44 protein-coding genes (2 of these 44 cut by a window edge) are annotated in these 57671 nt (G+C 72.8%); 33 read left to right on the top strand and 11 right to left on the bottom strand.

What is annotated here, in order from left to right; translation table 11 throughout:
* The 5 genes from ACN26Y_RS18785 to ACN26Y_RS18765 form a co-directional block, all read left to right on the top strand.
* A protein-coding gene (locus tag ACN26Y_RS18785) for a glycosyl hydrolase family 18 protein (protein ID WP_422733149.1) crosses the window boundary here: on the top strand, positions 1 to 1840 show its 3' portion. The gene continues 443 nt to the left of window position 1, outside the view; only the last 1840 of its 2283 coding nucleotides appear in the window; its start codon lies off the left edge, out of view; its stop codon occupies positions 1838 to 1840.
* Positions 1841 to 1986: 146 nt separating this feature from the next.
* Positions 1987 to 2139, top strand: coding sequence for a hypothetical protein (locus ACN26Y_RS18780; RefSeq protein ID WP_155331538.1), 153 nt, complete (start codon positions 1987 to 1989; stop codon positions 2137 to 2139).
* Positions 2136 to 3602: an acetyl-CoA carboxylase carboxyltransferase subunit alpha/beta gene (locus tag ACN26Y_RS18775; RefSeq protein WP_230688631.1), complete on the top strand. Its 1467-nt coding sequence runs from the start codon at positions 2136 to 2138 to the stop codon at positions 3600 to 3602. Before ACN26Y_RS18780 ends, ACN26Y_RS18775 begins: the two co-directional genes overlap by 4 nt.
* A gap of 214 nt (positions 3603 to 3816) precedes the next feature.
* Positions 3817 to 4308 (top strand): hypothetical protein, encoded by a 492-nt coding sequence (locus ACN26Y_RS18770; RefSeq protein WP_422733148.1) that lies wholly within the window; start codon positions 3817 to 3819, stop codon positions 4306 to 4308.
* Positions 4305 to 7316 carry a tetratricopeptide repeat protein gene (locus tag ACN26Y_RS18765; RefSeq protein WP_422733147.1) on the top strand — a complete coding sequence of 1004 codons (3012 nt, stop codon included), beginning with the start codon at positions 4305 to 4307 and terminating at the stop codon, positions 7314 to 7316. The genes ACN26Y_RS18770 and ACN26Y_RS18765 overlap by 4 nt, the downstream gene beginning before the upstream one ends.
* Here ACN26Y_RS18765 and ACN26Y_RS18760 read toward each other — a convergent pair.
* On the bottom strand, positions 7277 to 9616 hold the full coding sequence (locus ACN26Y_RS18760; protein WP_155331534.1) for a heavy metal translocating P-type ATPase: 2340 nt from the start codon (positions 9614 to 9616) through the stop codon (positions 7277 to 7279). The genes ACN26Y_RS18765 and ACN26Y_RS18760 overlap by 40 nt on opposite strands.
* 205 nt (positions 9617 to 9821) lie before the next feature.
* On the opposite strand from ACN26Y_RS18760, the gene ACN26Y_RS18755 reads away from it, so the two are divergent.
* The 6 genes from ACN26Y_RS18755 (at position 9822) to ACN26Y_RS18730 (ending at position 19993) form a co-directional block, all read left to right on the top strand.
* Positions 9822 to 11576, top strand: coding sequence for an NAD(P)H-dependent oxidoreductase subunit E (locus ACN26Y_RS18755; RefSeq protein WP_422733146.1), 1755 nt, complete (start codon positions 9822 to 9824; stop codon positions 11574 to 11576).
* Positions 11577 to 14306, top strand: a complete 2730-nt coding sequence (gene fdhF, locus ACN26Y_RS18750; protein WP_422733145.1) for a formate dehydrogenase subunit alpha — start codon at positions 11577 to 11579, stop codon at positions 14304 to 14306.
* Between the two features lie 219 nt (positions 14307 to 14525).
* Positions 14526 to 15032, top strand: a complete 507-nt coding sequence (locus ACN26Y_RS18745) for a hypothetical protein (protein ID WP_155331532.1) — start codon at positions 14526 to 14528, stop codon at positions 15030 to 15032.
* Entirely contained in the window at positions 15029 to 17989 is a 2961-nt protein-coding gene (locus ACN26Y_RS18740; RefSeq protein WP_422733144.1) for a M48 family metalloprotease, read from the top strand. Before ACN26Y_RS18745 ends, ACN26Y_RS18740 begins: the two co-directional genes overlap by 4 nt.
* Before the next feature lie 192 nt (positions 17990 to 18181).
* Positions 18182 to 19105, top strand: coding sequence for a mechanosensitive ion channel family protein (locus ACN26Y_RS18735; RefSeq protein ID WP_155331530.1), 924 nt, complete (start codon positions 18182 to 18184; stop codon positions 19103 to 19105).
* Between the two features lie 108 nt (positions 19106 to 19213).
* Positions 19214 to 19993 carry a formate/nitrite transporter family protein gene (locus ACN26Y_RS18730; RefSeq protein WP_155331529.1) on the top strand — a complete coding sequence of 260 codons (780 nt, stop codon included), beginning with the start codon at positions 19214 to 19216 and terminating at the stop codon, positions 19991 to 19993.
* Positions 19994 to 20131: 138 nt separating this feature from the next.
* On the opposite strand, the gene ACN26Y_RS18725 is transcribed toward ACN26Y_RS18730, so the two are convergent.
* The 10 genes from ACN26Y_RS18725 to ACN26Y_RS18680 all read right to left on the bottom strand — a co-directional run bounded on the left by ACN26Y_RS18725 (position 20132) and on the right by ACN26Y_RS18680 (position 33647).
* Positions 20132 to 21649 (bottom strand): non-reducing end alpha-L-arabinofuranosidase family hydrolase, encoded by a 1518-nt coding sequence (locus ACN26Y_RS18725; protein ID WP_422733143.1) that lies wholly within the window; start codon positions 21647 to 21649, stop codon positions 20132 to 20134.
* Between the two features lie 325 nt (positions 21650 to 21974).
* Complete coding sequence (locus tag ACN26Y_RS18720; protein WP_422733142.1) at positions 21975 to 22964, bottom strand: LacI family DNA-binding transcriptional regulator; 990 nt, start codon at positions 22962 to 22964, stop codon at positions 21975 to 21977.
* Positions 22965 to 23460: 496 nt separating this feature from the next.
* Positions 23461 to 24963 (bottom strand): L-arabinose isomerase, encoded by a 1503-nt coding sequence (gene araA / locus ACN26Y_RS18715; protein ID WP_155331526.1) that lies wholly within the window; start codon positions 24961 to 24963, stop codon positions 23461 to 23463.
* 26 nt (positions 24964 to 24989) lie between these two features.
* Entirely contained in the window at positions 24990 to 25982 is a 993-nt protein-coding gene (gene yjfF, locus ACN26Y_RS18710) for a galactofuranose ABC transporter, permease protein YjfF (protein WP_155331525.1), read from the bottom strand.
* Complete coding sequence (locus ACN26Y_RS18705) at positions 25979 to 27049, bottom strand: ABC transporter permease (protein WP_422733141.1); 1071 nt, start codon at positions 27047 to 27049, stop codon at positions 25979 to 25981. The genes yjfF and ACN26Y_RS18705 overlap by 4 nt, the downstream gene beginning before the upstream one ends.
* A complete protein-coding gene (locus tag ACN26Y_RS18700) occupies positions 27046 to 28587 on the bottom strand; it encodes a sugar ABC transporter ATP-binding protein (protein ID WP_155331523.1) in 1542 nt (513 codons plus the stop codon). The genes ACN26Y_RS18705 and ACN26Y_RS18700 overlap by 4 nt, the downstream gene beginning before the upstream one ends.
* An 88-nt stretch (positions 28588 to 28675) precedes the next feature.
* Complete coding sequence (locus ACN26Y_RS18695) at positions 28676 to 29671, bottom strand: ABC transporter substrate-binding protein (RefSeq protein WP_155331522.1); 996 nt, start codon at positions 29669 to 29671, stop codon at positions 28676 to 28678.
* A gap of 130 nt (positions 29672 to 29801) precedes the next feature.
* Entirely contained in the window at positions 29802 to 30488 is a 687-nt protein-coding gene (locus tag ACN26Y_RS18690) for an L-ribulose-5-phosphate 4-epimerase (RefSeq protein WP_155331521.1), read from the bottom strand.
* Positions 30485 to 32170, bottom strand: coding sequence for a ribulokinase (gene araB / locus ACN26Y_RS18685; protein ID WP_155331520.1), 1686 nt, complete (start codon positions 32168 to 32170; stop codon positions 30485 to 30487). Before araB ends, ACN26Y_RS18690 begins: the two co-directional genes overlap by 4 nt.
* A 265-nt stretch (positions 32171 to 32435) precedes the next feature.
* Positions 32436 to 33647 carry a cation:proton antiporter gene (locus ACN26Y_RS18680; protein WP_155331519.1) on the bottom strand — a complete coding sequence of 404 codons (1212 nt, stop codon included), beginning with the start codon at positions 33645 to 33647 and terminating at the stop codon, positions 32436 to 32438.
* Positions 33648 to 33821: 174 nt separating this feature from the next.
* Between ACN26Y_RS18680 and ACN26Y_RS18675 the strand changes: the two genes are divergently transcribed.
* The 22 genes from ACN26Y_RS18675 to ACN26Y_RS18570 all read left to right on the top strand — a co-directional run.
* On the top strand, positions 33822 to 34073 hold the full coding sequence (locus tag ACN26Y_RS18675; RefSeq protein WP_155331518.1) for a hypothetical protein: 252 nt from the start codon (positions 33822 to 33824) through the stop codon (positions 34071 to 34073).
* A gap of 294 nt (positions 34074 to 34367) precedes the next feature.
* Positions 34368 to 35672 carry a CHAT domain-containing protein gene (locus tag ACN26Y_RS18670; protein WP_422733140.1) on the top strand — a complete coding sequence of 435 codons (1305 nt, stop codon included), beginning with the start codon at positions 34368 to 34370 and terminating at the stop codon, positions 35670 to 35672.
* Between the two features lie 38 nt (positions 35673 to 35710).
* The gene (locus ACN26Y_RS18665) at positions 35711 to 36076 is read left to right on the top strand and encodes a hypothetical protein (RefSeq protein ID WP_422733139.1); all 366 of its coding nucleotides are present in this window, start codon (positions 35711 to 35713) and stop codon (positions 36074 to 36076) included.
* Positions 36073 to 36732: a hypothetical protein gene (locus tag ACN26Y_RS18660; RefSeq protein ID WP_155331515.1), complete on the top strand. Its 660-nt coding sequence runs from the start codon at positions 36073 to 36075 to the stop codon at positions 36730 to 36732. The genes ACN26Y_RS18665 and ACN26Y_RS18660 overlap by 4 nt, the downstream gene beginning before the upstream one ends.
* A 77-nt stretch (positions 36733 to 36809) precedes the next feature.
* Complete coding sequence (locus ACN26Y_RS18655) at positions 36810 to 39137, top strand: tetratricopeptide repeat protein (protein ID WP_422733138.1); 2328 nt, start codon at positions 36810 to 36812, stop codon at positions 39135 to 39137.
* Positions 39138 to 39156: 19 nt separating this feature from the next.
* Positions 39157 to 41706 (top strand): hypothetical protein, encoded by a 2550-nt coding sequence (locus ACN26Y_RS18650; protein WP_422733137.1) that lies wholly within the window; start codon positions 39157 to 39159, stop codon positions 41704 to 41706.
* Between the two features lie 442 nt (positions 41707 to 42148).
* A complete protein-coding gene (locus ACN26Y_RS18645; RefSeq protein WP_196255621.1) occupies positions 42149 to 42832 on the top strand; it encodes an AfsR/SARP family transcriptional regulator in 684 nt (227 codons plus the stop codon).
* Between the two features lie 243 nt (positions 42833 to 43075).
* Complete coding sequence (locus tag ACN26Y_RS18640) at positions 43076 to 44974, top strand: phage tail sheath subtilisin-like domain-containing protein (protein ID WP_155331511.1); 1899 nt, start codon at positions 43076 to 43078, stop codon at positions 44972 to 44974.
* Between the two features lies 1 nt (position 44975).
* Entirely contained in the window at positions 44976 to 45479 is a 504-nt protein-coding gene (locus ACN26Y_RS18635; RefSeq protein WP_111134925.1) for a phage tail protein, read from the top strand.
* Between the two features lie 13 nt (positions 45480 to 45492).
* A complete protein-coding gene (locus ACN26Y_RS18630; protein ID WP_155331510.1) occupies positions 45493 to 46134 on the top strand; it encodes a hypothetical protein in 642 nt (213 codons plus the stop codon).
* Positions 46131 to 46976, top strand: a complete 846-nt coding sequence (locus ACN26Y_RS18625; RefSeq protein ID WP_155331509.1) for a hypothetical protein — start codon at positions 46131 to 46133, stop codon at positions 46974 to 46976. The genes ACN26Y_RS18630 and ACN26Y_RS18625 overlap by 4 nt, the downstream gene beginning before the upstream one ends.
* Positions 46973 to 48172, top strand: coding sequence for a DUF4255 domain-containing protein (locus tag ACN26Y_RS18620; protein WP_422733136.1), 1200 nt, complete (start codon positions 46973 to 46975; stop codon positions 48170 to 48172). Before ACN26Y_RS18625 ends, ACN26Y_RS18620 begins: the two co-directional genes overlap by 4 nt.
* Positions 48169 to 50043 carry an ATP-binding protein gene (locus tag ACN26Y_RS18615; RefSeq protein WP_422733135.1) on the top strand — a complete coding sequence of 625 codons (1875 nt, stop codon included), beginning with the start codon at positions 48169 to 48171 and terminating at the stop codon, positions 50041 to 50043. Before ACN26Y_RS18620 ends, ACN26Y_RS18615 begins: the two co-directional genes overlap by 4 nt.
* Positions 50040 to 50216 carry a hypothetical protein gene (locus ACN26Y_RS18610; RefSeq protein WP_155331506.1) on the top strand — a complete coding sequence of 59 codons (177 nt, stop codon included), beginning with the start codon at positions 50040 to 50042 and terminating at the stop codon, positions 50214 to 50216. The genes ACN26Y_RS18615 and ACN26Y_RS18610 overlap by 4 nt, the downstream gene beginning before the upstream one ends.
* Positions 50210 to 50830, top strand: coding sequence for a hypothetical protein (locus ACN26Y_RS18605; protein ID WP_366599715.1), 621 nt, complete (start codon positions 50210 to 50212; stop codon positions 50828 to 50830). Before ACN26Y_RS18610 ends, ACN26Y_RS18605 begins: the two co-directional genes overlap by 7 nt.
* Positions 50827 to 51090, top strand: a complete 264-nt coding sequence (locus ACN26Y_RS18600) for a hypothetical protein (RefSeq protein WP_155331504.1) — start codon at positions 50827 to 50829, stop codon at positions 51088 to 51090. The genes ACN26Y_RS18605 and ACN26Y_RS18600 overlap by 4 nt, the downstream gene beginning before the upstream one ends.
* Positions 51083 to 52177 (top strand): phage late control D family protein, encoded by a 1095-nt coding sequence (locus ACN26Y_RS18595; protein WP_422733134.1) that lies wholly within the window; start codon positions 51083 to 51085, stop codon positions 52175 to 52177. The genes ACN26Y_RS18600 and ACN26Y_RS18595 overlap by 8 nt, the downstream gene beginning before the upstream one ends.
* Positions 52174 to 52656 carry a phage baseplate assembly protein V gene (locus tag ACN26Y_RS18590; protein WP_155331502.1) on the top strand — a complete coding sequence of 161 codons (483 nt, stop codon included), beginning with the start codon at positions 52174 to 52176 and terminating at the stop codon, positions 52654 to 52656. Before ACN26Y_RS18595 ends, ACN26Y_RS18590 begins: the two co-directional genes overlap by 4 nt.
* Before the next feature lies 1 nt (position 52657).
* A complete protein-coding gene (locus ACN26Y_RS18585) occupies positions 52658 to 52987 on the top strand; it encodes a hypothetical protein (protein WP_230688629.1) in 330 nt (109 codons plus the stop codon).
* Positions 52984 to 53358, top strand: a complete 375-nt coding sequence (locus ACN26Y_RS18580; RefSeq protein ID WP_155331501.1) for a hypothetical protein — start codon at positions 52984 to 52986, stop codon at positions 53356 to 53358. The genes ACN26Y_RS18585 and ACN26Y_RS18580 overlap by 4 nt, the downstream gene beginning before the upstream one ends.
* Positions 53355 to 55856 (top strand): baseplate J/gp47 family protein, encoded by a 2502-nt coding sequence (locus ACN26Y_RS18575; protein WP_422733133.1) that lies wholly within the window; start codon positions 53355 to 53357, stop codon positions 55854 to 55856. The genes ACN26Y_RS18580 and ACN26Y_RS18575 overlap by 4 nt, the downstream gene beginning before the upstream one ends.
* Positions 55853 to 57671, top strand: partial view of a hypothetical protein gene (locus ACN26Y_RS18570; protein ID WP_422733132.1) — the 5' portion only. Its footprint extends 587 nt past the window's final position; 1819 of the gene's 2406 nt are visible here — the first part of the coding sequence; its start codon is at positions 55853 to 55855; its stop codon lies beyond the right edge, outside the window. Before ACN26Y_RS18575 ends, ACN26Y_RS18570 begins: the two co-directional genes overlap by 4 nt.

Here is a 57671-nt window from a genome sequence, read left to right as displayed (position 1 = left end):
GACCGGCCGCACCACCAGGACCGTGTCGCTGGCCTGGGACGCGGCAGCCGGCGGGGACTTCCCGGTGGCCGGCTACGACGTCTACCGCGGCGGCACCCTCGCCACCAGCGTCACCGGCACGTCGGCTGTGGTCACCGGGTTGTCCCCCGACACGGCGTACACGTTCACCGTGACGTCGAAGGACACCCGCGGGAACCGGTCCGCGGCGAGCACACCGGTCACGGTGACCACGCTCAACCCGTCCGACGACAACACGGCGCCAAGTCCACCGGGCAACCTGCGCTCGACGGGCAGGACGTCCAGCAGCGTGTCGTTGGCCTGGAACGCCTCGACCGACGCCAGCGGGATCGCCGGCTACGACGTCTATCGGGGCGGCACCCTGGCCCTGTCCGTCACCGGCACCACCGCGACGGTGACCGGGCTTGCGCCGTCGACGGCGTACACGTTCACGGTGAAGGCCCGCGACCGGTACGACAACGCCTCGGCGGCCAGCAACGCGGTCACCGCGACGACCGATGACGTGGTCGGCGGTGGCGGCCATGCCCGGGTCGGATACTTCGTCCAGTGGGGCATCTACGGCCGGCAGTACTTCGTCAAGAACCTGGACACCACCGGCGCGGCGGCGAAGCTGACCCACGTCAACTACGCCTTCACCAACCTCGACCCGGTGAACCTGACCTGCCTCAACGGCGTCACCAAGGGCACCACCCCCGACCCGCAGGACCCCGACCAGGGCACCGGCGCCGGTGACGCCGACGCCGACTACACCCGACCGATGAGCGCGGCGCAGTCCGTCGACGGGGTCGCCGACACCGGCTGGGAGCCACTGCGGGGAAACTTCAACCAGCTCAAGAAACTCAAGGCCAAGCACCCGCACCTCAAGGTGTTGATCTCGCTCGGCGGCTGGACGTACTCGAAGTTCTTCTCCGACGCGGCGGCCACCGACGCGGCGCGGAAGAAGTTCGTCAAGTCCTGCATCGACATGTACATCAAGGGCGACCTGCCGGCGTACAACGGCGCCGGCGGCGCGGGCGTGGCCGCCGGCATCTTCGACGGCATCGACCTGGACTGGGAATGGCCCGGTGCCGAAGGACACCCGGGCAACCACTGGGGCCCGCAGGACAAGGCGAACAACCTGCTGCTGTTCGCCGAGTTCCGCCGGCAACTCGATGAGCTGGGCGCGACCACCGGCAAGCGGTACCTGTTGACCGCGTTCACGCCGGCCGACCCCGCGAAGATCGCTGCCGGCTGGGACATCAGCACCTCCGACGGCACCCCGAGCGTGTTCGACTACATGGACTTCGCCAACGTGCAGGGATACGACTTCCACGGCGCGGGCAGCGACAACTCATGGGAGCCGAACCGGACGGGCCACGCCTCCAACCTCTACACCGACGCGCAGGACCCGTACACCGTCCACTTCAGCTATGCCGACGCCATCCAGGCCTACCTGGATGCCGGCGTGAACCCGCGCAAGCTCACCATCGGGCTGCCGTTCTACGGCCGCGGCTGGCAGGGCGTGACCGACGGCGGGGTGCACGGCGAGTGGCAGGCCGCCACCGGCGCGGCGCCCGGCCAGTTCGCGGAGGAGGCCGGTACGCGGGGCTACAGCAACCTGATCGCCAGCGTGCCGGGCTGCACCGTCCACCACGACGAGCAGTCGATCTCGACGTACTGCTACACCGGGCCCGGTGGCCAGTGGTGGACGTTCGACGACCCCTGGTCTCTGCAGCGCAAGACCGCTTGGTTGAAGTCCAAGGGTCTGCTCGGCGTGATGATCTGGGAGATGTCCGGCGACACCGGGACACTGATGAACGCCGTCGACGGCGGACTGAACTGAGCACGTTCGCCCGGGTGGCGGAGTTCGGCCGACCCCGCTCCGCCACCCACGTCCGCTGCGGCGATCCGCTCACCGCCCTGGGTGGTCCGGGACGTGGCGTGGGACAAGGTGAGCGTCGCCGGGTCCGCGACGACTACGGTGTCGTCATGGTTGGCGACCAGGTTGACGAGGCGGCGTCCGACGCCCACCGGGCGGCGCCGCGGACCGGCCGCACCGGTGACGACGCCATCTTCGACCGGGGTCCGGGCCGTGCCCGGCCCTCGGGCGGCTGCCCGTACGCGGAGGTCGACCCGGCGTGAGGAGATCGGCACGGGGTCTGATCGATCTGGTCATCGAGCCGGGAACCTGGGAGTCGTGGGACGAACCCGTTGCCGACCCAACCCCGCTCGACGCCGACTACGCGGAGGCGCTGGCGGCCGCGCGCCGGGCCACCGGAGTCGACGAGGCGGTCATCACCGGCGCGGGCCGGCTGGGCGGGCGGCGGGTCGCCGTCATCGCCGGCGAGTTCGCATTTCTCGGCGGCTCGATCGGCGTCGCGGCGGCCGAGCGGCTCACCCGGGCCGTCGAGCGGGCGACCGCCGAGCGGATCCCGTTGCTGGCCGCGCCCGCGAGCGGCGGCACCCGGATGCAGGAAGGCTCGATCGCGTTCGTGCAGATGGTGAAGATCAGCCAGGCGATCACCGCGCACAAGGCCGCGGGGCTGCCATACCTGGTCTACCTGCGGCACCCGACAACCGGCGGCGTGTACGCGTCGTGGGGGTCCCTCGGGCACCTGACAGTCGCCGAGCCGGGCGCGCTGATCGGCTTCCTCGGGCCGAAGGTGCACGAGGCGCTGACCGGCTCGCCGTTCCCGGCCGGCGTGCAGGTCGCCGAGAACCTCCACCGACACGGTCTGATCGACGCGGTCGTCGCGCCGGAGCAGGTGGCGCCGCTGGCCGCGCGAGCGCTGGCCACTCTCAGCGCGCCGCGCCGCCTCCCCCGTCCGCCCGTCCCGGCGGAAGACCCGCCCGACGAACGCACCGCCTGGGACGCCGTCCGACGATCCCGGCGAGCAGACCGTCCCGGCATCCGCCGACTGCTGAGACACGCCGGCCGGGATGTCGTGCCGTTGCACGGTACGCAGAGCGGCGAAACCGGAGCCGGTGTGATCGTGGTGCTGGCCCGCTTCGGGGAGGCCCCCGCCGTGGTTGTCGGACACGACCGGCGCGACAGCCCGCCCGACCCCGCTGGCCTTCGGGCCGTCCGGCGGGGGTTCAAGCTCGCCGCGGAGTTGGGCCTGCCCGTCGTCACCGTTGTCGACACGCCGGGCGCCGCCCTGTCACCACAGGCCGAGGAGGGTGGCCTGGCCGGAGAGATCGCCCACTGCCTTGCCGATCTCGTCACCCTGCCGGTGCCGACCCTGTGCGTGTTGTTGGGTCAGGGCAGCGGCGGCGCCGCCTTGGCCCTCCTGCCGGCCGACCGTGTCATCGCCGCGGCGCACGGCTGGCTCTCGCCGCTGCCGCCGGAGGGCGCGTCGGCGATCCTCCATCGCACCGTCGAACGGGCGCCGGAGATCTCCGCCGCGCAGGGCATCCGTGCGCAGGACCTGCGGGCGAGGGGCATCGTGGACCGGATCGTGGCCGAGCGACCCGACGCCGCCGACGAGCCCGCGGCGTTCCTCGACCGGCTGGGGGCGGTACTGGCGCACGAGCTGGCCACCCTGCTCGACGTCGACCCGGCGGACCGCCTCCAGGCCCGCCGGGCCCGCTACCGTCGACTCTGACCGCGAACTCCCGCCGAATGGTCGCGATCGCCAGGTCGCCTGCCCCCGGCTCGACCTGGTGGGTTGTCGTATAGCGGATTGACCTCGTCACCTGGATCGGTCGAGGCTTGCGGAACAGGACGCCGGTGGCTGTGCCCGCGTCCCGGACCAGGCGCACGGGCCCGGGTGGCTCCTGGCCAGGTGAACACCGACGGAGGTCAGAAGGAGAGTGGCAGTGGAGGAAGCGGCGTGGATCGGGTCGCTGGCGGCGACCGGCGCGGGGGCGCTGGTCGGCGCGGCCGCCAGCGACGCCTGGCAGACAGCCCGCGACGGCGTCGTCGCGCTGTTCCGGCGGAGCGGGCCGCGCCGGGCCGCGCTCGTCGCGGCGCAGCTCGACACCGATGCCGCGATGCTGGAGCAGACCGACCCGGCCGATCGCGACCAACTCCGCCGGCAGCTGCTGCCGGCCTGGCGGACTCGGCTGGCCGATCTGCTCGCCGAGCACGCCGATGAGGTCGGCGCCGACAGCGCCGTGGCCGCCGAGCTACGCACGGTGACCGCCGCCGTCCTGGCCGAGCTGTCCGCACCCCAGCAGACCTGGGTGCAGCGGGTTCACGCGTCCGCGCCCGGCGCGATCGCCCAGGGCGTCCAGGGCGGCGGAAACATCGTCAACCACTACGGCGAGGCGGCGCCGACGCCCGCGAGTACCGACCCGGCGGGCAGGTGAGCAGCACCGTCGGCTCGCGCTACGTCCAGCATGTCACCGCCACCGCCGGGTTCGCCTACGGCGTGATCGGCGCCGACATCCATGTCCTCGGCGACGGCACTCCCCTGTACGTGCTGGAAGACCACCGCTCCGCCCGGCCGCCCGACTCGGTGTGGCTGCTCGACGTGCCCAGCCGCATGCTCGACGCCCGCTACGCCGTCGTCGACTTCACCGGCCGCCGGACCGAACTCGCCCAGCTGCACGCCTGGCGTACCGATGTCGGGCGGCGGCTGGCCGCCCGATGGCTGCACGCCCCGGGTGGGCAGGGCAAGACCCGGCTGGCCGACCAGTTCGCCGCCGAAGCGCGCGCCGCCGGCTGGAAGACCGTCACGGCCACCCACGGCCCGGGCGCTGCCATCCCCCAGCCCGGCAGCCAGGATCTACGCCTGGACGGCTCCGCCGGGCTGCTGCTCGTCGTCGACTACGCCGACCGGTGGCCGCCCAGCCACCTGAACTGGCTGCTCAGCAACGCCCTGCTCGGCCAGCCCGGGATGGCCACCCGCATCCTGCTGCTCGCCCGGATCCCGACCTGCCCACCCGCCCTCGTCAAGACCCTCACCGATCTGCAAGCCGGCGTCTCGCACCAGTGTCTCGGCCCGCTGCTCGCTCCCGCCGGCGACCGGGCCCGCATGTTCACCGCCGCCCGTGACGGGTTCGCCGCCCACTACCCTGCCACCGACACCAGCGGCATCGAACCGCCGGTTCGGCTCGACCATCCGGACCTGGGCCTGACCCTGGCCGTCCACATGGCCGCCCTCGTCGCGGTCGACGCCCACGTCCACGGTCGACGCCCACCCGACGACGCGGCCGGACTGACCTGCTACCTGCTGGAACGCGAACACCAGCACTGGGAACGTCTCTACCAGCACCGCAACCACGACGGCCACCCCACCAACCTGGAGTACGAGAGCCCGCCGGGCGTCATGGCACAGGCGGTGTTCACCGCGGCGCTGACCGGGTCCGTCGACCATCCCACCGGCAAGGCCATTCTCACCGGTCTCGACCTGGAAACCCACCCACAGCGCATCCTCGCCGACCACGGCGACTGCTATCCACCGGCCGACCCGACCCGGGTGCTGGAGCCGCTGTACCCGGACCGGCTCGCCGAGGACTATCTCGCCCTCACCGTCGCCGGCCACTCCGCCCACCACCGCAGCTTCCCCTGGGCGGCCCCCACCGCGATCGCCCTGCTCACCCGCGACGCCGACGGAGCAGCCCCGGCGTGGGCGCCCCGCGCGATCACCTTCCTCGCCTCGGCAACGCAACGCTGGCCCCACCTCGGCACGGCCACCGTCCACCCGCTGCTGCGCACGGACCCGAAACTCGCCATCGACGCCGGCAGCGCCGCCCTGATCGCCCTCAGCGACCTCACCCATCTACCACTCGACACACTCAAGGCCATCGAACGACTTCTACCCCGCGACCGGCAGTTCGACCTCGAGCCGGGTGCCGCGGCGATCACCCGTGCGCTCCTCCGCCGCACCGACACCGCCACCACCGACCTCGCCGACCTCGCCGACCTGCAGGACAGGCTCAGCAGGCGACTCGTCCACGCCGGCCACTACGACGAGGCGCTGGTGCCCGCCCAGGATGCCGCCGAGGCGTACCGGCGGCTCGCCGAGGCCGACCGCGCCCACCTGCCGCAACTCGCGGCAGCGCTGGACAGCCTCTCCCAGCGTCTGGCCGAACGCAGCCGCCATCACGAAGCGCTCGCTCCCGGCCGGGAAGCGGTCGACCTGTTCCGACACCTGGCCGACCTCGAGCCGGCCGTGTTCCGGCCCCTGCTCGCGGCGTGCCTGCACAACCTCAACATGCTCCTCGGCGACCTGGGGCGCCTTGAGGAGGCCCTGACGGCGGCCCAGGAAGCGGTCCACCTGGTGCGGGGTCTGATCGAGAGCGACCCGTCCACCGACCCGAAACTGCTCGCCGGGTCGCTGCACAACCTCGCCGTCCACCTGGCGAAGCTGGGGCGGCGGGAAGAGGCACTGGCCGCCGGGCAGGAAGCCGTCGCCATTCAGCGGCGGCTGGCGCAGGACAGTCCGGCGCGCCTGCCCGGCCTCGCGACGATGCTGAACACCCTCGGTCTGGACCTGAGGAACCTGGGCCGCCACGAGGAGGCGCTGGCCGTTGCCGAAGAAGCCGCCGACAAGTACCGGCGGCTGGTCGACATCAACCCGGCCGTGCACCGGCCCGGACTCGCGATGACGTCGTACAACCTCAGCCTCCACCTGTCGGCGCTGGGCCGCGACGAGGAGGCGCTCGCCGCCGCGGCGGTCGCCGCCGACCTGTACCGGCGGGTCGCCGAGGCCGACACCGCCGTGTACCTGCCCGCGCTCGGAGCGTCGCTCGACCGCCCCGGCCGGCTCCTGTCGAAGCTGGGCCGGCGACAGGAGGCCCTGGCCGCGCACCAGGAGGCCGTCACCATCCACCGACGGCTCGCCGAGGTCAACCCGACCGCCTACCAGCCCGGCCTGGCCATGGCGCTGACCCGCGCCGGCGCCGAACTGGCGGGGGTCAGCCGGCGGCGAGAAGCCCTGGAGAGCAGTCGAGAAGCAGTAGCGCTCTACCGGCGTATCGCCGAACGCCATCCGACCGCCCACCTGCCCGGCCTGCCCTACGCACTGTACGGATTCGCATGGGTACGTGCCCGGGTGGGACGCGAGCTGCGCCAGGCACTCTCGGCGGTCCGCGAGGCCATCGCGCTGTACCGCCCCCTTGCCGAACAGGAGCCGGACACCTTCGGTCCGGAACTGTGGTCGGCACACCGCACCCAGGCCGATGTGCTCGACAAACTCGGTCGTAAGGCGGAAGCGGCGCAACTACGTCACGCGCTCGCCACCGCGGCAGCCACCGTACCCCGCACCAACTCCGGCGGGCGAGCGCGATCCTCGGCAGCCGATGGTCCGCCTGAGCGGAATGGCGACGCCGGTCACCGTGCCGGGCTGTCCGGTGGGTCGAGGGAGAAGTAGTCCTCCTCTTCCTGCGTCAGGTGCAGGCGGAGCACGGCGTCCAGCCCGTACAGGGTGGCCAGCAGGTCGGGCACCGCGTCGCGGCGCAGTCGACCGTCCGGTTGTTGCGCCAGGTGGCCGCCGATCCGGTCCACCAGCCGGCTGATCTCCACATGTGTCCGGCTCATCGTCGAGGTCGCCTCGTCGCTGCCGAGCGGGCCAGCGAGGGCCGGATAGAGCTGCCGCTCCTCGGCCGCCTCGTGTGGCAGGACCTCGTCGACCAGCCGGCGGTGCACCTCGCGCAGCGCCGGCACGCACTCCGGCGCGTCGGGGCGGGTCGCCACCAGGTCGGCGGTGTCGCGCAGCCGGTCCAGCACGCCGCGCACCGCGACGTGCTCGCCGGCGTACCGGTCGAGCAGTTCCCGGGTCCGCGGCGGGACGTCCCGGCGGCGCACGCCGCCGCCGAGGGCGCGCAGCGCGTTGAGGATGACCAGCACGTCGATGCCCTCCTGGAGGAACGCGCCGGCGACCGGAGGCAGCCTGCCAGCGGCGGCGAACGCCATCGCGACGACGGCCAGGCCCATGCCGACGGTGGCGCTCTGCACCGCGATGCGGCGCGCGTACCGGGCGATCTCGACGGCGTCGGCGAGCCGGTCCAGCCGGTCGACGGTGAGCACCGCGTCGGCCACGTCGGCGGAGGCGGTCGCTCCGGTGGCGCCCATCGCCACGCCGACGTGCGCCTCGGCCAGGGCCGGCGCGTCGTTGACGCCGTCGCCGACCATCACGGTGACCGCCTGCCGGGACTCCGCCCGGACCCGGGCCACCTTCTCCTGCGGCGAGCACTGGGCGATCACATCGTCGACGCCGACGGTCTGCGCCACCTGCCGGGCGGTACGCGGCCGGTCACCGGTGACCATGATCAGCCGGCGGAGCCCCGCCTCCCGCAGCCGCCGCACGGTCCGCCGGGCGTCGGGGCGTACCGGGTCCTCCAGCAGGATCGCCCCGAGTGGGGCCCGGTCGTCGCTGACCCAGACGGTGGAGTGGCCGGCCAGTTCGGCGCGCTCGCGTACCTGGTGCGCCCACTCGGGCGGATCGCCGACGAGCTGGCCGACCCGGATCATCCGCCCCTCCACCCGGCCGGTCACCCCGCGCCCCGGTTCCTCGGTGACGTCGGTCGGTTCGGCCAGCGGCAGCCCCCGGTCCCGGGCCTGCCGGACCAGAGCCGCGGCCAGCACGTGCGGGGAGAGCTGCTCGACGGAGGCGGCCAGGCGAAGCAGTTCGTCCCGGTCGCCGCCGGGCGCGACGACCGTCTCGGCGGCCCGGGGGTGGCCGGCGGTGAGCGTGCCGGTCTTGTCCATCAGCAGGGTCCGGGCGCGGCCGAGCAGCTCCAGCGAACCGCCGTCGCGGACCAGCACGCCGCGCCGGGCCGCCCGGGACAGCCCGGAGACGATCGCGATCGGCGTGGCCAGCAGCAGCGGGCAGGGGGTGGCCACCACCAGCACCGCCACCGCCCGGAGGAACTGGCCGGTCAGCAGCCAGGCGGCGCCGGCCAGCAGCAGGGTGAACGGCACGAACGCGGCGGCGTACCGGTCGGCGAGCCGGACCATCGGGGCCTTCCGTGCGGTGGCCTCCTCGGCCAGCCGGACGATCCCGGCGTACGTGCTCTCCGCCGCGTTCTTCGTCGCCCGCAGCCCGAACCCGGCGCCGGCGTTGACCACGCCGCTGGCCACCTGCTCGCCGGTGGTGCGAGTGACCAGCTGCGACTCGCCGGTGACCACCGACTCGTCCAGCGTGGCGGGCTCCTCCACGGTCCCGTCCACCGGTACCGCGTCGCCGGGGCCGACCACCAGCCGGTCCCCCACCGCCACCCGGTCCAGCGGCACCACCTCGATCCCGCCGTCCGGGGTACGCCGCCGGGCCTGCCGCGGCGCGCGTTCCAGCAGCGCCCGCAGGTCGCGGGTGGCCCGGCGCTGGGCGTAGTCCTCCAGCGCCTGCCCGGTCGCGACCATCACCGCGATCACCGCGCCGGCCAGGTACTCGCGGACCAGCAGGGTGCCGACCAGCGCCAGCACGGCGACCACGTCGACTCCGAACTGCCGATGCCAGAGCTGCCGCAGCGTCGACCAGACGGCCGGCAGCAGCGCCACCAGGGTCACCGCCGCCCAGATCAGCTCGGCCGCACCCCGCAGCCCGGCGGACCACAACCCGGCACCGACCAGCACGGCCAGGGTGAGCAGGGTCAGCGGGGCCCACTGGCGCCAATCCACCCGGTGCCGCCGCACCGGCCGCTCCGGCACGCATCCACCCGATTCCGCTCCCACCTGCGGATCGTCTCAACGGCGCGCGTCGCCGGACCGGGCAACCGGGGCAATCCGAACGAGGGCGAAGGGCCCGGGCGCGGGGGCCGGGTCCTGCCCGACGGCCGGTTCGTCATCGCCGCGCCGGCAAACCGCCTGTTCGACCGCGAACCACCCGCGAGCAGACGTACGTTTCTTCTCTGGATCTACGGTGCGCGGGGGTGGTGCGGTGGGCGAGCCACGGGAGGCTTTCGTCGAATTGCAGGACCGGCTGCGCCGGCCGGGTACGGCGATGTTGGATCGGCTTCGGCGCGCCCAGGCCGAGGACGGGCGGGTCGATGCCGAGGATCTGGCGCGGGCGGCAGGCGAGTTCGGCTGGCCGGTGGCGGCCGTGACCGGCTCGGCGACCTACTACGCGGACTTCGCGGAGGGTCGCCGTGGCGGGCGGCACGTGCGAGTGTGCGAGGGCACCTCCTGCTTCGTGAGCGGCCAGGGCGAGCACACCGCTCGGCTGGAGCGGGCGCTGGGCGTGCGGCTGGGCGAGCGTGCCGCGGACGGGTCGGTATCGCTGCAAGGGGTGCGCTGTCTCGGGTACTGCTACGACTCGCCCGCCGCACTCGACGGGGAGCTACCCGCCAGCGGGGAGACTCTGGGTGGGCTGTTCGGTGACCCCTTGGCCGCACAGCGGCGGACGCGGCCCGGTTGGGTCGAGCCGGCGAAGATGCGGGCGGCGGAGATCCCGTACGCGAGCGCGGTCGATCGGCCGGTGGTGCTGGCCGGGTTGCTCGGTGGCGAGCAGCCGTGGACGGTGTGGCCCAGCGTGGTGGCGACCGGATCACCGGAGCGGGTGACCGCCGAGGTCGCCGCCTCGGGCTTGCGTGGGCGGGGCGGGGCCGGTTTCCCGGTGGCGGAGAAGTGGTCGATGGCCGCCGGCGAGCCCGCGCCCCGGTACGTGGTGGGCAACGGCGACGAGGGTGATCCCGGCTCGTACGGGGATCGGCTGCTGATGGAACAGGATCCGCATCGCGTCCTGGAGGGCCTGGCGCTGGCCGGTTTCGCGGTGGGCGCGCGGCACGGGCTGATCCTCGTCCGCTCGGAGTACCCGGTGGCCGCCGATCGGCTGCGTGCCGCGGTGGCGCAGGCGCGAGAGGCCGGCCACCTGGGCGAGCGGGTGCACGGCTCGCCCGTCGACTTCGACGTGGAGATCGTGGTGGGCGCCGGCTCGTACGTGGCCGGGGAGGAGACGGCGCTGCTGCACGCCCTGGCCGGGCTGCGGGCGGCCGTGCGGGCGCGCCCCCCGTACCCGACCAGCCACGGCTTCCTCGGACGGCCGACAGCGGTGAACAACGTGGAGACCCTGGCGGCCGTACCGTGGATCGTCCGGCATGGTGGGGCGGCCTACGCCCGGCTGGGCCACCCGGACGAGCCCGGCACCAAGCTGGTCTGCCTGAGCCAACGGTTCCGCCGGCCGGGCGTGTACGAGGTGGAGTTCGGCGTGCCGCTGCGCCACCTCGTGACCGATCTCGGCGGCGGCCTGCGCGAGCCGTACCAGCTACGCGCGGTGCAGGTCGGCGGCCCGCTCGGCGGCTTCCTCACCCCCGACCAGCTCGACCTGCCGCTGCTGACCGAGCCGCTTGCGACGGCCGGGGCCGCGATGGGCCACGCCAGCCTCGTCGCGGTCGACTCGACCGTACCGGCCGCCGCGATCCTGCGGCACGCGTGGGCGTTCGGGGCGGCGGAGAGCTGCGGCGCCTGCACCCCCTGCCGGGTGGGCACCCGCCGGGGCATGGAACTGGTCGAGCGGCTCGGCGAACCTGAGCAGGCCGGGGCGGTGCTCGCCGACCACGAACCACTGCTCGACGTGCTGACGGCGGCGAGCCTGTGCGCGTTCGGGCGTGGGGTGGCCTGCGCGGTGCGCAGCCTGCTGCGGGTGTACTCCGACGAGCTGCGCCGAGCGGCCCCCACCGGCGGCGGGGGCGGATAGATGCGGTTGTCCGTCGACACCATCGGCGTCGAGGTGGGCGCGGGGGCCACCGTGCTGGACGCCGTGCGGGCGGCCGGGGCCGTGGTGCCGACCCTCTGCTACGACGAGCGGCTCACCCCGCAGGGGTCGTGCCGGGTCTGCCTGGTCGCGGTCCAGGGGCGGGCGGTGCCGGCCTGCACCACCCCCGCCGCCGACGGGATGGAGATACAGACCGGCGGTGAAGTCGCCCGCAGGCCGGCGCGGCTCGCCCTGGAACTCCTCGTCTCCCAGCTGCCCGCGCGGGCGCTGGACATCCCTGCCGAGCGCAGCGAACTGGTGCGCGCCTGCCACCATTTCGGCCTGACCGCAAGCCGCTTCGACGGTGCGACCCGCAACGCGGGCGTCGACCATTCCCACCCGTACGTCAAACTCGACCGGGACCTGTGCATCGCCTGCAACCGGTGCGTACGCATGTGCGCCGAGGTGCAGGGCACGTTCGCGCTCTCCCTGGCCGGTCGTGGGTTCGACACCGTCGTCGTCGCCGGCACCGGCGGGCCGTGGGTCTCGTCCCCCTGCGTGGCCTGCGGTGGCTGCGTCGACACCTGCCCGAGCGGGGCGCTGTCCGAGCCGGGGCTGTCCGACCCGCGTCCGATCAGCCGGACGACCACCACCACCTGCGGGTACTGCGGCGTGGGCTGCACCCTGCGGGTGCACGTACGCGACGATGCCGTCGCGGCGATCACCCCCGTGCACGACGCCCCGGTCAACCGTGGCCACGCCTGCGTCAAGGGCCGCTTCGCCCACGCCTTCATCCGGTCCCGGGAGCGGCTGACCACCCCACTGGTCCGCGACGGCGGTCGTGACTCGCCGTTGCGGCCCGCGTCCTGGCGGGAGGCTCTCACCGTCGCGGCGACCCGGCTGGCCGCCATCCGCGACCGCCACGGGCCCGACGCCATCGGCATGATCTCCTCCGCACGGGCGACCAACGAGGAGAACTACCTCGCCCAGAAGTTCGCCCGCGTCGTGCTCGGCACCAACAACATCGACAACTGCTCCCGGCTGTGCCACGCCCCGTCCGCGGTCGGGCTCACCGCGTCCTTCGGCCACGCCGGGGGCACCAACTCCGTCGACGACCTCGACCACACCGACTGCATCCTGATCGCCGGCGCGAACCCGACCGAGGCCCACCCGGTCATCGGCGCCCGGCTCAAACAGCTGGTGCTGCGCGGTGCCCGGCTCGTCGTCATCGATCCCCGCCGCATCGACCTCGCCGAGATGGCCGACGTGCACGTCCAGGCCGGACCGGGATCCAATGTCGCCGTCTTCAACGGCATCGCCCGAGTGCTGCTCGACGAGGGATACGCCGACCGGGAATTCCTCCGCACCCGGGCCAGCGGGCTCGCCGAACTCACCGCGCTGCTGGCCGACTATCCGCCCGACCACGCGGCACGGCTCGCCGGCGTCGCGCCCGGGACGCTGATCGAGGCGGCCCGCCTCTACGGGGCCGCGCGCCGCCCGGCGATCCTCTACGGCCTCGGCATCACCGAACACGCCCACGGCACCGACGGTGTACGCACCCTGGCGAACCTCGCCATCCTCAAAGGCGCGGTCGGAACCCCCGGCTGCTGCGGCGTGCTGTCCATGCGAGGACAGAACAACGTGCAAGGCGCCTCGGACATGGGTGCCCTGCCGGACATGCTGCCCGGCTACCAACGCCTCACCGACTCCGGCGTCCGCGCCCGGTTCGACCGAGCCTGGCACGCGGAGGTACCCGCACGGCCCGGCCTGCGCATCCTGGACATGTTCGCCTCCGCGATCGCCGGCCACGTGCGCGCGATGTACGTCATCGGCGAGGACATCGCCCAGACCGACCCGGACAGCGGCAACGTGCGCCGGGCACTGGCCGCCTGCGACCTCGTCATCAACCACGACGTGTTCCTGTCCACCACCGCCGAACACGCCGACGTGGTGTTCCCCGCCGTGCCCTTCCTCGAGAAGGACGGCACCTTCGTCAACTTCGACCGCCGCGTCCAGCGGGTCCGCCCGGCGCTGGACCCGCCCGGACAGGCCCGCAGCGACTTCGACATCCTGCACCTGCTCGCCGCCGCCATGGGTGCCGACCTCGGTTGCCCCACTCCCGCCGACGCGATGGCCGAATGCGCCGCACTGACCCCCACCTTCTCCGGCATTTCGCACACCCGGCTCGACCGCGACGGGCCGCTGCACTGGCCCTGCCGCAGCCCGGACGAACCCGGCGAAGGTCGCCTCTACCTCAACTCGTTCGCCACCCCCGACGGCCGGGCCGCACTCGCGGCCCGGCCGCACCTGCCGCCCGGCGAGCAACCCGACGCCACCTTCCCGTACGTTCTGATCACCGGCCGCCGACTGGAGCACTACAACAGCGGATCGATGAGCCGCCGCACCCCCAACCGCCAGCTCCGCCCCCGCGAAGTGCTCGACCTGCACCCGGACGACGCCGCGCGGCTCGACCTGGCCGACGGCGACCTCGTCGACGTGACCAGCCGCCGGGCAACCGTCACCTACCCCGTCCACCTGACCGACACCGTCGCCCCCGGGCAGATGTTCACCACCTTCACCTTCCCCGACATCCGTACCAACGCCCTGACCTCCGACGCCACCGACGCGGAGACCGGCTGCCCCGAGTACAAGGTGACCGCCGTCTCCCTGAGCCCGGTCAGAGCCGGACGCCGAGTCGAGAGCCTCGCGGTCGTGCCCGGCCGCCCCGGCTGATCCCGGACGAGGCCGGCGGCGAACGCTGCTGCCCGGGTCGCCGGATCTCGGCGGGCGCGGCCGGGTGCCCGGTGCCAGTTCATACCCGGCGTACCCGCGCAGGTCCGCGTCCGGCCGGTTACGAACCCCTGTCGGGATGGTGATCGAAGTCGTTGACCGGGGCGTGTTGACTTGGGTGACGTAGTGGCGAGCTGATCGACCTGGCGAAGGGTGGTTCCCGTGACCGACCGTATCGAGCGATCGGATGCCGCGCCGCCGGCCGTCGACGTCGCGGTCGCCGCCGCCCGGGTCGCGGTCGCCCGCCTCGCCCCCGAGGAACTGGCCGTCTTCGACGAGCTCGCCGCTGAATGGCGGAGACGGCCCGAGCGGGTCCGCTGGTCCGCGCCGGGACGGTCGGTCGGCTTCGGCGTCGAGACGGTCCTCGTCACCGAGGTCGCCCTTCAGGCCGCCGGGCAGGCCGTCGCCGAGGTACTCGTCCTCGGCGGGGCCCTGCTGGGCCGACGTTGGTGGCGGCGCCGGCAGAGCGAGCCACCGGTGGTGGTCGGGGTCGTCGAGCCTGGCGAGGGGGGAAAGCCGCCGCGGTTGGCGCTCACCGCTGAGCAGGCCCGCCGGCTGCGGTACGCGTGCCGTCAGCACGCCACCGCGCTGGGCCTCGACGCCGCGCGGGCGCGGGTCCTCGCCGACGCCGTGGTGGGTGCCCTGCATCTCGACTCCGAAGCCACGTGACAGCGCCGTCGACGCAGCGATCCGCGCCGGCGCCGCTCACCTGGCTGTACGTGCTCGTCGCCGCGCTGACCGCCAGCTTCGGTGCGATGGTGGGCGACCTGGTGTTCCACGCCTACCGGCCGCTGGCGGCCGGGTACGCGGTGGCCCTGACCGGGTGCGATCGGGCCTTCCCCGGCTACCCGTTCACCGGGCCGGACCATGACCTCGCGACGGTGAACGCCTTCCTTGGTTGTATGCGCGAACCGACACAGCTGCGCGGCTGGACCATGCTCGCCGGCGCCGCGCTGCTGGTGGCCGGCCTCGCCGTACTCCTGGTGCTGGTGCCGCTGGTCGATGCCACCCGGCTGCGGCGGCACCGGCTCGCGCTGCCGGCCGCGCAGGAGCGTTTCGCCGTGCTCTGCGCCGAGGCCGGGCTGACCGGCCGGCGCGCGCCTCAGCTGATGGTGGCCGGTCCGCCGGTGCGTGAGGCGTTCACCACCGCCCGGCCTGGAGGGCGGCCGTTGGTCGTGCTGCCGGCGGCGGTCGCGGCAGCACACGCCGATCCGGCCCGCTTCGACCCGGTCGTCCGGCACGAGCTGGCACACGTCCGGGCGCGTGACGTGGCCTGGGTGTCGACCATGCGTGGGCTGCCGTGGGTGGTTCTTCCGGCGGTGCTGGCGGTGGCGGCCCTGCGCCCCCGGGACAACTGGCCGGCCGTTACGCCGGCGCTGGTCCGCTCGGCGATCCTGGTCGCGGCGATCGCGCTGCTCGCGGCGGCGCTGCTGCGGCTGCGCGAGCACGCCGCCGACCGGCTCGTCGCCGACGATGGCGGCCCGGACCCGCTCGCCGCCCTGCTGGCCCAGGCACCGGCCGGCACGGGACGGGCCGGGCCGCGTCGTCTGCTGCGCCGCGCCCTGGGCCGCCATCCGGATCCCACGGCGCGGATCGCGGCTCTGTCGGCACCGGCGGCCACCTTCGATGGCGGCTTCACCCACGCCCTCGTCACGGCCGTCGTCACCGTGACCGCGATGGGCGCCGCGAACGGCGTCGCCCACGCCCTGGACGCGACCCGTGACGCATCGGGGCCGCCGGCCGTCGTTGCCGGGCTGCTGTTCGGTCTCGGCCTCACCCCGGCGTTGTTCCGCCGCGCAACCGCCAACCGCGGCGCCGACGGTGCCGGGGTCTGGTGGCGGCCGGTGGCGGGGGCGGCGGCCGGCTTCGTCGCCGGGGCGTTCCTGCTGCCGGTCACCTCGGGGATCGACGCGGTCGCCTTCCCCGGAGGCACCACCGACCCCGGGTCCGCGCTGAGCAACGCCGCCGTGACCGCCGTGGCGGGCACCTCGCTCACCGTGCTCTGTGTCCTCGTCGCGCGGCTGCTCGCCGACGCGGCCCCGTCGCCCGACGTGCGCGACCGCACGTGGCGGGCGGTGAGTTACCTCGCTGTGGGCGCCGTCGTGGCCCCCGCCGTCTGGGCGGTACCGGTCGCCTCGCAGGCCGTCCGTTCCCCGCGCGGCTACGTCCACGACTGGTTCGTCTTCTTCGCGCCGACGGTGTGGTGGTCGCTGTCGGCGCTCGTACCGCTGGCCCTCGCCGTGCTGCTCCGTCGCAGGGCGGGGCGGGGGTGGTGGCTGGTGCCCGCACTGGCCGCCGCCGGTGCCACGCTTGCCGCCGCCGCGGTGGCGGCGGTGCACGCCGCCCGGCATCCGGCTCGCACCGTCGCCGAGTTGATGGCGGTGCTGCAGGACGGGCAGTGGGCGGCGGCACTGGCCGGCTGGGCGGTCCTGGTGGCCCTCGGTGTCCGGCGTCGACGGCACGCCGTTTCGACCGCGATCGTCGCCGCCTGGACGACGACGGCGGCGGTCGGCGTCGCGCTGCACGTCCAGTCGTTGGTCGCCGGCTTGCCGCCGAACCTGTGGCGGTTCCGGATGCACGCCGTCGCCCCGCTGGTGTGGCTGCTGTACCTGACAGTGCTCACCGTCCCGGCACTCGCGGCGGTGGCTGCCGTCCGGAGCCGGAAGCCCCGGACCGCGTCCCGGACGCCACCCCCGCCGCCGCCGGCGGCGGCGCGGTCGGTGCCGGCGGAGGTCTCTGGCGGAGGTACCGATCCGGTGCACGCCGCACGAAGGTGGGCAGCGCCGCTCGGCGCCTCCGGCGTCGCGCTCGCCCTGGCCCTGCTGGCGAGCGGGCCCGCCGCCGCGCTGCTACGCGCTCCCGGCACCGCCAGGTACGCCGCCGCAGCCGCCGTCACCGGATCGCCGTCCCCGACCGCCCGCCCACCCGCACCGCCGCCCCCGCGACCCGGCCACGCCGCCGACCCGGGCCGGTTACTGACGAAGACGGAGGCCGAGACGGCGGCCCGAGCGGTCAAACCGGCCCTGCCGGCTCACTGGCTGTCGAAACCGTGGAGCAAGGCGCCGGAGAACCCCATCACCCCCGACACCTGCCTACCGTTCGTCCGCGACCGGTTCCTGGACCCGCTCACGCCACACGAACGGGTCGACACGACGCTCCGCTACGAGACCCGACCCGGCCCGGTGCCGCTGGCCTCCACCACCCTCGAAGTCGGGGTCACCTCGTACGCCGACCGGGTCCCCGCGACGGTGCTCACACAGGCCGAGGCCGAACGCGCTGCGTGCCGCCGCTTCGTCACCCGCGGAGAACCACCCATCACCGTCGACGTGGTGCCAGGGGCCGCGCCCGGCCTGGGCGAACAGTCCTGGCGGGTCGACCTGCGGATGTCCGCCGCCGGTTCCGGGATGACGCTGACCGGGACCTCCGCCTACATCCTGATCCGCATCGGACACAACCTGGTCAGCGTGCAGATGACCGCCGTCATGGAACCGCTGGACGACAACCTGCTCCGCCAGGCGGTGACCCGCACCGTGGCCGCCCTGTCGGCGCCGCTCACCGCTGCCCCGGCCGCCACGCCGGCCCGACAGCTCCCGGGCCCGTCCGCACCGTCGCGCCTGCCGCGCTGACGCGCATCCCGTTCGCTGGCCGGCACAGCAGCATCGACCTCAGGTCAGCCGGTGCGAACGAGCAACGGGCGCGCTGGCGGGGCCGCCGCCGTTCCCCACCCGAGGGGGAAGCCGACGGAAACGTTGGCGGCATCCCGTGGAAGCTGTCTAGGGTCAGGGCGACAGCGGCACCAGCGGCACGGGACACGACCCATGGATGCGTTCCTCGAGGCGGTGTGGGACACCAGCACCGTGACCGGTCGCCTGGTGACCACCCTGGTGATGATCGTGGCGGCGGCGCTGTTCGCGATCATCGCAGGGCGCCTGTCCACCCGCCGGGTGGACGACACGCACACCCGCTACTACCTCCGCAAGGCGGTGCACTACGTCACCGTCGCGGTGCTGCTGATCGGTCTGGCCATTCTCTGGCGGCCCTTCGCCGGTCGGATCGGCGTCGTCGTCGGGCTGATCGCCGCGGGCCTGGCCCTGGCCATGCAGGAGGTCATCGGTGCCTTCGCCGGCTGGATCAGCATCCTCACCGGTCGTCAGTTCCGGGTCGGCGACCGGATCCAGATGTGCGGCGTCCGCGGCGACGTTCTCGACATCACACCGCTGCGTACCCGGATCCTGGAGAGCGGGTCGTCCACCGACCCGGAGTCGTGGATCCGTGGACGGCAGTACACCGGGCGGGTGGTGTCGCTGTCCAACCGGTTCGTGTTCACCGCACCCGTCTACAACAGCAGCACGGTGCTCGACCATCTCTGGGAGGAACTCACCCTGCCCATCCGGTACGACGCCGACTGGCACCTGGCCGAACGCATCCTATGGGAGGAGGCGGAGTCGATCTCCTCCACGGCGGAGGCTCGGCGCGCGATAGCTCAGATGCGACACCGCTACCCGGTCGCCGAGGCCGAGGTCGATGCCCGGGTCTTCATCCGCGCCACACCGAACTGGGTGGAACTGACCGCCCGCTTCGTGGTGCCGGTACGCGCCGCCCGTCAGGTCAAGGATCAGGTCACCCGCCGCGTCCTGGACCGCCTCGCCGAGCACGGTCTGCGCGTGGCCTCGGTCACCCAGGACATCACCGTCCGCACGCCATCGACGACGGCCGACGCGGCCATGCAGGCTGAGCGATGACCGCCTCGCCCGGTGGAAGTGTCCCCACCCACGTCCGGCCGACCTCCCCCCGCCGACGACTGGTCCGCGGATGCGGTTCCGCCGGACAGAATCGGGTACGCCCGCAGGATGGCAGGAGAACCCAGCCCGGAGCATGTGTACGTCCGGGCCCGGTCGGAGGGCGAGCGCCGGCTGTCGATGAGCGCCCTGGAACAGGCGTCCACGGGGTTCATCGCGGGGGTCACCATCGTGTTCGGGATCGTCGCGCTGGGCGTCGCCCGCGAACTGGCGGCGCCCGATTTCGCCTCCGGGGTGGGGCACCTGGTCGGCGCGCTGGCGTTCGGCATCGGTCTGGTCTTCGTGGTCGTCGGCCGCACCGAACTGTTCACCGAGAACTTCTTCGACCCCGTGGCCGCGGCGGTGGCCCGCCGGCGGATCCCGGCCGTCTGGCAGCTCGCGCGGCTGTGGATCCTGGTGCTCGTCCTCAACTTCGTCGGCGGCGCGGTCATGGCGGCCGTGTTCACCGTCGAGGGAACCCTGCCGTCCCGCGCCCATCACACCCTCGCCCTCGTCGCGGAGGAGATCGCCGCGAAGGGAGGCCTTGGGACCTTCACCCGGGGCATCGCCGCCGGAACCCTGCTGACCCTGCTGTCGTACCTGCTGCACGCCGTCGGCTCCGCCGGTAGCCGCATCGTCCTGGCGTACGTGGTCGGCTTCTTCCTCGCCCTCGGTCCGTTCGACCACGTCGTGGTCTCCGGCCTGCACCTGTTGTTCGGCATCTGGCTCGGCGCCCACGTGTCCTACGCCGACCTGGGGCTCAACGTCGTCCTCTCGGGTGCCGGAAACCTGCTGGGCGGCCTGCTGCTGATGACCCTGACCCACGCTGTGCAGGTCAGGTCCAGCGCCTGAGCCGACCGGCCGGACTGTCCGACCCGGCGACCTCGGCACCTGTGACCCGGGCCGGCTCGGCCTTGCACCGAGCCGGCCCGGGTCAGCCGATCATGGTCGCGGGCTGCGCCGACGCCCGGTCGGCCCTGGGCGCCGTTGCTAGCGTTGCAGCGTCAGCAGACCCGGTCGGTACGGCAGGAGGCCGTAGTCGCCGCCGGAGTTGGGGGAACGGCCCTGGTAGAGCAACTGCAGATTGCAGGGATCGACAGTCATGGTCTGATCGGCGTTGGCCCGGATCAGCTCGCCGTGGCTGATGTCGTTGGTCCAGGTGGCGCCACTGTTGGCTCTGCCGGCGAACGGGTTGCTCTCGGTTGCGGCCTGCGGTGTCCACGAACCGCCCAGGCTGGTGGCGGTGAACGAGCGGAAGTAGCGGCCCTGTGCGCCGATCGCCTCGACGAGCATGAGGTATCGGTTCTGGCCCTGGAGCTTGTAGACCTGAACCGCTTCGAACAGGTTGTTCGTGGAGTCGCTCATGATCACCGTCGAGGTGGAGCCGAAACTGCCCGGGAAGTTGCCGATGGGCATACTGGCCCGGTAGATCCTGCCGTTGTCCCCGGCGAAGAACAGGTACATGTTCGTGTCGTCACCGATGAGTGCCTGGTCGATGGGTCCGGTCGAGGAGTTGGAGATGCTGCCGGAGAAGAGTGTCTGCGGCGCCGACCAGCTGTTCACGTTGGTCGGGTCGGTCGACGTGCGGTAGGAGAACGCCGGGCCACCCCACTGGTAGGCCAGCACCCAGACGTTTCTCGGGGCGAAGTGGAACAGGGTCGGCGCGACAGCCGCGAACGGCATGGGGTTCTGGCTCGCCGAGGCCATGTCCGACCAGTTCGTGAAGAGACCGAAGTTCATCGAGCCCCACGTCGTGCCCGTGTCATGCGTCGTGGCGTAGACGAGATGCCGGCCGTTGTAGGGGGCGTGGGTGAAGTCCTTGAGCGAGACCCACCCCGACCTCGGGTTCGCCAGCACACCTGTCGACGTCCAGCGGTACGTCGACGGAAGCGCGCACGTGCCGGGCGGCGGCGTCGTAGGGGTGCCCCCGCCGTCGACGCGGACGAGTTGCCACTGCTGGTTGGCGCCGTTCCAGTCGTCGTACTGCACGATGTTCCCACCGTCGGCGGTCGAGGCACCCTGCACCTCCACCACCTTGTTGCTGTGCCGGCTGATCAGACGGACATGGCCACCATCGGAGTCGGCCAACCGGAACTGCTGGTTGGTCCCGTTGTGATCGGTCCACTGCACGATGCCGGCGCCGTTGGCGGTCGACCAGTTGTAGACGTCCAGCACCTTGCCGGACAGCCGCGACCTCAGCCGGTAGTAGCCACCGCCCGAGTCCACGAACTGCCACTGCTGCTGGTTGCCGTTGTTCCGCGCCCACTGCACGATCCGAGCACCGTCATTCGTGGCCAGGTTGTACACGTCCAACGCCTTGCCACTGTTGCGGTTGATCAACACGTACCAGGCGGTCGGGTCGACTGTCGCCGCGGCGGCGGGTGTCGACACCACCGCCGCGGCGGTGACACCGACCACGACCGCCGTCACACCGGCGGCTACGACCCGAGGCAGCCAGCCCCGCCGAGACGGCGGCGCAAGTGATGGAGACCTACCAAAGGCAAACATGATCCTCCTCCAGTGCTGAACCCAACGGTTTTCGACGATGGGCGCACCGTGCGGCGCGTGGTGCGCCCGCCTCGAGAAGCGTTAGCGCTAACAATGCGTCCGCACACCCTTGGGGTACGCCTGATCCGAACTCTCCGACGAAAGCGCTGCCCGGTGAGCCGCAGACGTCGTCGCCCTTAACTATCGACTGTGAGCGATAACACGCGGCTAGTCAAGCTGCCGTCTTCTGAGTTTCACCGGGGCGGTGCCGCCTCTACCCCGATCGAGCAGCCCACCGGATTCCAGGATGGGCCGGTGGCCCCCGGAGACGGGCCCGGCGACCGGTTCAGCGGCGCGGTGGGGCGCCGACGCTGCGGCGAGGGATCAGGGTCGGTGCAATGGTGTGCCGCCCGGGGCCGGTGCTGTTCGTCTCGATCTGGGCGAGCAGCAGGTCCAGACTCGCCTGGGCGACCGCGGCGAAGTCGGGTCGCACGGTGGTCAGCGGCGGGATGAAGTACGCCGCCTCCGGCACGTCGTCGAAACCGACCACGCTGATGTCGTCGGGCACCCGCCGACCGTGCTCGTGCAGAGCGCGCAGCACACCGAGCGCCAGGTGGTCGTTGGCCGTGAAGATCGCGGTGACCTCCGGCATCCGGACCAGCATCTGCCCGCACCGGTAGCCGGCCGCCGCGGACCAGTCCGCCGGCACCAGCGGTGGGATCTCGGCACCGGCCGCCTGCAACGCCTCCCGCCATCCCTCGATCCGCCCGGCGCTGTCGAACCAGTCCGGCGGCCCCGACACGTGCCATACCGTGCGGTGCCCGGCGTCGAGTAGGTGCTGGGTGGCCGCGCGGGCGCCGGCCACCTGGTCGACCGTCACCAGCGGCACCGGCCGGCGCGGGTCACCGTCCACCGTGACCAGCGGAACGTCCTTGGGTAGGCGTTCCAGAGCCTCCCCCGCCGACTCGACCGGCGCGATCACCACGATGCCGGCGACCCGGTGAGCCAGGTGCCGCTCCACCGCCGCCGAGATCGACTGATGATCCAGGTCGCGGACGCTGCCGACACTGACGGCGAAGCCGGCCGCCGCGGCCTCCTGCTCAAGGGCGGCCAGCAGGGACGCCGGGCCGTACAGGGTGGTGTTCTGCGCGACCACGCCGATCACCTGCGACCGGCCGGTCACCAGCGCGCGGGCCGCCCGGTTCGGCCGGTAGCCGAGTTCGGCGATCGCCGCCTGGACCCGTAGCCGGGTCTGCTCGCGTACGTTGGGGTGCCCGTTCAGCACCCGAGACACGGTCTGGTGGGAGACGCCGGCGAGGCGAGCCACGTCCGTCATCGCAGGACCGCGCACGGCCACCTCCCTCTCCCGCCTCGCCCTCGACGACCGCGCCGCCCGGTCGGCGGAAGCCCCCTGGAGGGACGAATCGTTCGGGCAGCCGCCACCGCGGTGTTTCCGAGCGGCCGGTGCCGGATCGCCGCCAGTCTACGCCAGTTGTCATGACGCCCACGGCGCGGCAGAGCTCCCGGTCGAGTGTTCCCGCCGGAATGGCGATGAATTGGCGGACACCATTCTTTTCCGCGGGACTGGCGGCACCGCACAAGCGGCCACCACCTCTTTCCGGCCTGCGAGTGAGAGGTCCGTTCCCGCGCCGCGGGCGGGAACGGGAACGGCATTGCCGGCCGGTGCGTTCACCGGGACGAAAGCGCGTCAAATGGTTCTCGCAATCCCGCCTCGGGGAGAATTTCCGGCCGTGACGTCAACCGGTACCAACCACTACGCGAATCCACGAACTGTCACTGCCGCCGGTTCCCGTCGTTACCCGACCACTGGTTCAGAAGCCCCGGGCGAGCCGGTAGTACGCCTGGTTCCACCGCAGTTCGTCGGCGAAGCGGCTCGGGTCGGTGTCGGCGTCGATGACCACCAGCTCGGTACGGGAAATCTCGGCCAGGTCGCGCAGTTCCTCCACACCGACCGCCTGTGAGAGCACCGTGTGGTGGGGAGCGCCGGCGGTGATCCACGCCTCCGCCGAGCCGGGCAGGTGTGGACGGGGCCGCCAGACCGCCCGGGCCACCGGCAGCCGGCGCAGCGGGTGCGGCGGTGGCACGACGTCGACGACGTTGGCCACCAGCCGGAACCGCTCCCCCATGTCCGCCATGCCCAGCACCACGGCCGGACCCGGCGCGGCGTCGAAGACCAGCCGCACCGGGTCTTCCCGGCTTCCGATGCTCAGCGGGTGGATCTCCACGTTCGGCACACCGGCGGCGATGCTCGGGCACACCTCGAGCATGTGCGCGCCGAGGACGAGTTCCTGACCCGGGGTGAGGTCGTAGGTGTAGTCCTCCATGAAGGAGGTGCCACCGTCGACGCCGACCGCCATCGCCTTGAGCATCCGGACCAGGACGGAGGTCTTCCAGTCACCCTCGCCGCCGAAGCCGTATCCGTCGGCCATCAGGCGCTGCACGGCGATCCCCGGAAGCTGCCGCAGGCCACCGAGGTCCTCGAAGTTGGTGGTGAACGCCCGGAAGCCGCCGTCGTCCAGGAACGTGCGCAGGCCGACCTCCAGGCGCGCGGCGTACCGCAGGGAGGCGTGCCGCCGGCCGCCGGGCCGCAGCTGCGGGTCGACCCGGTAGGTGTCGTCGTACTCCTTGACCAGGTCGTCCACCTGCGCCTCGGCGACCTGGTCGACCACGGCGACGAGGTCGTTGACGCCGTAGGTGTTGACCGACACGCCGAAGCGCAGCTCAGCCTCGACCTTGTCGCCGTCGGTCACGGCGACGTCGCGCATGTTGTCGCCGAACCGGGCGAGCCGCAGCGATCGCACGGCCGACCAGCCGATGGCGGCGCGGGCCCAGGCGCCGACGCGTCCGACGACCCGAGGGTCGGTGACGTGGCCGGCGACGGTCTTGCGGGCGACACCGAGCCGGGTCTGGATGTACCCGAACTCGCGGTCGCCGTGGGCGGCCTGGTTCAGGTTCATGAAATCCATGTCGATCTCGTCCCACGGCAGCAGGACGTTGGCCTGGGTGTGGAGGTGCAGCAGTGGTGTCTGCAGCGCGTCCAGCCCCGCGATCCACATCTTCGCCGGGGAGAAGGTGTGCATCCAGGCGATCACCCCGACCGCTCCCCGCGCGGTCGCGTCCCGGCACGCCGTGAGGATGTCGGTGCTGGAGGTCAGGACCGGCTTCCAGACCACTCGGGCGGGGATGTCCGGTGACTCGTCCAGCCGCGCGGCGATCTGCCGGGACTGGTCGGCGACCTGCCGGAGGGTCTCCTCGCCGTACAGGCCCTGGCTGCCGGTGAGGAACCAGACCTCGGGCCGGGGGTGGCTTGCCATGTCGTTGCCTTCCGCGGTAGGGGCGGTCACTTGAAGCGGATGCCGATGAGGCGCTGGAGGAGGATGAAGGCGAAGAGCAGGCCGCCAATCACGATCTTGGTCCACCAGGAGTTGAGGCTGCCGTCGAACGTGATCAGGGTCTGGATGACGCCCAGCACCAGCACGCCGAGGACGGTGCCGAAGACGTAGCCGGATCCGCCGGTGAGGACCGTGCCGCCGATGACGACGGCCGCGATCACGTCGAGTTCCATGCCGATGGCGATCAGCGGCGCACCGGAGAGCGTGTAGAACGACAGCAGGATGCCGCCGATGGCCGAGCAGAGCCCGCTGACCGTGTAGACGGCGATCCGGGTACGGCCGACCGGCAGGCCCATCAGCAGCGCGGAGTGGGAGTTGCCGCCGATGGCGTACACGGTGCGGCCGAAGCGCGTGTACGCCAAGACGTACGCGGCGACGAGCACCACCGCGAACGCGATCAACACGCTGATCGACACGAAGTTCCCGGCGGGATTGCCGATGCGCTCCTGCGACATGGCCGTCCAGAAGCCGTCGGTGATGGGGATGGACGCGTCGCTGATGAACGTGCACATGCCCCGGGCGAAGAACATTCCCGCGAGGGTGACGATGAACGGCTGGATGTCGAAGAAGTGGATCGCACAGCCCATCAGGAGCCCGAGCGCCGGACCGATCAGCAGCGCGATGACGAGCACCAGGGCCGCGGGCAACCCGTCCTGGAGCAGGGCGGCCGACACCATCGCGGTCATGGCGGCCACCGAGCCGACGGACAGGTCGATGCCGCCGGTGAGGATCACGAAGGTCATACCGACCGCGACGACGAGCAGGAACCCGTTGTCGATGAAGACGTTGAAGACGACCTGGATGTTGGAGAAGGCCCGGTACTGGGACACGCCGATGCCGTACATGACCAGCAGCAGGGCGAGGGTGGCCAGGACCGGGACGTGCCGGCGGGGCAGGCTGGGCCGCCCGGTACGGCCGGTGGTCAGCGACGTGCTGCTCATGCCGGCACCTGCTCCTTCTCCCGTTGCGAGGCCGTCGGGCCGGGTACGGCTCCGCCGTGGCGGCGGCGGAACCGGGCGCGGAACCCGGGGGACTGGATGAGGCAGACGGCGATGACGACGACCGCCTTGAACAGCAGGGACGTCTGCGGCGAGATGTCCATGGCGTACACCGTGGTGGTGAGGGTCTGGATGATCAGCGCGCCGAGGACCGTGCCGCTGAGGGAGAACCGCCCGCCGGCGAGGGAGGTGCCGCCGATGACCACCGCGAGGATCGCGTCGAGTTCGATCCAGAGGCCGGCCGCGTTGCCGTCCGCACTGGACACGTTCGCGGTGATCATGAAGCCGGCGAGCGCGGCGCAGGCGGCGCTGACCACGTACACCAGGAAGATGACGCGGCGCGAGCGGATGCCGGCCAGCCTGCTGGCCTCGGCGTTGCCGCCGACGGACTCGACGATCAGGCCGAGGGCGGTGCGGCGGGTGAACGCGGCGACGAGCAGCGCCGCCGCGAGTGCGATGAAGATCGCCAGCGGGAGTGTCAGGAAGTGTCCGAGCCCGATCGCCCGGTACGGACCGGAGTTGATCGTGATGATCTGCCCCTCGGTGGTCAACTGAGCGAGCCCTCGGCCGGCCACCATCAGGATCAGCGTGGCGATGATGGGCTGAATGCCGATGACGGCGACCAGCACCCCGTTCCACATGCCGAGCACGAGCGCGGCCCCGAGGGCCAGGGCGAGCGCGGTGAAGACGGTGGAGAGGCTGTTCTGGTCGGGTGACCGGCTGATGTGCAGACATGCGATGGCGCCGCTGATCGCACAGAGCGAGCCGACGGACAGGTCGATCCCGCCGGTGGCGATGACGAGGGTCATGCCGAGAGCGACGAGGATCAACGGCGCGCTCAGCCGCAGGATGTCGATCGGTGTGCCGTAGAGATGCCCGTCCTTGACCTCGACGGCGAGGAACCCGGGCCGGTAGATCGTGTTGGCGACGATCATGAGGACGAGCACGAGGGCGGGCCAGAACAGCCGGTGGCCGGTGAGCGGGCGTACGCGGTCGGCGAGGAGTTTCACGGGTGCACCTCCGCACGGTGCGACCCGCCGGCGATGGTCTGCATGATCCGGTCGGCGTCGAGGGTCTCGTCGTTGGTGAGTTGGGCGACCATCGTCCGGTCACGCATGACGGCCACCCGGTGGCTCAGGCGCAGCACCTCCTCCAGCTCGGCGGAGATGAACAGCACCGCCATCCCCCCGTCGGAGAGTTCCACCACCAGCTTCTGGATCTCGGCCTTCGCGCCGACGTCGATGCCGCGGGTGGGCTCATCGAGGACGAGCAGGCGCGGTTCGGTGATGAGCCAGCGGGCCAGGAGCACCTTCTGCTGGTTACCGCCGGAGAGGTTGCGCACCGGCAGGTCCGGGTTCGGCGGCCGGATGCTGAGCGCCTCGACGTACCGCTCGACCAGCTCGTCCTGCCGGCGGCGGGGAATGGGCCGCAGCCAACCGCGCGCGGCCTGCATCGCGAGGATCATGTTCTCGCGGACCGACAGCTCGGGGATGATGCCCTCCGCGCGGCGGTTCTCCGAGCAGAAGCCGACCCCGCGGTCGATCGCCGCGCCCGGACTACGCAACGACACCTTGTCGCCGTCCACCGCGACCTGCCCGTGGTCGGCACGGTCGGCGCCGAAGAGCAGCCGCGCCACCTCGGTGCGACCGGACCCGAGCAGGCCGGCCAGGCCGACCACCTCACCGGCCTGGATGCGCAGGCTGAACGGGGCGACCGCGCCCTTGCGGCCCAGCTCCGCGGCGTCGATCAGCGGGCTGTCGTCGGATTGGACGGCCGTGGTACGTCGCTGCTGCTCGTCGAGGCGCTCCAGGACGTCGAGCTCCTTGCCGATCATCTTCTCGACCAGGCTGAACTGCGGCAGCTCCCCGGTCCGGTACTCCCCCACCCGGGCGCCGTTGCGCAGCACGGTGATGCGGTCGGCGATGGCGTACACCTGGTCGAGGAAGTGGGTGACGAACAGGATCGCGATGCCCTCGTCCCGGAGCTGTCGCATGATCCGGAACAGTTGCGCGACTTCGCCGGCGTCCAGGCTGGAGGTCGGCTCATCGAGGATCAGCACCCGGGCCCGCACGTCGATCGCCCGGGCGATGGCCACCATCTGCTGCACGGCCAGCGAGTACGTGCCCAGCTGCGCGGTGACGTCCAGGTCGAGATCGAGCCGGGCCAGGAGTTCCCGCGCCCGCCGGCGCATCTCACCCCACCGGACGGCGCCCAGGCGACGCGGCTCCCGGCCGATGAAGATGTTCTCCGCCACCGACAGGTTGGTGCAGAGATTGACTTCCTGGTAGACGGTGCTGACGCCGGCTGCGGCGGCCTGCATCGGCCCGTTGAAGGCGACCTGTTCACCGGCGAGGGTGATGGTGCCCTCGTCGATGCCGTGGACGCCGGTCAACACTTTGATCAGTGTCGACTTGCCGGCGCCGTTCTCGCCCATCAGGGCGTGGACCTCGCCGGGAAACAGCCGGAAGTCGACGTCGTGGAGTGCGCGGACCCCGGGGAAGATCTTGCTGATCCCGGTCATGGTCAGGACCGGACGGCTACCCGTCATCCCATCGGACCTTCTCTGGACGGTGTCGGTACGGAAGCGAGCGACGGGCCGGGGCCGCCGTCCGGTGCGACGGCGGCCCGGCGTCGGGTCAGTACTTGCGGTTGGGCAGCGCCTCCTTGGCCTGCTCCTGCGTGAAGGTGGTTTCCTCGGTCTCGATCCGCGGCGGCACCTCCTCGCCCGCGTGGACCTTCTTCACCAGGTCCATCAGCTGTGGGCCGAGCAGCGGGCTGCACTCCGCGATGAAGTTGAACCTGCCGTCCGCGAGGGCCTGCATGCCGTCCTTCACCGCGTCGATGGTGATGATGACGATGTCCTTGCCGGGCGTCTTGCCGGCCGCGGTGATCGCCTCGAGCGCCCCCAGGCCCATGTCGTCGTTGTGCGCGAAGAGCACGTCGATGTCCGGGTTGGCCTTGAGGAACTGCTCCATGACCTGCTTGCCGCCGGCGCGGGTGAAGTCACCCGACTGGGAAGCGATGATCTTGAGGTTCGGGTTGGCGGCGATGGCCTCGGCGAAGCCCTTCTTGCGGTCGTTCGCCGGCGCCGATCCGGTGGTGCCCTGCAACTCGACGATGTTCACCGGTCCGGTGGCGTTCTTGGTGTTCTCCACCAGCCACTCCCCGGACAGCCGGCCCTCCTTGATGAAGTCCGAGCCGAGGAAGGTCTTGTAGAGCGTCTTGTCCGCCGAGTCCACGGCCCGGTCGGTGAGGATCACCGGGATACCCGCGTCCTTGGCCTCCTTGAGGACGGTGTCCCACCCGGACTCCACCACCGGCGAGAAGGCGATCACGTCGACCTTCTGCTGGATGAAGTTGCGGATCGCCTTGATCTGGTTCTCCTGCTTCTGCTGGGCGTCGTCGAACTTCAGCTCGATCCCCGCCTCGGTGGCGGCGTCCTTGATCGAGGTGGTGTTCGCCGTCCGCCAGCCGCTCTCCGCGCCGACCTGGGAGAAGCCCAGAACGATCTTCCCGTCGCCGCCGTCTCCGCCGCCGCCGGTGTCGCTGTTTCCGCACGCCGCCACGCTGCCCGCGAGCAGTACGGCGGCGAGTACCGCGATGGTGGTGCGTGCCGTTCTCCTGGTTCTCATCGGTTCTCCTCGGGGTTGGGTAGCCCGGTTCGCGCCGCCTGAGTCCGGCGACTCCGGTGTGGTGGGGGTTGGTGCGAGAAGGGATCGCGCCGGACGAGTGGTGCGGGTCAGGGTGTTCGTGGACGGCCGGTCACCCGGTCGTCGGCTGGCGCTGGCCGTAGACGGTCTGGTACCGGTGGTGAAGCGAGTCGATGTCGGCCTGCGCGATCGGCAACGGCTGCCCGAGCGCGCGGGCCAGGTGTGCGGTGCGGGCGACGTCCTCGCACATCACCGCTGCCTTGACCGCCGCGCGGGCGTCCCTGCCGATCGTGAAGACCCCGTGGTTGCGCATGAGCACCGCGGACGAGCGGTGCCCGGACAGGGTGCTGACGATCCCCTTGCCGATGTCGTCCCCGCCGATCAAGGCGAACGGCCCGACCGGGATCTCCCCGCCGAACTCGTCGGCCTGAGCGGTCAGGAAGCACGGGATCGCCTCGCCCCGGGCCGCCCAGGCGGTGGCGTAACCGCTGTGCGTGTGGACGACGCCGCCGACCTCGGGCATCGCCCGGTAGACGTAGGCGTGGGCGGCGTTGTCGCTGGACGGGGAGCCGGCCCCGTCGACGACGTTTCCGTTGAGGTCGCAGACCACCATGCTGTCCGCCGTGAGATCGTCGTAGTGGACGCCGCTGGGCTTGATGACCATCAGGTTCTGGTCGGGGACCCGGGCCGAGACGTTGCCGGCGGTCCATGCCACCAGGTCGTACCGGGTGAGTTCGCCGTGCAGGCGGGCAACGGTGTCCCGCAGCTCGGCCACCTGTCGAGCCACGTCGCCGTTCATCCGACCACCTCCAGAACCGGGTCGGCCTGCGCCGCGGCCGCGTCGAGGGCCGCGTTCCGGATCGTCCGCAGGCGGAGCATGACGTCGTTGCCGCCACGACCGAAGTGGTCGTGCAGGGCGCGGTACTCGGCGTAGAGGGCGTCGTACGCCCGCACGTTGCCCGGATCCGGTCGGTAGACCGCCTCGTGGACCCGGCCCATCGCCGCCGACGCCTCGTGGATCGACGGGTACGCCCCGGCGGCGACCGCCGCGTGGATCGCCGAACCGAGTGCCGGGCCCTGGGCCGAGCCGATGATGCTCAATGGGCGGTCGGTGACGTCGGCGTAGATCTGCATCAACAGTGAGTTCGAGGTGAGACCGCCGGCCACGACCAGGTCGGTGACCGGCACCCCGGCGTCGACGAACGCCTCGACGATCATCCGGGTGCCGAACGCGGTGGACTCCAACAGTGCCCGGTAGACGTCCTGCGGCCGGGTCGCCAGCGTCATCCCGACGATCAGCCCGCTCAGGTCGTGGTTGACCAGCAGCGAACGGTTGCCGTTCCACCAGTCCAGCGCCACCAGGCCGTGCGCGCCGACCGGTTGGGCGGCGGCCAGCTCGGTCAACCGTTCGTGCGAGTCCGTCCCGGCCGGGGCCGCGTGCGCGACGAACCAGCCGAAGATGTCGCCGACGCCGCTCTGCCCGGCCTCGTAGCCCCAGGCGCCGGGGCTGATGCCGCCGTCGACGACACCGCACATTCCGGGCACCTCGGCGGGATGGGTGCCGTTGAGGACGTGGCAGGTGGAGGTGCCCATGATGGCCACCAGCCGGCCGGGCTCCAGGGCCTGGGCGGAGGCGGCCGTGACGTGCGCGTCGACGTTGCCGACCGCGACCGCGATACCCTCCGGCAGGCCGGTCCAGGCGGCAGCCCGGGCGCTGAGGCCGCCGGCGCGGGCGCCCAGGGGTAGCAGCGGACCGTCCAGCTTGGTCACGAAATCGGCGAAGCCCGGGTTGAGCGCCCTCAGGTAGTCCCCCGACGGGTACCGGCCGTCCTGCCGGATGCCCTTGTAGCCGGCCGTGCAGACGTTCCGGGTTTCGGTGCCGCACAGCTGCCACACGATCCAGTCGGCCGCCTCGATGAAGCGCTCGGCGCGCCGGTAGGTCTCCGGGTCCTCCTCAAGGATCTGCAGGCCCTTGGCGAACTGCCACTCGGCGGAGATCCTGCCGCCGTAGCGGCCGATCCACCCCTCGCGCCGCTCGTGCGCCAGCATGTTGATCCGGTCGGCGTGCGGCTGCGCGGCGTGGTGCTTCCACAGCTTCGCCCAGGCGTGCGGCCGGTGGCGCAGTTCCGGGATCTCGCACAGCGGGGTGCCGTCGGCAAGGGTGGGCAGGACGGTGCAGGCGGTGAAGTCGGTACCGATGCCGATCACCTGAGACGGTGCGACGCCGGCGGCGGCCAGCGCGGCGGGGACGGCGTGGCGCAGCACGGCCCGGTAGTCCTCCGGGTCCTGCAGCGCCCAGTCCGGGGGCAGCGCCGGCCCCTCGTCGGGGAGCGCGGACTCGATCACGCCGTGGCGGTACTCGTGCACCGCGGTTCCGACCTCCGCGCCGTCGCTGACCCGGACCACCAGGGCCCGCCCGGAGAGGGTGCCGTAGTCGACTCCGACCACGTACCGCGCGCCGGCACCGTCCACACTGCTCATGGCCCACCTCCGCACAACGACGGGCTTAGTGTTAACGCTCACATCGACGTCGTCAAGACACCTGCCGGCAACAGCTCCGTAACGGGAGGGAGCAGCCGGGCCCGCCCCGCCCTGGGGATCACGGCGGATCGACATTCTGGGGGCGGTCACCGGGTCGCGACGTCACCCCGGCAGGCGGGTGTGCGGGCAGCCGGCCGACGGGCGCGTGCCGCCGATACGCAGTCGTCGATTGTTATCAAGAACATCGCCGGCTGCGTGGCGACGGTCAGTCCGGGGGCGGCGACGACCGCGCCGCGTACCAGCTGCGGCCCAGCGTGGCCGTCACGCCGTGCGCGACGGTGCTGAACACCACGACGAGGCTGCCAGCGGCCCAGAGCCGCCAGTCCCGGACGCCCTCCTCCCCGCTGTACGTGAGGTAGAACAGCGCTGACACGCCGACCGGCCCGAACCAGCCCAGGAACACCGTGTCCCGCCGCGGCATCTTCAGCGCGGGACGCACCGCCAGCACCAGCGGCAAGCGACGCAACAGCAGCACCGCCACCGCGAACCCGGCCGCCGGCCAGCCCAGGTGATGCCACTCGCGCCACGGCACCTCGACTCCGAGCAGGAAGAACACCGGCAGCACCAGGTACCGGGTCAGCGCGTCGTCCAGTTCCTGCTCCGAGGCCCGCGACTCGTTGCCGATCACCCCGTTGTAGGCCAGCCCGGTGACGAACACCGCGAGGATCCCGTCGGTGTGCAGCAGCCGGGCGACACCCAGGGCCGCCACGCCGAGCACCACCGCGAAGACCAACAGAGAGCCCTCCTCGACCTCCTCCCGGGCTTCGGCCGCGCAGACCGCCCGACCAGCCGCGTAGCCGACGACCAGACCGACCAGCACCGCCCCGAGCACTCCCCACACCGCCTCCCGAACCTGACCGCCCGCCGTGAGGTGTGCCGCGGGGATCAGCGCGAGCACGACGAAGACAAAAGCCAGTCCGTCGTTGGCGCCGGACTCCCCGCTGATCACCTGCCGCAGCCGACCCGGCAGTTGCCGCTCGGCCGGGCCGCCGGAGACGATGCTGGAGGCCAGCACCGGATCGGTCGGGGTCAGGCAGGCTCCGAGCAGCACGGCCAGAACCAGCGGCAGGCCGAGGACCAGCCACGCCAGGGTGGCGGTGACCACCGCCATCCCCGCCATGACCACGGTCAACAGCACACCGACCTGACGAACCACCGACCGGTACTCCGACAGGGGAAACCGCAGCGCCACCGCCATCAGCGAGATGGCCAGCAGGATCCTGCTGGCCTCCAGCATCAGGCCGGATGCCAGCTGATGGGGCAGGTCGATCAGCCCGAGAGCCGGGCCCGCCAGGACGCCCAGGGCGAGAGCGAGCAGCGGCTCGCTGAACGGTGCCCGACGGATGGCGCTGGACAGGAAGGCCAGCAACACCGCCAGCACACCGACCAGGGCATAGCTGAGATGGAGCGACTCCACCCCGCGGCGCTACCCCGATCGCCGTGGCTCCACTCCCCGCTCGCAGGGACATTTCGACACCACGGCCGGGTAGCGTCGCCGACCAGCGGCTATTCGGCCCCGACGTCCGGAAACATCCCCGTCGTCCCGGCCCGAGTTCGACCTCCCACCGCGCGCGCCTGACAGACTCGACTCATGGACCGACCTGTCGTTGCCGAGTTCCACGACGGTCCGCTCGACGGCACCCGCCGTGTGCAGCGTGAACTGTCGCCCGTACATGTGGAAGAGCTTCGCGGTCCGGCCGCGCCTGGCTCGTCGATGACCAAGGCCGAGTCGGCGGGACGCTCGATGGTGTACGTGCTGCGGGTCGACAACACCACCGGGCGGCCGGCCCCGGACGGGGACGGCCGCTACCGGTACGACTTTCACGGCTACCGATCAACGTAGGGGTAGCTCGGGTAGGCGTAGCCGGCTCCCCGTGCGGCCGCGGACGTCCCCGGCGGGGTCGACGAGGATCTGATCGCTGTCGCTGAGTCCGCGAGCGGCCGGCTGCCCCGCGTGCGACGTCACGTCCGGGCCCTGACCAGCGCCACCGTGCTCACCGCCGGCTCACTCGCACCGCTGCCGGGAGCTGTCGGATTTCCAACTCGGACGGCAGCCTCGCCCGGGCGCCCGCAACCATGGGACGGACACGGTGCGTAAGTTGCGGTACGACGAGTATGGAGGTTGGTACTTGCCGTGATGCCCGAGACCGCAGGCGAGGTTTCCCGGACGATCGACCGACGTATGGCACTGGCCCGGGAATGGGATGAGCTTGTCGAGGAGGTCCGCAAGCTCGACGACTTCAAGGATTTCTTGAGGCCGCCCCGGCTGGAGATGCTGTTGCCGGCCGCGGCGGACGGTCCCGTCGTGATCGTCAACGTCAGCCGGTGGCGCTGTGACGCCCTGGTGGTACGAACGAGCGGCGTCGAGGTCGTGAACCTTCCGAGCCTGACACTTCGTGCGGTCGTCGGTCAGACGAACGAGTATCTGCGGGTACTGCAGGAGGTGGATCAGGCTACCTACATCCTCCATCAGGCGCGGCGGCGCTACGACGACGGCGACCGGTCGCTGGACTCCATCCGTCGGTACACCGCCGCCAAGCAGTCGTGGCAGCGCGCCGCCGGCGAGCGTGACAGGACGCTCACCACCACCCTGCGATGGTTGTGGGATCAGATCGCCGAACCGGTGCTGGCGTGCCTGGGTTTCGTGACGACGCCGGCGGACGGGGCGTGGCCGCGAATGTGGTGGTGCCCGACCGGCCCGCTGACCCTGATGCCGCTGCATGCCGCCGGCTACCACGATCCGACGGACACACCGGCGGGCCGTACCGTCCTGGACCGGGTGGTGTCGTCCTACACACCGACCCTGCGGGCATTGCTGGAGGCGCGGCGTCCGCTCGGTTCACCGCCGGCGGAGGCCCGAATGCTCGTGGTCGCGCTCGCCGACACCCCCGACGAGGTGCCGCTGGCGGCGGTGAAGCGCGAACGGGACGTGCTCGTCTCACACTTCTCCCCGCGGACCACGCTGTTGGAAGGTGCGATGGCCACCGCGGCGGTGCGGGACGAGCTCGCCCGGCACCGGTGGGCGCACTTCAGCTGCCACGGAAGCCAGAACATGGCCGACCCGTCCCAAGGCGGCCTGCGGCTGCACGACGGGAGCACGTTGAGCATCGCCGAGATCAGCGCCCGGCAGCACGACGGGGAGTTCGCCTTTCTGTCCGCCTGCATGACCGCGGTGGGCGGGGTGGACCTTCCCGACGAGGTCATCACGCTGACCGCCGCCCTGCACTACACCGGTTACCGCCAGGTCATCGGCACGTTGTGGTCGGTGTACGACGACACCGCCGCCGATGTCGCCGAACTGGTCTACGACGACCTCATGTCGGACGGCACCTTCGCTCCGGCCCGCTCGGCCCACGCCCTGCACGGCGCGCTCCGCCATCTCCGCGACGTCCGAGGGCTGCCCGCCAGCGCGTGGAGTCCGTTCACCCACACCGGGCCCTGATGTGACAGTGCCCGCCGCCTCTTCCCGGAGTGGTCCCGTTGACCGACCATGACGATTCCGCGCCACCGCCGGACGGCGAACCGCTGCCGTACCGTGAGGTGACCGACGAGAAGTACGCCGAGTCAGCCGCCCGCACCTTCACGGTCGACGAACCCGACCCGGGTACGCTCGTCCTCCGCGGCCCGTGCCCGCGCTGCCACGCCCTCATCGATATCGCCGTGGTCGACGGCATCTTCCGGACGTCCCGGCTGCTCGGCGCGGGGCCGTGGCGCCGAGGGCGGAGCACGGCCGACCACGAGGAGCCGATGCTGTGCACCTGCCAGGAATCCCACCCTGGCCGGCCGGATGATGCCGTCGGCTGCGGCGCGTACTGGACGCTGGTGCTGTCAAGGCAGGACGGATGACCCCGACCGCGCCGACCGACTCATCCCAGCCGAGTCCGAGGTACCGGCTCTCCCCCGGTCCTCGCCCGGCCACCATCGTCGAACTGCGGACCGCCCAGGTGCGCGACCGGCTGCTGCGCACCGAACTGGCCCGCGTGCGTACCGCGGCGGCCGCCTGGCGCAACGGCTTGGGGGCGTTGCTCGCCGCGCTCATCGGGTTCAGCCTGATCAAAGGTCGCTCTGATGTCGGCCAGCTCACCACGGCCTGGGCTGCCTGGGTCGGCGTCCTCCTCCTCTTGGCGCTGGTAACGGGCACCGTGGGTGCTCTGCTCTTGATCCGGGCGGCGCACGGCCGCCCGGCGGTCACCGCGACCCGGGCCCTGACCTCGGTCCTGGCAGCCGACCACCTTGACGCGCTCGCCTCCACCGCCGCGCTGCGACGTGGCATCGCTGCCACCCTCGGCTGCACTCTCCTTCTCGTCGCCGCGGTGGGGGCCACCTGGTACGGCCCGGAGCGGGAGAAGCCATCCTTGCAGGTGACCACCTCCGCAGGCGCCGTCTGCGGATCGGTGGTCCGGCTCAACCGTGGCGTTCTCGTGTTGAAGACCACGGCGGGTGAGGTCGCCACCGACCTGACCACGGCTCTGACGATCACCGCGGTGGGCAAGTGCCCGTGACGCCCCGCTAGCTGATCCGCTGCGTGCCCGCTCCCAGCGTCGATCATCCCCGACCGTCGTCAGGAGGTCCGGTGCGAATGTCCGAACCCGAAGCAACCCTCGCCGCGTTGATTCGGCGCATCCACGCTTTCCGGCTGGGTGATCCCGGTCCGGTCCTGGCTACGCAAGCGGTGGCCGAAGCCCGCAGCCTGCTGGATCGCGCCGCAGGCGTGTACGGCAGCCTCCCGATCCACGTAGCAGAGGTGGTGGCCTGGATGCATCTGTGTCGTCACCTGGCCTCGGGCGACGGACGGGGTCAGGAGGACCTGCATACTGCGATCAAGATGTTCGCCGTGGTCGCCGAGGTGAACCCGCAGGCGGTACCGGAACCGGTGCGCCAGTACCTGGCTGACGGCGTCACCGGCATCGATCCGGGTATTCAGGCTCAGGTCGCCACGCTCCTCGAAGAGGCGCAACAGCGCGGCGACCGGGTGGCACTGGAGCGCGCCGTCACGCTCCTGACCACCGCGGTGGCCGCCACGCCGGCCGGCCACCACGACCACGCCAGGTATCTGTCCTGTCTCGGCAGCGCGCTGCATCTACGGTTCCAGCTCGGCGGGGCCGATCCCGACCTCGACGAGGCGATCCGGCTTGGGCGGCAGGCCGTTGCGGCCACCCCCGCCGAACTCGTCGCCCACGCGGCGATGCTGTCCAACCTGGGCAACGCGCTACTGGATCGATTCGGGCGAACCGGTGTTGTGGCGGACCTGGACGAGGCCGTTGACGTTGGCCGCCGAGCCGCGGCCGCCTCCATCGGCGACCAGCACCATGTCGTCTGCCTGTCCAACCTTGGCGGCGCGCTGCTCACCCGGTTCGGTCACACGGGATCGATCGCGGACCTCGACGAGGCGATCGGCATCGCCCGGCAGGCCGTAGCGACCACCCCCACGCACCACCCCGACCACCCCAGGCGGCTGGCCAACCTCGGCAGTGCTCTGCGGACCCGGTCCGAGCGGACCGGGTCCGTCCCGGACCTGGACGAGGCGATCGACGTCGCGCGGCAGGCCGTGGCGACGACTCCGGCGCACCACCCGGACTACGCTGGCCGCCTGGCCAACCTCAGCCGAACGCTGAGAGTCCGATTCGAACGAGATGCCGGGACCGATGCCGACCTCGACGCGGCGATCCGCTTCGCGTGGGAGGCCGTAACAGCCACTCCCGCTGACCACCCGAAGCGCGCCACGCGCCTGTACCACCTGGGCGGAGCCCTGCTCGCCCGGTTCCACCGCACCGGGGCCGCGGCCGACCTGGATGAGGCCATCGGGTTGGGCCGGCAGGCGGTGGCCGCCACCCCGACCGATCACCGCGACCACACCGTCTTCCTGTCCGACCTCGGCAACGCGCTGGCCACTCGGTTCGAGCTCGTCGGCTCGGCTGCGGATCTGGAGGAGGCGATCCGTATCGCACGGCAGACGGTCCGGGCCACGCCCAGCGGCGACCCCGACCAGGCCAAGTACCTGTCGAACCTTGGAACCATGCTGCGCGCACGCTTCGAGCGTGCCGGGAGTGCTGCGGATCTGGACGAGGCGGTGCTCGTCGGCCGCGAGGCCGTGACAGTCTCCCCCGACGATCACCCCGTCCGCGCCACCTACCTGTCCAACCTCAGCGCGACCCTGACCAACCGGTTCGCGTACGCCGGCGCCGCCGATGACCTGAATGAAGCCGTGAGCGTGGGTCGGGAGGCGGTATCGGCCACCCCGACAGGTCACCCTCGCCGGACCGAACGCCTCTCCAACCTCGGTCTCGCGCTGCAGACGAGGTTCGAGCACACACGCTGCCTGTCGGACCTGAACGAGGCGGTGGTCGTAGGTCGGAAAGCGGTGACTGACACCCCCACCGACCACCCCAGCCACGCCCTGTTCCTGTCCAACCTCAGTACTGCGCTCCACCTGAGGTTCCAGCACTCGGGGGCCACGGCAGACGTGGTCGACGCGATGCGCGGGTGGAAGCTGGCAAGCAGGTCGCCGGTCGCGCCGATGCGGGTGCGCCTGAACACCGCGGGCCATCGGGCCCAGCTGCTCGCGGCTCAGCGGAGCCCCGCAGCGGCCGTTGAGGCCTACGCCGCGGCGGTGGAGCTGCTCCCCTTGCTGGCGTGGCGAGGACTCAGCCAGCGCGAGCAGCAGGACCTGCTGCGCCTGAACGCCGGCTCCTTGCCCCGCGACGGCGCCGCCTGCGCAATCGCCGCCCGCCTTCCCGATCGGACCGTCGAGCTGCTCGAGTGCGGCCGCGGCATCTACTGGTCGCAGCTGCTCGACACCCGGACCGATCTGACCTCGCTACGGCAGGTGGCGCCCGATCTGGCCGCACGTCTGCACCGATGCAGCGTCGCACTCGAACAGCACGCCCGGACGGACGTCGTCGGCTGACGATCGATGAGGAGGTGCGATGCCCGATTACTGGGACTTCCGGGTCGCCGAGGCGGTGGCGGTCATGCGACAGGTGCAAGCAGGTGCGGACCCCACGGCGCTGGATCACGCCATCGGCCTGCTGCGGCAGACCGTGGCGGCCACCGCACACGGCCATCCGAATCGCGCCATCCACCTACAGAACCTGAGCAGCGCGCTGATGTTGCGTTTCACGTTCACGGGTCTGCGAGCCGACATCGACGCCGCGGTCGACGCCGGGCTGGCGACCGTGGCTCAGGCCACGCGTGGCGACCCGCGGTTGGCCCAGTACCGGCATCAGCTCAACCGCATTCAACTCGAACGCATCAGACTCTTCGGCCTGCCCGACGACCTGGACGCCGCCATCGCCGTCCTGCGCGAGGTCGGCGACGAACCGGACCTTCAACCAGTGCAGCGCTCCATGCTGGCCGAGAGCCTGGGCGCTGCACTACACCGTCGGTTCCTGCGCGACCACGACCCGGGGGACCTGGACGCCGCCATCGCCGTCGGACGGACCGCCGTGGCGCACGCACCCGATCGACTTCAGGCGTTGTGCGAACTGGGCAACACTCTGTGTACCAGGATCCAGGTCCAGGAGTCGCTCGATGACATCAACGAGGCCACCGACCTGATCCGGCAGGCACTCGCGGCGGTTTCGCCGGACGACGCCGCCCGTGCGGCATTGTGGTTCAACCTGAGCTTCGCGCTGCGGACACGGTACGTGCACACCGACGACGCAGCGGACCTCGCCGCAGCGGTCGACGCGGCTCGCGACGCAGTGGCCGCCATCAACTCCGACCGCGGCGACCGCGGCTCGTACCTGGTCAATCTGGCGGCCCTCCTGCACATGCGGGCAGATCTGTTGGGCGGCGCCACCGACCTCGACGACGCGATCGCCTTGGGGCGGGAGGCGCTGATCGGGGGTGTCGACGGCCAGGAGTCGCAGACTCACCAGTACCATCTCGCCGCCGCTCTGATCACCCGGTTCGCGGCCCTCGGCCGCTTCGCGGACCTCGACGAGGCGTTGAACCTCCTCGACGGCGCGGCGCAGATCATCAGCCCCGACAAACCCGTGGACCGGGCGGCGGCGGTGTCCGCGCTCAGCATCGGGCTGCGTATCCGGTTCGAGTGCGGCGGCACCCTCCAGGATCTGGCTCGCTCGGTCGACCTGGCGCGCGAGGCGGCAGCCTGCCCGCTCCCTCCGGCCCACCGAGGAATGATGCTCGCCAATCTTTGCGCGAACCTGCGGCTCAGCGCGATGCACACCGGCGCACTGACCGAGATCGACGAGGCCGTCACCGCCGGCCGGGAGGCAACGGTGCTCCTGCGGGCACCGTCTTCGAAGGCGGCGAAGGCGATGGCCAACCTCGGCATCGCGCTGCGCACCAGATTCGAGCTGGCCGGGGCGCTGGGCGACCTCGACGACGCACTGGCCAAGCTGCAGGCCGCCCTATCGGCTGTACCCGCAGGCCATCCTGACCGGACCCGGTGGACGTCACATCTGGCCATCACGTACCAGATCCGGCATGCACGGCTCGGTGAGCTTGCCGACCTGAACCGGGCCATCCGCAACGGCGCCGACGCGATCGCCGCCACACCGGTCGGGCACTACGACCGGCCACCCATGCTCGACCAGGCCGCCACCGCCCTGCTGACCAGATTCGATCTCACCGCGGATCCCGCCGACCTGCACCGGGCGCTGGAGTATCTCACCGAGGCAATCACCACCAGCCCACCGAGCCATCCGCAGCGCGCCGGCTATGTCGGCAACCTCTCCATCGCCCGGCGGCTCCAGTTCGAACACCGCGGGCGGACCTCCGACCTGGACGACGCGATCAAGCTCGGCCGCGAGGCGTGTCGTACAGTCGGGCCACAGCACTCCATCCGGCCGGTCACCCTGATCAATCTCTGTGAGGCGCTCCAGCTGCGGTTCGAGCGCACCGGGCAGGCCGCCGACCTGAACGATGCGGTCCGCACCGGAGAGCAGGCCGTGGCTCAAGCGCCCGCGCACCATCCGGAACGCGCGGCTGCCCTGTACAGCCTGGGCCTGGCCCGGCGACTCCGGTTCAGGCACGCCGCGCGCCGACAGGACGCCGATGCCGCCACACAGGCATGGCGCGAGGCAGCAGACACCGTGACGGGCGCCGTGGAGATCCGACTCCTCGCCGCCTACCAGCGGGCGCAGCTCGCAGCTTCGTCCCCACACGAGCCGTGGTCGGCCGTCGCGGACGGGTACGCAACGGCGGTGCGGCTGCTGCCGCTGCTGGCCTGGCACGGCACGGCACGCGTCAGCCAACAGCGGACCCTGGCGAACTGGCCGACGCTCGCCAACGACGCCGCCGCCTGTGTGCTGGCCGCCGCTGACCCGGGATGGGCGCTGGAGCTGCTGGAGCAGGGACGGACCGTGCTGTGGACGCAACTACTCAACGCCCGGGCGGACCGCGCCGCGCTCGGCGTTGCCGCTCCACGGTTGGCGGCCGCGCTCGAACGCATCCGGGACGAGCTCGACCGGACCACCGGCGTGGTGCCGACCCAGGCGAGTGGGTCCTGACTCTCGACCCGCGACGGCCGCGACCGGGCAACTCCACTGCTGACCGCTGGACTGACGGCCGGCCGTCTCGTCGGCGTCGACGACCGCGAAGTAGACCATCCAGTGGTTCGGCAGGCCCGGCGGCCACATGTCGCCGCGACCCAGACCGGCATGCCGGGTGAGCTGGTCGCCATGTCCGTCGATCCTTCCACCCGGGTGTGACGTCGCCCCGATTCCGCCCTCGGCGGCGAGCTTGCATCGGCTTTCTTACACACCCTCGCCTGCCCGCCGTCGAGCCTGCCAAGATGCCCTCAGAAAGATCGTGAAGTGTCTCTCAGCTCCGGTCGTAGCCCGAGCACCCGTGCTGGTCACGCCACGTGGCCGTGTCCCGGGTGCCCGGCGTTTGGCAGCGACACTGGCGGGAGGGCCGGTGGGGGGTACGTCGACAACTCAGGCCCGGCACGTGCGCGTCGAGGTACTGCACCGCTTCCGCGTGCTGGTCGACGGACGGTTCATCGCGCTGTCCGAGGGCAGTCAACGGCTGATCGGCTGCCTGGCCGTCGCCGATCAACCCCGCCCTCGGACCACCCTGGCCGGAACACTGTGGCCGGAACGCAGCGAGCGCGACGCGCACGCGTCGCTGCGGCAGGCGCTGTGGCGGCTCAACCGGCACGTGTCCGGGTTGCTGGAGCAGGAGAACCAGCACATCGGGCTGGCCCGGGGCACCGAGGTCGACCTGCACGAGATCTACCGGCTCTCCGACGCGGTCTCCGAGAGCGAGCCGAGAGTGAACCGGCAGGCGGTACGCCTCCTGGAGGGCGACCTGCTGCCGGAGTGGTCGTACGACTGGTTGGACGGTCACCGCGAGTCGCTGCGCCAGGTGCGCCTGCACACGCTGGAGGCACTCGCGCGCAACGACCTCAACGCGGGCCGTACCGCCACCGCCCTGGTGGCCGCGCTCGCCGCGGTGGGCCTCGACCAGTTGCGGGAGAGCGCCCAACGGATCGTGATCGCCGCACACCTCGCCGAAGGCAACACGGCGGAGGCGGTCCGCCAGTACGTCCGCTTCCGCGACCTGTTGTGGGAAGAGCTGCAGCTGCGGCCCAGCCGGCAGCTCCAGGAGATGCTGCCCGAAGGGGCCAGCTGACCCACCCGCACCCGCCCGGCTGATAGTTCGGTCCACCACGCGGGCGATCCTTCCTGCCCGTTCGGCCGTCGCCGGCTCCGCGTACCGTCCCGAGCCGGGGTGCCGGCTGTCCGTTCGAACCTCGGCGCAGGCGTCAGCGGAGACGCGCCGACAACGCGCGCGCGACGGCTCGACAACGCGGGCGCGACGGCCCGGCCACGATCGGGAGACGGGCCGACGACGATCGACGGCGAGAATCCGCCCATGAGCGTGCAGACGACATACCCCGGCGTGTACGTCCTCGAACGTCCGTCCGGCAGCCACGCGATCACCGGTGTGTCGACGTCGTTGACCGCGTTCGTCGGCGCCGCCCGCAAGGGCCCGGGCGACACCCCCGTGCCGGTGTCCAGCTTCGCCGACTATCTGCGGCGGTTCGGCGACGTGATGGACACCGCGCAGCCGATGGGTCACGCCGTCGGGCAGTTCTTCGTCAACGGCGGCGCCCAGGCCGTCGTGGTCCGGGCGCTCGGGGCGGGCGCGGCCGCGGCGACACTGGCCCTGCCCGCCGTGAACGGGCTGACGGTGACCCTCACGGCCCGCTCGCGCGGGGCGTACGCCAACGGCAGCGGCGCCGGGACGACCGGGCAGACCGGCCTCTTCGCCCAGGTGAAGGCGGCCGACGACTTCCCGTCCGACCGGTTCAACCTGGAGCTCACCGAGTGGACGCCCGGCGTCGGCGGCGGGCCCGCGACGGTGACCGTCAAGGAGGTCTGGCGGGAGCTGTCGATGTCCCCCGCCAGCACCCGTTACCTGGTGTCGGTGCTCAACGCCAGCACCCTGGTCACCGCCCAGGTCACCGGCACGCCGGCGCCCGCGCCCTCGGCCGGGACGTCCACCGGGGCGCTGAGCCCCGCCAACGTCACGGTGACCGGCAAGGCGTTACGACTCTCGGTCGACCAGGGCCCGGCGAACGACTACGTCCTCTTCCCGACCGAGGACCCGCCCGTCTCGCACACCCTCGCGCAGGTCCGTGACCACATCAACGCGCCCGGTTCGATCTGGCCGGTGACCGCCAGCGTGTCCGGCGGCAAGCTCGTGCTGACCAGCAAGACCAGCGACCTGGACAGTGCGGTCGTGGTCGGGCTGAGCGGGCTGAACGACGCGTCGGCCGACCTCGGCCTGGGCGTGGCCCGCGGCGGCGTCGAGGTCAGTGCGAGCGCGCCGTACCGGCCGGCCGCCGCCGCGGCGGCGCCACTGGCCGGCGGCTCCGACGGGGCGACCGTCGGCGCGAACGAGATCGTGTCGGCCACCGCCGGCCAGGGCCTGCTCGCCCTGGACACGTTGGACTTTCCCCGGTTCAACCTGCTCTGCCTGCCGGGCGTGACGACCGCGGACACCGCCTCGATCAACACGGCGCTGGACTACTGCCGCCGGCAGAACGCGTTCCTCGTGATCGACCCGGCGCCGGGGCTGAACCCGGCGCAGCTGAAGACCGCCGCGAACCTGCTGCGGGCGCAGGGCGCCCACGGCGCGGTCTACTGGCCCCGGCTGGTCACCGTCGACGGCGGCGCGGACGGGTGGGGTCCCAGCGGCGCGGTCGCCGGGATCATGGCCCGCACCGACGCGTCGCGCGGGGTGTGGAAGGCCCCGGCGGGGCTGGAGGCCGGCATCGCCGGAGCGGTCGGGCTCACCGCCCCGACCAACGACGACGTCTCCGGCGCGCTGAACCCGCTCGGGCTCAACGTACTGCGCACCTTCCCCGGCGTCGGCATGGTGGTGTGGGGCGCCCGGACCCTCGCCGGCAGCGACGTCCTCTCCAGCGACTCCAAGTACGTCCCGGTCCGCCGGCTCACCGACTACATCTCGGCCAGCCTCTACCTGGGAACGCAGTTCGCCGTCTTCGAGCCGAACGACCCGGACCTCTGGGCGCAGCTGCGCCTGGCGGTCGGGGGCTTCATGCGCGGGCTGTTCCGGCAGGGCGCGTTCCAGCAGTCCGAGAAGCACGCCGAGTCGGACAGCTTCTTCGTCGTCTGCGACTCGTCGGTCAACCCGCAGACCGAGATCGACAACGGCCGGGTCAACGTCGTGGTCGGGTTCGCCCCGCTCAAGCCCGCCGAGTTCGTGATCATCACCATCACCCAGCTGAGCCAGGCGGGAGAGTGACATGGCCGAGTTCAGCGTGAACCCCACGCGCTTCGACCCGTACAAGAGCCACATGTTCCGCGTCCGGTGGGACGGCGTGTACGTGGCGGGGTTGTCGAAGATGTCCCCGCTGAAGCGGTCGACGGCACCGGTCACGCACCGGGTCGGCGGTGACCCCGGCCACGACCGCAAGAGCCCGGGCCTGACCACGTACGACGCGGTCACCCTGGAACGTGGCGTCACGCACGACCTCGCCTTCGAAGCCTGGGCGAACAAGGTCTCCAGCCTGCGCCAGCCGGGCATCTCGTTGCGGGACTTCCGCAAGGACCTCATCGTCGACGTGTTCAACGAGGCGAACCAGAAGGTGCTCAGCTACAAACTGTTCCGCTGCTGGGTCTCCGAGTACCAGGCGCTGCCCGCGCTGGACGCCGCCACGGCAGTGGTCGCCATCCAGAGCATCAAGCTGGAGCTGGAGGGCTGGGAGCGCGACACGTCGGTCACCGAGCCCGCCGAGCAGAGTGTCTGAGGCGGGCCCGGTCATGTCGGCGGCACCCGGTCTGGCGCGGCTGGTCGCCGCGCTCGACGACGGCGACGGCCTCCTCGCGCAGGCCGTCGCCGTGCTGCGCGCCGCCGCACCCGAGCCCGACCCGGCGCACCTGCCGGCCAGCGCCGCCGACCGGCAACTGCTCGCCGTGCACGAGCGCGCGGTGGGCCGTCCGCTCGAACTCACCGTCGCCTGCCCGGGCTGCGGCGCGCTGACCACCCTGCCGCTCGGCCGGGCCGACGTCGGCGAGCACCACCCGCGCAGCGCCTGGTGCTCGCCCGGGGTCGGCGTACGCGAGCCCAGTTACGCGGACCTGCTCGCCGCCCGGGGCGACCCGCACCGGCTGCTCGCGCTGTGCCGGGTCGGCGAGGGTGCCACGCTCGACGACCTGGCCCGCGTCGAGGGGTCGCTGTGCGGACCGCTGCGTTCGTCGTGCTGCGACTGCGGTGGGCCGCTGGAGGTGGACGTCGACGTGGTCGCACTGGTGCTGCGGGCGCTCAGCGGCCTACGGGTCGACATCGACCGGGAGGTGCACCTGCTCGCCTCCCGGTACGGCTGGGAACTCGCGGTGATCGAATCGCTGCCGGACGAGCGTCGTCGCCGCCTGGCCGCCCTGGTCGCGGAGACGACGCCGTGAGCGTGCCGCCGGCCGTCGCGCGGCTGGTCGCCCGCGCTACCCGGCCCCCGGTCACCGTCGACTCGCCGCTCGCCGCCCACCTGGACGACGCCGGGACCGCACTCCCGGCCGTAGCCCTACCGCCGGTGCCCCACCTGTCAACGGCGGCACCGCCGGTCCCCCGCCCGTCCCGCGAGTCTCCGCCGGCCGCGTCCCCGAACGATCACCCGGCCGAGCCGCCGAACGACCACCATCGGGCGGGAACGTCGTCGCCGGCCCGGCCCGCCGTACCGCGCCCGGGCACGCCGGCCCCGGCCCCACCCCTGTCGTCCCCGGCACGCCGGTCTCCGCCGGCTGATCCGGCCGGGTTGCCGGCTCCGGGCGCGACCGACCGGACGGCGCCCCGTCCGGTCGGTGGGCCGCCGACGGCGCCGGCACCGGTCGTCGACCCCACCGTCGCGGACGTCGAGGGGATCCCGGCCGCGTCGCCCACCGGCGCGCCCGCCCGACCCGATGTCGCCGGCTGGCCGGACCAACCGGAGGGCAGCGCTGCGTCGGCGCCGCCGGCGGCCCGACCCGCCGCGCTGATCCGCACGCCCGAGGTCGCGGCGGTGCCGACCGACCCCACCGTCCCCACCCCGACCCCGGCGGCACCCAGGCCGGGCACGCCGGCGCCGGAGCGCACGACGCCGCCGGTCGGCGCCCCGGCGCCCCACGACACGGTGAAACCCGCCCCCGTGCCACCGGTACAGATCGGACGCATCGAGATCCAGGTCGCCCCGCCACCCACCGAGATCGACCCGTTCAGCGGCTGCCGCGCGCTGGAAGAGGGCGTCACCGCCCGGCGAGGGGGTGGCTGGTGAGCCTGTTCAGCCCCGGACCGCCCGTGCTGGCCGGCGTGGACGAGGTGCTCCGTGTGCTGACCACCGAGGCACTGAAGGGACTGGCCACTCCGGTCGGGGTCAGCGTCGGGCCGCTCGACCGCCCGGTCGACGGACCCCGGCTCAACTGGTTCCTCTACCGGATCGAGCCGGCGCCCGCGTACGCCAACATGGAGTCGCCGCAGCACGGCTGGCGGACCCGGCGCGGCCGCCCGCCGCTCGCGCTCACGCTGCACTACCTGCTCACCGCCGACGCCGGTGAGCTGACCGAGAGCGGCACCGAGGACGACGTGGTGCACGCCGCCCTCTCCGCGCTCATGTCGGCGCTGCACGAGAACGGGATCTTCGGCGCGGACACTCCGGTCGCGACCGGCCCCGACCGCGCCGTCACCGACGTCGCGGGCGCGTTGGAAGGCATGGTCGAACCCCTGCGGATAACCATCGAGCAGGTGCCGATGGAGACGATCACCGCGCTGTGGAACACCGGCTCGCACGCGCTGCGGCTGTCGATCGGCTACCAGGTCAGCCTGGTCACCGTGCCGGCGCTGACGGCGTACGCGCCGGGGCCGCCGGTGCGCGCCCGCCGGGTCGGCGTGGCACCGTCGCCCGCGCCGGTCGTCGACGACGTCCGGCCGGCGGTGGCCTGGTTCGACCAGGCTCTCACCGTACGGGCGCACGGCGTGACCGACCAGCGCCAGGTGACGTTGGGCCGGCTACCCGGCGATCCGGACGATCCCACCGACGGGCGTCCCGACCCGGCCACCACGCCCAGCACCGGGCCGTGGCGGCTCACCGCCAGTCCGGCACCGGGCGGCCTCACCGTGCACCTGCCCAACGGTGAACTCGTCCCTGGCGCCCGGCCCCTCGTGGTCACCAACCTCGCCGACGGGTTGGCGGCCGGCACCGGGTCCGCGACGGTGACGGTGGTGCCGGTCGTCGTGTCCGCCGCCGCGCCGCTGGCCTCCGGCGCCACGGCGACGCTGACGGTGCGGCACGTCACCGACGGCGGTCAGGCGTTCTTCGCCGGGCGGGCGGTGCCGTACACGGCACTGTCGGCGACCTCGATCCAGGTCGTCGTGCCCGCCCTGCCGCCCGACGCGCCCGGCGCGACGGTCCCGGTGAGCCTGCGGTGCGGCACGGTCGCCGGGCCGGCGACGGAGCTGGCGGTGGCGCCGTGAGCACCGCGACGGCCGAGGCGCCCGCCCGGGGGACACCCTCGGCGCTGACCGACCCGCGGCTGCTCGCCTGGCGGCACCTCTTCGTCTCCGGAGCCGCCGAGGTGCTGCGCCGCTACCGCGAGGCGTGGGCCGACCCGACGCTGGACGACGCGACCCGCGCGGTCGCCGCCGTCGGTGTCGTCGACCCGCGCGCCCGCGTCGCGCTGCTGCCGCTGCCGGCCGAGGGCGAGTTCGCCGAGCTGGTCCGGGTCACCGGCATCGACGCCGCCGCCGAGGCGGTACTCGCGGTGGCCTGGTGGGCGGCGGTCGAGCCGCAGGTGGCGATCGTCTGCGGCTGCGTGCACGACGACGCCGGCCGCCGCCGGCCGAGCCTCGGCCTGCTCGCGCACGTCCTCGCCGGTGTGGGCGTGACCGTGCCGCTGACCGTCGGCGCCACCCACCCCCTGGTCCGCGGCGGGCTGCTGGACGTCCTGGTCGACCCCGACGCCCCGATCCGGCTGCCCACCACCACCGTCGCCGCGATCGCCGGCCAACGCCCCGCACCACCCGCCCCCGTCGGGGTCGCGCCGCGGGTCGCCGCCGCCGCGACGCGGATCGCCGCGCTGCTCGACGCGGGCGTCCCCGTGCTGGTCCGCTGCGAGGTGCCCGACGATCGTGCGCCGGTGCGCGACGCCGTGGCAGCGCGGCTCGGCATCGCGCCGGCTCCCGGGGTACGGCCGCCGGCGGTCGCCCGGCTGCTGCTGCGCCTCCGGCACGAGCTCCCGGCGGTCCTCCTCGAGCCGGGCGACGCGTTGCCCGACGGGACGGTTCTCGCGCTGGGCGGCGCGGACGAGCCGGGCCCGCCCGGCTGGCACCTCGTCGAGCTGGCCGCGCCACCGCTGGCCGTGGCCGAACAGGTCTGGCGACGCGCGCTGCGGCAGGCCGGCGTCGCCGTGAACCCGGACGAGCTGGCCGACCTGGTCGGACGGCTGCCGCTGGCCGAGCCGGCGATAGCCGCCGTGGTGGAGCGGGCCCGCGTGGCGGCGGCCGTGGACGGCCGGGCCGCGACGGCCCGGGACGTGAGCGCCGCACTGCGGTCCCAACCCCGCCACGACCCGGGTGGGCTCGCCCGCCGGCTGCCGCCGACGACCACCCTCGACGACCTGGTCCTCCCCCCGGCGACCCTCGCCGCGGTACGCGACGTGGTCGCGCACGCGCGCCACTCCCCCGCCGCGCACGACCGGCTGGGGCTGACCGGCCGGTTGGGCCGGGCCGTCATCGCGCTGTTCCACGGGCCGTCCGGCACCGGCAAGACCGCCGCGGCCGAGGCGGTCGCCGCGGCGATCGACCGTGACCTGTGGGTCGTCGATCTGGCCCGGGTGGTGACCAAGTGGCTGGGCGAGACCCAACGCAATCTCGACAGCGTGCTGCGCGACGCGGCGGTGGCCGGCGCGGTGCTGCTCTTCGACGAGGCGGACGGGCTGTTCGGCAAGCGAGGCGACGTCACCGACGCCCGGGACCGCTACGCCAACCTGGAGATCGACCACCTCTTGCAGCGCATCGAGGTGCACGCCGGCGTGGTCGTGCTGACCAGCAACCGTCCGTCCGCGCTGGACGAGGCGTTCGCCCGCCGGATCCGGCTCGCCGTCCGGTTCGACCTGCCCGACCACGGCGAGCGGGAACGGATCTGGCGCCGCCACCTGCCCGACGTCGACACCGCGGCGGTCGCCCGCGAGGAGCTGTCCGGGGCCACCATCCGGGCCGCCGCGCTGGCCGCCACGGTCAGCGCCATCGCCGCGGGCACGGCGGTGCGGGCCGAGCACCTGCACGCCGCCGTCCGCCGCGAGTTGGAGAAGAGCCGCCGTCCACCCACCGCCCGGAGGCCCCGGTGACCGACATCCACGTGAACGTCGACCAGCCGCCCGAACCGGGTCTGCTTCGCGCCGCCATCGAGGCCGCGTTGGCCGGCCGGGCCTGGCCGGACGGGCCGGAGGCGGCCGTCGCGCGAGCCGTCGCGGACCACGTCACCGGCACCGACCACGGACCGAGGAGCAGGTCATGTTGATGCGCGGGATGCTGCTGTCCTTCTCCGACCCGGTGGCGGGCATGGTGCCGAGCCTGGTGCCGTTCCAGTACAACCCGGCCGAGGTGACCCGGGTACTGCGGGTGCAGCGCGGTGAGTCCGGCGGGTCCGGGCTCCGGGTGGGCGGACCGCCGGTGGAGTCGTACACCTTGAAGATCGAACTCGACGCGCTGGACGCGATCGACAAGCCGATCACCGGCTCGCTCGGCATCGGACCGCTGCTGGCGACCATCGAAGGGCTGCTCGAGCCGGGCGGCGGCGGGTTGGCCGCGCTGGTCGGGGCGATCACCGGCGCACTCGGCGGCGGTGCAGGCCCCGCGCCGGTGCCCGCACCGTCGCTGCCGCTGGTGGTACTCGCCTGGAGCCTGGAGCGGATCGTCCCGGTCCGGGTGGACAGCTGCACCATCCACGAGACCGGCTTCGACGCGATGTTGCAGCCCGTGCAGGCCACCGTGGACCTGTCGCTGACCGTGCTGCGCAGCCGGGACCTCAGCCCGGACCTGAAGCTGGCGAACGTGCTGGCGACGGCCTACCAGGCGGTACGCACCGCCAGTGCCACCGTCGGCATCGCCCAGGGCGTGGAGTTGATGCTGTGACCGGCCGGTACGCGGACCAGCCGCAGCTGGACGTGGCGCAGGACGACGGCACGACGCGGCCGATGTCGACGCCGCGGATCAGCGTCGCGCCGAGGGCCGACGTGGTGTACCCCGTCCGCGCCGGCGACCGGCTCGACCTGCTCGCGGCGGCGGCGTTGAACGACAGCACCCGGTGGTGGGTGATCGCCGACGCCAACCCGGCCGCCGACGCGCTCGCCCTGGAGGAGCCGGGGACGATGCTGGCGGTGCCCGATGCCTGAGACGCGCACCGTGATCACGGTCGACGGGAATCCGCTGACCGCGCACCAGCTGGAGCTGGTGCAGAGCGTCAGCGTCGAGGAGTCGCTCGGCAGCCCGGACAAGGCCAGCGTCACCGTCGCGATGGACACCGACAACAACAGCGCGTGGCACAGTTCGCTGGACGCGCTGGTCGCGCCGGCCACCCCGTTCACCGTGCGGGTGGGCCGGGGCGGGGCCAGCTTCGAGATCGACGCCCGCAGCGTGAGCGCGAACTGGAACTTCACGCCCGGCGGGCGGTCCACGTTGACCGTGGAGGGGATGGACCGCAGCGTCGAGATGGACCGCCGCGACGTGCAGCGGCTGTGGCAGGACACCACCGACTCGACGATCGCGCGGACGCTGTTCACGCAGTACGGCCTGGCCGCGCAGGTCGAGTCCACCCCGGCCGGGACGGACTCGGCCACCTACTCGCCGCAGCAGAGCGCCACCGACTGGGCCTTCCTGCGGGGCCTGGCCGGGCGCAACGGGTTCGACCTGCACGTCGAGTCGATCGGCGGAGTGGTCACCGGGGTGTTCAAACGGATCGACCCGACGGCGGCGGCGCAGACCACCATCCGGCTGGGCTACGGCGAGCTCGGCGGCCGGGCCACCGCGTCGGTGCAGCTGCTCGCCGGTCAGGAGGTGCACCTCACCCGTGCCGTCCCGGGAACCACCGACACCGACGTGGCCAGCGACCCGGGCACCGGGCACGCGATGGGCCCGCGGTCGCTCGGCGGGGCCACCCTGATCCGTACCCACGCTGCGGCCGGCATCAGCGTGCTGGACGCTCGGACGACCGCCACGGCGATGGCCGAGCGCAGTGCGTTCGGCGCGTCGCTGTCCACCACGCTGACCGCCCCCGACATGCCGCTGGTCCGCGCCCGCCGCACCATCACCGTCGCCGGGCTCGGCCCGACGCTGGACGGGCTGTGGCTGGTCAAGTCGGTGCGGCACACCATCACCGCCGGCGGGCACAGCCAGGCGTTGGGCCTGATCCGCAACGCCCTGGGCGGCGGCCCGGCAGGTGCCGGCGGGCTGGCCGCCCTCGCCGCGGGGGTGGCGCTGTGAACGCCGCCCACGTCGGGCTGTTCCCCGGCACGGTGCACGACAACGACGACCCGGAGAAGAAGTGCCGGATCAAGGTGGTCGTCCCGGAGCTGCTGGACGGCCCGACCGGCTGGTGCCTGCCCGCACTGCCGTACGCGGGGGACGGCTGCGGCTTCGCGTTGGTCCCCCCGGTCGGCGCGGCCGTGCTGGTGCAGTGGCCGCGCGGCGACCTGTCCGCGCAGCCGGTCTGGTCGGGCGCGAACTGGAGCGCCGGCAAGGCGGTGGCGGGTGCCGGGCCGAACACGGTCGTGCTGCTCACCCCGGGCGGGCACCGGCTCGAACTGTCCGACGAGGAGGGCGCGCTGACCGTCACCTGCTCGGCGGGCCCGGTCATCACGCTCGATGACGACGGCGTGCGGATCGACAACGGGTCGGGCGCGACCATCGTCATGCAGAACGGGCAGGTCGACATCAACGACGGCGCCCTGGTGGTGAGGTGACGTGCCCGGCTACCTGCTCACCACCGCCACCGTGGCGACCTGCCCGCACGGCGGGTCGGCGAGCTTCACCGCGAGCCAGGACCGGGTGCTGGCCGACGGCGCCCCGGTGCTCGTGCTCTCCGACAGCACGACGATCACCGGCTGCCCGTTCATGGTCGGCAACGTCGCCAGCCCGTGCACGACGGTGCGGTGGCAGTCCCCGGCCGTCCGGGTCACGGCCGGCGACCCGGTGCTGCTCGACACCAGCGTGGGGCTGTGCCTGAGCGCGGCGTCCGCGCCGCAGGGCACGCTCCAGATCAGGACGAACCAGTCGAAGGTGGAGGGCAGATGAAGCGGTTCGCCGCCCAACCCTGGGCCGTCGGCGCCGGCCGCCGGCTGGCCACCCGGTCGGCACTGGAGCACCTGGACGACCTCGTCCGCATGGTCCTGCTCACCGGGCCGAACGAGCGGCTGCACCGGCCGGGTTTCGGCGCCGGGCTGGGCCCGTCGACGCTGTTCCAGCCGCTCTCCCCGGACCTGGCCGGCACCGTGCGGGCCCGGGCCCGGGGCAGCCTCACCGACGCGCTCGGCGACCGCCTCGACGTCGTGGACGTGACCGTGACCGTCGCCGACTCGACGGTGTCCGCGCAGGTGGTCTACCGCCCCCGGCCGGCGGGCGAGACCCGGACGGTCACCCTCACCCTGCCGGCGGCGGCGCTGTGACCACCTTCGACGCCTACACCGAGCCGGTGCAGCCGCAGGCCAGCCCGCTGCGCCGGCCGGAGGCGCTGTTCGCCGGGGGCAGCGTCATCGGGCTGCGCGCGGCCAGCGCGACCGGCTCGGGAAGTACCCGCACCGTCTCGGTCTGGCTCTACGACGACCCGCCGGCCGGGCTGACCGCCGCCGGGCTGTGGACGTTCCAGGGCCGCCCGGCGGTCACCGTCACCGGCCCGGGGACGGTCGTCGCGGCGACCACCGACCCGGACGGGAATCCGGTCCCCGCGCACCTCGACCTGCCCGTGCAGGCGGTGGGCGCGGCGCTGCCCGGACGCGCGCCGTACCGGCTGGGTGTCGACCCGGCGGGCCTGGCCGGGCTCGGGCTCCAGGTCGACCCGCTGCGCCGGCACCTGCCGGTACGGCTCCGCCCGGAGTGCGGCGACGTGCCGGACTGCGTGCGGATCCCGGAGCAGCCCGCCCCGCTCACCCCGCCCGACTACGACACCCTGGCCCGCGACTACGCCGGGCTGCGGGCGATGCTCCTGGAACGGCTGGACGTCCTCGCGCCGAACTCCGACCACTCCCCCGCCGACGTCACGGTCACCCTGCTCGAACTGATGGCGCACCTCGGTGACCTGCTGCACTACCGCCTGGACCGGGTCGCCACCGAGACCTGGCTCGGCACCGCCCGCCGCCGCGCCAGCGTCACCCGGCACGCCCGCCTGGTCGACCACCCGGTGCCCCCCGCGACCAGCGCCGCCACGTTCGTGCACGTGCGGCGGGCCCACCCGAACGCCGGACCGACCGACAGCAGCTTCGTGGTCCAGCCGGGGGACACCGCGACCGACGCCGTCGGGGACCCGGAACGGTCGCCCGACGCCGCGCACTTCACGCTGGAGACCGACGCCCCGGTCACCGTCTTCGCCTCGCACGCCGAGGTGCCGCTCTACGACTGGACCGAGGCGGACGCGGTGCTGACCGCCGGCGCGACCAGCGCGGTGCTGGTCCGCCCCCGCCCGGCCGACGGCGCACCGCTGGCGACCTGGCTGCCGGTGGGCTCGCTGCTCGCCTTCGAGGTGGTCGCCCCCGGGCCGGCCGGCGCGCAGCAGGACTGGGCGCGGCGGCTCACCAACTGGCCGCCGGACGACGGCGGCGGCGAGCAGATCCGCCTCCCCCTCGCCTCGTTCCCGGCGCAGGTGGTCCGGGTGACCCACGCGGTCGAGATGACCGACCCGCTCTCCCCGGGCCTGCCGCTGGTGCGGGTGTTCTGGGACGCCGCCGACGCGCTGACCCGGCCGGTGCCGGTCAGCGTGGACCACTCCGGCGGCACGCCCCGCGTCGGCGTGGCCCGGCTCGGCGTCCTGCCCGCCCACCACGGTCTGCTGGTCGACGGTCCGGCGGCGATCGCGCCGCTCGACCCGCTCACCGGCGGCCGACCCGACCCGGCCCGCCAGCGGGTCGCGGACTACCTGCTCGTCCGCGCCGCAACGGCGGGACTGTCCTGCGCGCCCGGCGGCCGGCCGTGGCGGCTGGACACCCGGGTGGCGCTGCCCAGCGGCATCACCGTCGGGGCGACCCGGGTGACCAGCCTGCTGCGGGCGACGACGGAGGGGTTCAGCGTCGTGGTCGACCACGACGACGACCACCCGCCCCGGTTGCGGTTCCGCACCGGCGTGCTGGGCGTGGTGCCGCCGGCCCGGTCGGCGGTGACCGTGCGCTACGAGGTCGGCGCCGGCCCGGGCGGGCTGATCGCGGCGAACACGTTGACGCGGCTGGTGCGGAGCACCTCCCCGGCCGGGCAGCCGTGCGTGTGGGCGGAGGCCGACGCGAGGGTCACCGCGCGCAACCTCACGCCGGGGGTGGGTGGCGCCGCCGCCGTGCCGCTCGACGACGTACGCCGGGACGCTCCGCAGGCGTACGCGGCGGTGCCCCGGCGGGCGGTGCTGGTGAGCGACCTGCCGCCGTTCGCGACGCAGGTCCCCGGTGTGGCCCGCGCCGCGGCGCGCCGGTCGTGGTCCGGATCCTGGCCGGTCGGCCTCGTGGCCGTGGAGCTGGCGGGCGACGTGGACGACCCGTCGGTCGGCGCCGCGGTGGCCGAGGTGATGGACGCGGTGCGGATGGTCGGCACGGAGGTGGTCGCCCTGCCGGCGACCCCGGTGGGCCTGCTCGTCGCGGTGACGGTGTGCCTGACCCCGGGGACCGATCCCGCGCTGGCCCGGCTGCGGATCCTGGCGGCGCTGCGGCCGGGCCGGCCGGGGGCGGTCTTCACGCCCGCCGCGCACCCGCTCGGCACCTCGGTGTACGTGTCGACGGTCGTCGCGGCCGTCGCCGGGGTGCCCGGGGTGGACGCGGTGCGGGTGACGGAGGCGCGCCGGCTGTCCGAGCCGGCCGGGACGTACCACGAGGTGCTGGTGGTCGGGCCGGACGAGATCGCGGTCTGCGACGACGACGCCGCCGCGCCGGACCGGGGCCGGATCGAGCTGACCGTGGAGGGTGGCCGATGAACGCACCGGAGCCCCGTGAGCTGACGCCCCGGCCCGACCCGCCGCCGGGTCTGCCCCGGCTGCGTCGCCGGCTCGCCGACCGGTACGACTTCCGCGACGGGCTGCTCGCCGGGATCGCCGGGGTGACCGGGGCGGGCGGGGCCGGACCGCTGGGCGCGCGCCTGGACGTGGCGGGCGACCCGGCCGTCGTCACCGCCGCCGAGCTGTGGTCGCGGGTGGCCGACTCGGTCGCCGCGTACACCGAACTCGCCGCCGGCGAGCGGTACCTGGGCACCGCGCAGGACTGGACGGACCTGCGCCGGACCATCGATCTGCTCGGCCACCGGCCGACGCAGCGGACCGCGGCGCACGGCTGGATCCGCTGCACGACGGACTCCGGGGCCGGTCCGCTCGTCCCGGCCGGCACCCGGGTGCAGGCGCCGGGCACGCCCACCCGGGCCGCGCAGACCTTCGAGGTGGTCACCGACACGCAGCTGCGCGCCGACTGGGCCGACCTCACCGTCACCGCCGTGCCGACCCCGCAGCCGCCGCCGGGTCGCGGGCTGCGGCTGCTCACCGATCCGGGCTTCGGCGCCGGCGACCGGGTGGCGCTGGTCGCCGAGAAACCCTCGGGGTACGTGCCGATGCCGTCGACCTGGTGGGGCTGGCTCGGCTGGATGTCGATCGTCTACACCCTGTTCGCCAGCAACCTGACGCTGCGCGCCGTGGTGACGGTGACGAAGAGGTCCGACGACCTGGGCGCCTTCCTGGTCACCACCGACCGGGAGCTCGCCGGGCTGCTGGCGCCGGTCAGCGGCACCACGTACGCCGCCTACCGGGTACGCGCGAAACTGTCGCTGGCGCACCGGCTCAGCAAGTTGTCCTACGTGAACTCCTCCGGCGCCGCCGCCACGGCCGCCGTCAGCTACCCGGGCGAGGCCGCGGCGGTCGGCTCCGGCCACCTGCTGGTGACCGACGCGAGCGCGGCGAGCCCGGGTATGAACATCCTCGTCTCGAACGCGTACGGCGCGTTCGTCACGACGGTCGAGTCGGTCAGCGGCGTGGACTGGTCGGTCGCCCCGGGGACGAAGCACCACGTCGGCCGGATCGAGCTGACCGACCCGCTGCCGCCGGGCCAGCGGAACGACGACATCGAGATCCTGCTCGTCGACCACCGGGTCGTCGCCCAGCACCACGAGCTGCCGCCGCTGGCCCCCGGCGGGACCCGGCTGCGGGTGCATCCCCGGCCCGCCGAGGTGCCCACCCGGATCGCCGTGCAGACCAGCGCCGGCTGGGAGCTGGCGGACTGCTCGCGGGACGCCGGCGACACCACCGACGACGTGGGTGGCATGCTGCTCGTCCTCGGCTCCGGGCTCACCGGGACGGCCGCGAAGGCCCCGGCGACCGCCAACCTCGTCCCGGTCCGGCACGGCGAGACGCGCCGCGGACCGCTGACCGTGGCCGACGGCGGCACCGTCGTCCCCGGCCCGGTCACCGCCGACGTCGACCAGTCGGGCCGGGTCACCGACAGTCTCACCGTCCGGGTCGGCGGGGTGGCCTTCGACGAGGTCGACAGCCTGTACGGGCGGGACCCGACCGCACCGGTGTTCACCACCCGGCTCGCCGCCGACGGCCGCCTCGTGGTCCGCTTCGGCGCCGACGCGGTACGCGGCGAGGTGACGGCGACCTGGCGGGTCGGCGGCGGCCTGGTCGGTGAGCTGGACGCGACGCGGATCGACACGTTGCTCGGCAGCGTGCGGGGCGTCCGCAAGATCGCCGGGGTGGGCCGTACCACCGGGGCCGCCGACCAGGAGGACTCGCTGCAGATGCGGCGGG

Source organism: Micromonospora sp. WMMD558 (assembly GCF_049315255.1).
Lineage (GTDB): Bacteria > Actinomycetota > Actinomycetes > Mycobacteriales > Micromonosporaceae > Micromonospora.
Note: the sequence above shows the minus strand (reverse complement) of the source record. Positions and strands in the feature narration are given on the sequence as shown.

Bases quoted from the DNA above. Each gene is read 5' to 3' on its own strand.
- ACN26Y_RS18780 (WP_155331538.1), top strand. From the start codon at position 1,987: ATGGTTGGCGACCAGGTTGACGAGGCGGCGTCCGACGCCCACCGGGCG.
- fdhF (WP_422733145.1), top strand. From the start codon at position 11,577: ATGCGGTTGTCCGTCGACACCATCGGCGTCGAGGTGGGCGCGGGGGCC.
- ACN26Y_RS18735 (WP_155331530.1), top strand. From the start codon at position 18,182: ATGGATGCGTTCCTCGAGGCGGTGTGGGACACCAGCACCGTGACCGGT.
- ACN26Y_RS18730 (WP_155331529.1), top strand. From the start codon at position 19,214: ATGGCAGGAGAACCCAGCCCGGAGCATGTGTACGTCCGGGCCCGGTCG.
- ACN26Y_RS18725 (WP_422733143.1), bottom strand. From the start codon at position 21,649: ATGTTTGCCTTTGGTAGGTCTCCATCACTTGCGCCGCCGTCTCGGCGG.
- ACN26Y_RS18720 (WP_422733142.1), bottom strand. From the start codon at position 22,964: ATGACGGACGTGGCTCGCCTCGCCGGCGTCTCCCACCAGACCGTGTCT.
- araA (WP_155331526.1), bottom strand. From the start codon at position 24,963: ATGGCAAGCCACCCCCGGCCCGAGGTCTGGTTCCTCACCGGCAGCCAG.
- yjfF (WP_155331525.1), bottom strand. From the start codon at position 25,982: ATGAGCAGCACGTCGCTGACCACCGGCCGTACCGGGCGGCCCAGCCTG.
- ACN26Y_RS18700 (WP_155331523.1), bottom strand. From the start codon at position 28,587: ATGACGGGTAGCCGTCCGGTCCTGACCATGACCGGGATCAGCAAGATC.
- ACN26Y_RS18695 (WP_155331522.1), bottom strand. From the start codon at position 29,671: ATGAGAACCAGGAGAACGGCACGCACCACCATCGCGGTACTCGCCGCC.
- ACN26Y_RS18690 (WP_155331521.1), bottom strand. From the start codon at position 30,488: ATGAACGGCGACGTGGCTCGACAGGTGGCCGAGCTGCGGGACACCGTT.
- araB (WP_155331520.1), bottom strand. From the start codon at position 32,170: ATGAGCAGTGTGGACGGTGCCGGCGCGCGGTACGTGGTCGGAGTCGAC.
- ACN26Y_RS18675 (WP_155331518.1), top strand. From the start codon at position 33,822: ATGGACCGACCTGTCGTTGCCGAGTTCCACGACGGTCCGCTCGACGGC.
- ACN26Y_RS18670 (WP_422733140.1), top strand. From the start codon at position 34,368: ATGCCCGAGACCGCAGGCGAGGTTTCCCGGACGATCGACCGACGTATG.
- ACN26Y_RS18660 (WP_155331515.1), top strand. From the start codon at position 36,073: ATGACCCCGACCGCGCCGACCGACTCATCCCAGCCGAGTCCGAGGTAC.
- ACN26Y_RS18655 (WP_422733138.1), top strand. From the start codon at position 36,810: ATGTCCGAACCCGAAGCAACCCTCGCCGCGTTGATTCGGCGCATCCAC.
- ACN26Y_RS18650 (WP_422733137.1), top strand. From the start codon at position 39,157: ATGCCCGATTACTGGGACTTCCGGGTCGCCGAGGCGGTGGCGGTCATG.
- ACN26Y_RS18640 (WP_155331511.1), top strand. From the start codon at position 43,076: ATGAGCGTGCAGACGACATACCCCGGCGTGTACGTCCTCGAACGTCCG.
- ACN26Y_RS18635 (WP_111134925.1), top strand. From the start codon at position 44,976: ATGGCCGAGTTCAGCGTGAACCCCACGCGCTTCGACCCGTACAAGAGC.
- ACN26Y_RS18630 (WP_155331510.1), top strand. From the start codon at position 45,493: ATGTCGGCGGCACCCGGTCTGGCGCGGCTGGTCGCCGCGCTCGACGAC.
- ACN26Y_RS18605 (WP_366599715.1), top strand. From the start codon at position 50,210: ATGTTGATGCGCGGGATGCTGCTGTCCTTCTCCGACCCGGTGGCGGGC.
- ACN26Y_RS18595 (WP_422733134.1), top strand. From the start codon at position 51,083: ATGCCTGAGACGCGCACCGTGATCACGGTCGACGGGAATCCGCTGACC.
- ACN26Y_RS18580 (WP_155331501.1), top strand. From the start codon at position 52,984: ATGAAGCGGTTCGCCGCCCAACCCTGGGCCGTCGGCGCCGGCCGCCGG.